General features: G+C 62.9%; 44 protein-coding genes. 24 read left to right on the top strand and 20 right to left on the bottom strand.

What is annotated here, in order from left to right:
* Window positions 1-50: 50 nt before the first annotated feature.
* The 4 genes from flgH to flgF are packed head-to-tail and all read right to left on the bottom strand — an operon-like array spanning window position 51 to window position 3,301.
* Window positions 51-791, bottom strand: coding sequence for a flagellar basal body L-ring protein FlgH (gene flgH / locus AAC023_RS02430; RefSeq protein WP_339737752.1), 741 nt, complete (start codon window positions 789-791; stop codon window positions 51-53).
* A gap of 15 nt (window positions 792-806) precedes the next feature.
* Window positions 807-1,736: a flagellar basal body P-ring formation chaperone FlgA gene (gene flgA / locus AAC023_RS02435; protein ID WP_339737754.1), complete on the bottom strand. Its 930-nt coding sequence runs from the start codon at window positions 1,734-1,736 to the stop codon at window positions 807-809.
* Between the two features lie 12 nt (window positions 1,737-1,748).
* A complete protein-coding gene (gene flgG / locus AAC023_RS02440) occupies window positions 1,749-2,522 on the bottom strand; it encodes a flagellar basal-body rod protein FlgG (RefSeq protein ID WP_339737756.1) in 774 nt (257 codons plus the stop codon).
* A gap of 29 nt (window positions 2,523-2,551) precedes the next feature.
* Window positions 2,552-3,301 carry a flagellar basal-body rod protein FlgF gene (flgF, locus tag AAC023_RS02445; RefSeq protein ID WP_339737758.1) on the bottom strand — a complete coding sequence of 250 codons (750 nt, stop codon included), beginning with the start codon at window positions 3,299-3,301 and terminating at the stop codon, window positions 2,552-2,554.
* 255 nt (window positions 3,302-3,556) lie between these two features.
* Here flgF and AAC023_RS02450 point away from each other — a divergent pair, with 255 nt between their 5' ends.
* From AAC023_RS02450 to AAC023_RS02470, 5 genes are read left to right on the top strand one after another with little or no spacing between them, the layout of a single operon-like run.
* Window positions 3,557-4,165, top strand: coding sequence for a flagellar basal body-associated FliL family protein (locus tag AAC023_RS02450; protein WP_339737760.1), 609 nt, complete (start codon window positions 3,557-3,559; stop codon window positions 4,163-4,165).
* 11 nt (window positions 4,166-4,176) lie between these two features.
* The gene (gene fliM, locus AAC023_RS02455) at window positions 4,177-5,307 is read left to right on the top strand and encodes a flagellar motor switch protein FliM (RefSeq protein WP_339737762.1); all 1,131 of its coding nucleotides are present in this window, start codon (window positions 4,177-4,179) and stop codon (window positions 5,305-5,307) included.
* Complete coding sequence (locus AAC023_RS02460) at window positions 5,304-5,693, top strand: DUF6468 domain-containing protein (RefSeq protein WP_339737764.1); 390 nt, start codon at window positions 5,304-5,306, stop codon at window positions 5,691-5,693. The genes fliM and AAC023_RS02460 overlap by 4 nt, the downstream gene beginning before the upstream one ends.
* Before the next feature lie 6 nt (window positions 5,694-5,699).
* The gene (locus AAC023_RS02465; protein ID WP_339737766.1) at window positions 5,700-6,425 is read left to right on the top strand and encodes a hypothetical protein; all 726 of its coding nucleotides are present in this window, start codon (window positions 5,700-5,702) and stop codon (window positions 6,423-6,425) included.
* Window positions 6,409-9,852, top strand: a complete 3,444-nt coding sequence (locus AAC023_RS02470) for a hypothetical protein (protein ID WP_339737768.1) — start codon at window positions 6,409-6,411, stop codon at window positions 9,850-9,852. Before AAC023_RS02465 ends, AAC023_RS02470 begins: the two co-directional genes overlap by 17 nt.
* A gap of 84 nt (window positions 9,853-9,936) precedes the next feature.
* Here AAC023_RS02470 and fliP read toward each other — a convergent pair whose 3' ends face one another.
* Entirely contained in the window at window positions 9,937-10,686 is a 750-nt protein-coding gene (gene fliP, locus AAC023_RS02475; protein WP_339737770.1) for a flagellar type III secretion system pore protein FliP, read from the bottom strand.
* On the bottom strand, window positions 10,683-11,006 hold the full coding sequence (locus AAC023_RS02480; protein WP_339737772.1) for a flagellar biosynthetic protein FliO: 324 nt from the start codon (window positions 11,004-11,006) through the stop codon (window positions 10,683-10,685). Before AAC023_RS02480 ends, fliP begins: the two co-directional genes overlap by 4 nt.
* A 104-nt stretch (window positions 11,007-11,110) precedes the next feature.
* Between AAC023_RS02480 and flgB the strand changes: the two genes are divergently transcribed.
* The 3 genes from flgB to fliE are packed head-to-tail and all read left to right on the top strand — an operon-like array spanning window position 11,111 to window position 12,312.
* Window positions 11,111-11,524, top strand: a complete 414-nt coding sequence (gene flgB / locus AAC023_RS02485; RefSeq protein WP_339737774.1) for a flagellar basal body rod protein FlgB — start codon at window positions 11,111-11,113, stop codon at window positions 11,522-11,524.
* 15 nt (window positions 11,525-11,539) lie between these two features.
* Window positions 11,540-11,953, top strand: a complete 414-nt coding sequence (gene flgC / locus AAC023_RS02490) for a flagellar basal body rod protein FlgC (protein WP_339737776.1) — start codon at window positions 11,540-11,542, stop codon at window positions 11,951-11,953.
* A gap of 44 nt (window positions 11,954-11,997) precedes the next feature.
* Window positions 11,998-12,312: a flagellar hook-basal body complex protein FliE gene (gene fliE, locus AAC023_RS02495; protein ID WP_339737778.1), complete on the top strand. Its 315-nt coding sequence runs from the start codon at window positions 11,998-12,000 to the stop codon at window positions 12,310-12,312.
* 83 nt (window positions 12,313-12,395) lie between these two features.
* Here fliE and AAC023_RS02500 read toward each other — a convergent pair whose 3' ends face one another.
* The 3 genes from AAC023_RS02500 to AAC023_RS02510 all read right to left on the bottom strand — a co-directional run bounded on the left by AAC023_RS02500 (window position 12,396) and on the right by AAC023_RS02510 (window position 18,223).
* Window positions 12,396-14,276, bottom strand: a complete 1,881-nt coding sequence (locus AAC023_RS02500) for a DUF885 domain-containing protein (protein WP_339737780.1) — start codon at window positions 14,274-14,276, stop codon at window positions 12,396-12,398.
* Window positions 14,277-14,287: 11 nt separating this feature from the next.
* Window positions 14,288-16,165: a DUF885 domain-containing protein gene (locus tag AAC023_RS02505; RefSeq protein WP_339737782.1), complete on the bottom strand. Its 1,878-nt coding sequence runs from the start codon at window positions 16,163-16,165 to the stop codon at window positions 14,288-14,290.
* Between the two features lie 180 nt (window positions 16,166-16,345).
* Window positions 16,346-18,223 (bottom strand): DUF885 domain-containing protein, encoded by a 1,878-nt coding sequence (locus tag AAC023_RS02510; RefSeq protein WP_339737784.1) that lies wholly within the window; start codon window positions 18,221-18,223, stop codon window positions 16,346-16,348.
* Window positions 18,224-18,335: 112 nt separating this feature from the next.
* On the opposite strand from AAC023_RS02510, the gene fliQ reads away from it, so the two are divergent.
* The 4 genes from fliQ to AAC023_RS02530 are packed head-to-tail and all read left to right on the top strand — an operon-like array spanning window position 18,336 to window position 23,036.
* A complete protein-coding gene (gene fliQ / locus AAC023_RS02515; RefSeq protein WP_091771466.1) occupies window positions 18,336-18,599 on the top strand; it encodes a flagellar biosynthesis protein FliQ in 264 nt (87 codons plus the stop codon).
* Window positions 18,596-19,348, top strand: coding sequence for a flagellar biosynthetic protein FliR (gene fliR, locus AAC023_RS02520; RefSeq protein ID WP_339737789.1), 753 nt, complete (start codon window positions 18,596-18,598; stop codon window positions 19,346-19,348). The genes fliQ and fliR overlap by 4 nt, the downstream gene beginning before the upstream one ends.
* Before the next feature lie 10 nt (window positions 19,349-19,358).
* Window positions 19,359-20,447: a flagellar biosynthesis protein FlhB gene (gene flhB, locus AAC023_RS02525; protein ID WP_339737791.1), complete on the top strand. Its 1,089-nt coding sequence runs from the start codon at window positions 19,359-19,361 to the stop codon at window positions 20,445-20,447.
* 39 nt (window positions 20,448-20,486) lie between these two features.
* A complete protein-coding gene (locus AAC023_RS02530) occupies window positions 20,487-23,036 on the top strand; it encodes a response regulator (RefSeq protein WP_339737793.1) in 2,550 nt (849 codons plus the stop codon).
* 686 nt (window positions 23,037-23,722) lie between these two features.
* Here the strand turns inward: AAC023_RS02530 and mltF are convergent.
* Complete coding sequence (mltF, locus tag AAC023_RS02535) at window positions 23,723-25,096, bottom strand: membrane-bound lytic murein transglycosylase MltF (protein WP_339737795.1); 1,374 nt, start codon at window positions 25,094-25,096, stop codon at window positions 23,723-23,725.
* Window positions 25,097-25,285: 189 nt separating this feature from the next.
* On the opposite strand from mltF, the gene recA reads away from it, so the two are divergent.
* From recA to AAC023_RS02555, 4 genes are all read left to right on the top strand, one after another.
* Window positions 25,286-26,323 carry a recombinase RecA gene (gene recA / locus AAC023_RS02540; protein ID WP_339737797.1) on the top strand — a complete coding sequence of 346 codons (1,038 nt, stop codon included), beginning with the start codon at window positions 25,286-25,288 and terminating at the stop codon, window positions 26,321-26,323.
* A gap of 150 nt (window positions 26,324-26,473) precedes the next feature.
* On the top strand, window positions 26,474-26,941 hold the full coding sequence (locus AAC023_RS02545) for a hypothetical protein (protein WP_339737799.1): 468 nt from the start codon (window positions 26,474-26,476) through the stop codon (window positions 26,939-26,941).
* A gap of 140 nt (window positions 26,942-27,081) precedes the next feature.
* On the top strand, window positions 27,082-29,739 hold the full coding sequence (alaS, locus tag AAC023_RS02550; RefSeq protein ID WP_339737801.1) for an alanine--tRNA ligase: 2,658 nt from the start codon (window positions 27,082-27,084) through the stop codon (window positions 29,737-29,739).
* Window positions 29,739-30,188 (top strand): nuclear transport factor 2 family protein, encoded by a 450-nt coding sequence (locus AAC023_RS02555; RefSeq protein WP_339737803.1) that lies wholly within the window; start codon window positions 29,739-29,741, stop codon window positions 30,186-30,188. Before alaS ends, AAC023_RS02555 begins: the two co-directional genes overlap by 1 nt.
* Here the strand turns inward: AAC023_RS02555 and AAC023_RS02560 are convergent.
* The 3 genes from AAC023_RS02560 to AAC023_RS02570 form a co-directional block, all read right to left on the bottom strand.
* Window positions 30,179-30,571, bottom strand: coding sequence for a hypothetical protein (locus AAC023_RS02560; protein WP_339737805.1), 393 nt, complete (start codon window positions 30,569-30,571; stop codon window positions 30,179-30,181). The genes AAC023_RS02555 and AAC023_RS02560 overlap by 10 nt on opposite strands.
* Before the next feature lie 125 nt (window positions 30,572-30,696).
* Window positions 30,697-31,092 carry a hypothetical protein gene (locus AAC023_RS02565; RefSeq protein ID WP_339737807.1) on the bottom strand — a complete coding sequence of 132 codons (396 nt, stop codon included), beginning with the start codon at window positions 31,090-31,092 and terminating at the stop codon, window positions 30,697-30,699.
* A 124-nt stretch (window positions 31,093-31,216) separates the two neighbouring features.
* Window positions 31,217-32,431, bottom strand: a complete 1,215-nt coding sequence (locus AAC023_RS02570) for an NADP-dependent isocitrate dehydrogenase (RefSeq protein ID WP_339737809.1) — start codon at window positions 32,429-32,431, stop codon at window positions 31,217-31,219.
* 109 nt (window positions 32,432-32,540) lie between these two features.
* Here AAC023_RS02570 and AAC023_RS02575 point away from each other — a divergent pair, with 109 nt between their 5' ends.
* On the top strand, window positions 32,541-33,290 hold the full coding sequence (locus tag AAC023_RS02575) for an RNA methyltransferase (RefSeq protein ID WP_339737811.1): 750 nt from the start codon (window positions 32,541-32,543) through the stop codon (window positions 33,288-33,290).
* A gap of 4 nt (window positions 33,291-33,294) precedes the next feature.
* On the opposite strand, the gene AAC023_RS02580 is transcribed toward AAC023_RS02575, so the two are convergent.
* Window positions 33,295-34,533 carry a hypothetical protein gene (locus AAC023_RS02580; protein ID WP_339737813.1) on the bottom strand — a complete coding sequence of 413 codons (1,239 nt, stop codon included), beginning with the start codon at window positions 34,531-34,533 and terminating at the stop codon, window positions 33,295-33,297.
* A gap of 64 nt (window positions 34,534-34,597) precedes the next feature.
* Complete coding sequence (locus tag AAC023_RS02585) at window positions 34,598-36,046, bottom strand: MBOAT family O-acyltransferase (protein ID WP_339737815.1); 1,449 nt, start codon at window positions 36,044-36,046, stop codon at window positions 34,598-34,600.
* A 259-nt stretch (window positions 36,047-36,305) separates the two neighbouring features.
* On the opposite strand from AAC023_RS02585, the gene rpsD reads away from it, so the two are divergent.
* Together rpsD and AAC023_RS02595 are read left to right on the top strand one after the other, a co-directional pair.
* Window positions 36,306-36,923, top strand: a complete 618-nt coding sequence (rpsD, locus tag AAC023_RS02590; RefSeq protein ID WP_339737817.1) for a 30S ribosomal protein S4 — start codon at window positions 36,306-36,308, stop codon at window positions 36,921-36,923.
* Window positions 36,924-37,130: 207 nt separating this feature from the next.
* Complete coding sequence (locus tag AAC023_RS02595) at window positions 37,131-37,652, top strand: hypothetical protein (protein ID WP_339737819.1); 522 nt, start codon at window positions 37,131-37,133, stop codon at window positions 37,650-37,652.
* 83 nt (window positions 37,653-37,735) lie between these two features.
* Here AAC023_RS02595 and AAC023_RS02600 read toward each other — a convergent pair whose 3' ends face one another.
* Genes AAC023_RS02600 through AAC023_RS02615 form a run of 4 tightly spaced genes read right to left on the bottom strand, consistent with a single transcriptional unit; the run spans window position 37,736 to window position 39,622 of the window.
* On the bottom strand, window positions 37,736-38,143 hold the full coding sequence (locus tag AAC023_RS02600; RefSeq protein ID WP_339737821.1) for a DUF427 domain-containing protein: 408 nt from the start codon (window positions 38,141-38,143) through the stop codon (window positions 37,736-37,738).
* A gap of 16 nt (window positions 38,144-38,159) precedes the next feature.
* Window positions 38,160-38,492, bottom strand: coding sequence for a Grx4 family monothiol glutaredoxin (gene grxD / locus AAC023_RS02605; protein ID WP_339737823.1), 333 nt, complete (start codon window positions 38,490-38,492; stop codon window positions 38,160-38,162).
* Window positions 38,492-39,382, bottom strand: coding sequence for an aldo/keto reductase (locus AAC023_RS02610; RefSeq protein ID WP_339737826.1), 891 nt, complete (start codon window positions 39,380-39,382; stop codon window positions 38,492-38,494). Before AAC023_RS02610 ends, grxD begins: the two co-directional genes overlap by 1 nt.
* A 3-nt stretch (window positions 39,383-39,385) precedes the next feature.
* Complete coding sequence (locus AAC023_RS02615; protein ID WP_339737828.1) at window positions 39,386-39,622, bottom strand: BolA/IbaG family iron-sulfur metabolism protein; 237 nt, start codon at window positions 39,620-39,622, stop codon at window positions 39,386-39,388.
* A gap of 152 nt (window positions 39,623-39,774) precedes the next feature.
* On the opposite strand from AAC023_RS02615, the gene AAC023_RS02620 reads away from it, so the two are divergent.
* From AAC023_RS02620 to mddA, 3 genes are all read left to right on the top strand, one after another.
* A complete protein-coding gene (locus tag AAC023_RS02620) occupies window positions 39,775-40,278 on the top strand; it encodes a YHS domain-containing (seleno)protein (protein WP_339737830.1) in 504 nt (167 codons plus the stop codon).
* A gap of 73 nt (window positions 40,279-40,351) precedes the next feature.
* Window positions 40,352-41,353: a M28 family peptidase gene (locus AAC023_RS02625; protein WP_339737832.1), complete on the top strand. Its 1,002-nt coding sequence runs from the start codon at window positions 40,352-40,354 to the stop codon at window positions 41,351-41,353.
* Window positions 41,354-41,567: 214 nt separating this feature from the next.
* Window positions 41,568-42,311: a methanethiol S-methyltransferase gene (gene mddA / locus AAC023_RS02630; RefSeq protein WP_339737834.1), complete on the top strand. Its 744-nt coding sequence runs from the start codon at window positions 41,568-41,570 to the stop codon at window positions 42,309-42,311.
* Window positions 42,312-42,388: 77 nt separating this feature from the next.
* Here mddA and purL read toward each other — a convergent pair whose 3' ends face one another.
* Window positions 42,389-44,614: a phosphoribosylformylglycinamidine synthase subunit PurL gene (gene purL / locus AAC023_RS02635; RefSeq protein ID WP_339737836.1), complete on the bottom strand. Its 2,226-nt coding sequence runs from the start codon at window positions 44,612-44,614 to the stop codon at window positions 42,389-42,391.
* 95 nt (window positions 44,615-44,709) lie between these two features.
* On the opposite strand from purL, the gene AAC023_RS02640 reads away from it, so the two are divergent.
* Together AAC023_RS02640 and AAC023_RS02645 are read left to right on the top strand one after the other, a co-directional pair.
* Window positions 44,710-44,916, top strand: coding sequence for a hypothetical protein (locus AAC023_RS02640; protein ID WP_339737838.1), 207 nt, complete (start codon window positions 44,710-44,712; stop codon window positions 44,914-44,916).
* Window positions 44,917-44,928: 12 nt separating this feature from the next.
* Window positions 44,929-45,387: a type II toxin-antitoxin system HicB family antitoxin gene (locus AAC023_RS02645; protein WP_339737840.1), complete on the top strand. Its 459-nt coding sequence runs from the start codon at window positions 44,929-44,931 to the stop codon at window positions 45,385-45,387.
* The last annotated feature ends 51 nt before the right edge of the window (window positions 45,388-45,438 follow it).

Consider the following 45,438-nt stretch of genomic DNA (forward strand, 5'->3'; position numbering starts at 1 on the left):
CGACATGATTTCGCGCAAGGCCGGCCGGCTGTTCGTGTCGCTGATGCCGCCTAGAAGGGCATCAGGATATTGTAGAGTTCCTGGCCATAGCTGGGGCGCTGGACTTCGGAGATATGCCCGCGTCCACCGTATGAGATTCTGGCTTCGGCAATCTGGGTGTGGCTGATCGTATTGTCGGAGCCGATGTCCTGGGGCCGGGCGATGCCGCTGATCAGGAGTTCGCGCACTTCGTTATTGACCCGCACTTCCTGACGGCCCGCGAGCACCAGATTGCCGTTCGGCAGCACCTGGGTGACGATGGCGGCGACTGTCAGCGAAATCGATTCACCGCGATTGACCGTACCGGTGCCGGAGGTTGACGAGGCCGAGCCGAGGCTGGTCAGGGCGCTTGGGTCGATATTGTCATTGAAGAACTGGGTCAGATCGAGCCCGAAAAATTGCGTCAGGTCGGAATCTTCAGCCGCCGTGCGGGAACGGCTGGTCGTATTATTGATCTGGGCGCTGTCGGAAATATCGATATTGACTGTCAGGATATCGCCGATGCGTGCCGCGCGCGGATCGCCGAAGAAGGTTGGCGAATTGGCGTTCCAGAGTGAATTGGTCTGGGTGGCCGGGAGCCGCCCGGGCATGATGGGCATCGGTATTTGCGAGGGGCCGGTGCCGGCCAGAACGGCCGGGTTCTCGATCGGCCGCATCGGCGGGGTCTGGCCGACTTGCGACAGGCGCGTTGTGGCACCGCAGGCCTGGAGGGCGAGCGCGGCGATGATGATGACGGCTATCTTGCGGATCATGATGTTCTCCAGGGCCTAGAAGCTGGCGGCAGGGCTGGCGAAGACGCGGGCGCGGCCGGGGCCGTCCACCATGGCTTCAACAGTGCGGTTGGATTGCAGGTTGACGAAGCGGATCAGCTCGCCGTCGGCGGCGTTTTCGAGGGCGCGGGCCCTGACGCTGAGCTGGATGCCGCGGGCTTCGAACATCAGGGTGACCAGATCGCCACGATTGACGAGGATGGCCTGTTGCAGGTCATAGCCGCGCAGAGGTTCGCTGGCACGCAGCGCCCGGCGGGCCTGGTGGCCGATGATGGCTACCGGATCGAGCACGGAATCCGGCCGGACGCGATCGCTGCGCAGCGAGACCCAGCGGATATCATCATCGCCGATGATCTCGCCGGCCGCGACAGGATGGGCGAGGACCGGAATGTCGATCGTCTGATAGGCCCGGCCGGTAACCCGCACCGGTGCAGCGCCGTCGAAGGGCGCGACCTCGGCGCTGAGCATGCCGGTGCGTGGGTCATAATTGAGGGCACTGATCTGCGGCCCGCCAATTGTATCGACCGGCGCGTGCAGGGCGAGATTGGTATTGGCGAGCTGGACTTCATGCTGGCCGCCTTCGCGGGCAAATAATTCACCCTCGATCATGCCGGTCAGTTCACGCGCATCGACGACACGGCTGGCGCGGGTGATGGTCAGACGCAGCAGGCCGGACGCATTGGCCCAGTCAAGCTCGTGATCGGCCGCGATCTGGCGCACATAATTGACGTCGAGCGCGGCGCGGGCACCGGGAGCTGGCGCCCGGGCCAGGACGGTGTCGGCTTCTGGCCCACCGAGTTCGAACAGGTCGCCGAGGGTGATTTGCGGCCCCTCGACAACCAGCGTTTCGCGCAGGAAGACGGGCTCTGATGCGAGGGCCGGTGCCGTGATGAGGCAGGCGAGGGCAATGAGGCTTGCGCGGATCATCTATCGGTCCTCCTAGCGAAGGTTCGAGGTGGCGGACATCATTTCGTCGGAGGCGGTAATGACGCGGGCATTCATTTCATAGGCGCGCTGGGCCTGGATCAGTGAGGTGATTTCGGTCACCGCATTGACGTTCGAGGCCTCGACAAAACCCTGCATCACATAGCCATAGCCCGGTGAGCTCGGCGTGCCGGTTGCGGCCGCGCCGGAGGCGGCGGATTCGAGGAAGAGATTATTCCCGATCGCTTCCAGGCCGGCATCATTATTGAAGGTCGACAGTTCGAGCTGGCCGACCGTTTGCGGGTCGGTCTGGCCGTCGAGCAGGGCCTGGACCTGGCCTTGCTCATTGATCGCGACGCTGCGAGCGCCTTCGGGAATGACAATGCCGGGCGCGACAGTATAGCCGTCGGCCGTGACGATTTCGCCTTCCGGGCTGACGGCAAAACTGCCGGCGCGGGTATAGGCATCATTGCCATTGGGCATGGCGATGCGGAAATAGCCATCGCCATTGATCGCCAGGTCGAACGGGTTGCCGGTATTGGCGAGCGAGCCCTGTTCGGTGATGCGGTAAATCGAGGCGGTCTGGACGCCGAGGCCGATCTGGATACCGGTGGGCACGATGGTGCCGGCATCCGAGGAGCTGACGCCCATCTGCTGGACATTCTGGTAAAGCAGATCCTGGAACTCGGCGCGCTGCCGCTTGAACCCGGTTGTGTTCATATTGGCCAGGTTGTTCGAGATGACCTCGACATTGAGCTGTTGGGCTTGCATGCCCGTGGCGGCAGTCATGAGAGAGCGCATATCGGTCCCCTTTTCCTTTAAACCTTGCCGAGGCGCTCAATGGCGCGACGGTTGATGTCTTCGGCTTGTTCGACAAATTTCGACACAGACTGATAGCTGCGCATGATGGTCATCATGTCGGTCATCTCGACCACAGGCTGGACGTTGGACGCCTCGACAAAGCCCTGGCGCATGACCGGTGACAGCATGGCTTGCGGGTCATTGCGGCCGTCGGGATTGTCGGTCTGGACGTAGCGGCCATTGCCCTGCTTGGAGAGCGAAGACAGATTGGGTATCTCGAACACGCCGACTATTCCGGCCGGGACACCGTCCTGGGTAATGGTGCCGTCCTGGGCGATGCTGGTCGATTGCGCCGACGGATTGAGCATGATCGGGCTGCGGGTGGCGGCGTCGAGCACCGGCGCACCGTCATGAGCGGTGAGCTGGCCGGCATTGTCGAGATGGAAGCGGCCATCGCGCGTGAATTGCTCGGCACCGTTGGCGCTGACGGCGAAGAAGCCTTCACCCTCGATCGCCACATCGAGATTGCGGCCGGTCATTTCCAGCGCGCCCTGGCGGAAATCGCGGCCCATGCCCCAGACATCAACGAATTGAAGGTCTGTGGGGCCGTCGGCCTGCGACGCTGTCGAGGTGGCATTGTTTTCGATCAGGAGTGATTCGACTTTGAAGCCCGCCGTATTGGCGTTGGCGATGTTGTTCGCCACCACATCCATCGCCTGGCGCAGGGCCATTTGGCGCGACAGGCCGATCATCAGGGTATTATCCATGGGCATATTCCATTCTGGATGCCGGTGTTCGCCACGGTCTGCGGCGTCACCACAAACCATTGCATCCAGCGTGCCAAGGTTAATATCGCTCAAAATCAATGGGTTGATGCAGGGTCTGGCCTGCGGGGCCGCTGACACAGGGGCAATCCTGTCCGGGCAACTGGGCAGGAATTGCCGGTTCCGTCGCAAAGGCTACGGAGTGTTAACCGCGCTGGCCGTTAATCATGCAAAGCGATTCCCTTGCAGGAGACCGGCATGGCTGACGATCCGGAAGAAAATGAAGAAGAAGACGGCGGCGAGGCCAAGGCCAAGCCGAAAATGGGCATGCTCAAGCTCGGTCTGTTTATCGGCCTGCCGGCGATCATTCTGTTGCTGGCCGGCGTGGCCGGCTTCATGATGTTTGCCGGTGGCGGTGATGAGCCCGTGATGGAAGCCCTGCTCGATGAGCATGGTGCTCCGGTGCTCGATGATCATGGACAGCCGGTGATGGCCGCAGCCGGGGCGCATGCCGAGGCGGAAGAGGCGCATGAGGCGCAAGCCTATTACTTCCCGCTGCGCGACGCGGATGGCGCCGAGGATCCGATCATCACCAATATCCGTTCGGTCGATGGCCGTCCGGTCACCGTGATGCTGAAAATCACGCTGGAATCATCCAATCCGGATTTCGGACAGGTCGTCGATGCGCACATCGATCCGATCATGGACCAGTTTATCATGTTCCTGCGCGAGCTGCGTGAGGATGATCTCTACGGTTCGGCCGGAATGAACCGTGTGCGTCTGGAATTATTGCGGCGGGTGAATCTGGCTATTGAACCGGAATATGCCGACGCCGTGCTGATTCAAGAATTCATGATTGTCGATTAGGACCCAACTGCATGTCTGACGATATGGACCAAGATGCGCTCGCTGCCGAATGGGAAGCGATGGCCGAGGATGGCGATGATCTCGATCTCGCCTCCGAATGGGAGGCCATGGTCGGCGGTGACGATGATTCGTCCGAGATGGCCCAGTCCGGCGGTGCGCAGGAACGTATCCTCAATCAGGACGAGATCGACAGCCTGCTCGGTTTCTCGCTCTCCGACGACGATGCGGCCGACAAGTCGGGCATTCGCGCCATCATCAATTCGGCACTCGTCTCCTATGAGCGTCTGCCGATGCTGGAGATCGTGTTCGACCGGCTCGTCCGGCTGATGACGACGAGCCTGCGCAATTTCACCTCGGACAATGTCGAGGTCAGCCTCGACAATATCTCCTCGATCCGCTTTGGCGATTATCTCAACTCGATCCCGCTGCCGGCCATTCTGGCGGTGTTCCGTGCCAAGCAGCTCGATAATTACGGTCTGCTGACGGTTGATTCCAATCTGATCTACTCGATCGTTGACGTGTTGCTCGGCGGGCGCCGCGGCACCTCGGCCATGCGCATTGAGGGGCGGCCCTATACCACGATCGAGCGCATGCTGGTCCAGCGCATGATCGAGGTCGTACTCGGCGATGCCAAACAGGCCTTCCAGCCGCTGACCGAAGTCGATTTCGATCTCGAGCGCGTCGAGACCAATCCGCGCTTTGCCGCGATCGCCCGGCCGGCCAATGCCGCGATCCTCGTCAAGCTGCGCATCGATATGGAAGACCGCGGCGGGCGCATCGAGCTGCTGCTTCCCTATGCGACGCTCGAGCCGATCCGGAAAATGCTGCTGCAGCAATTCATGGGTGAGAAATTCGGTCGCGATAATATCTGGGAAGGCCATCTGGCCACCGAGCTGTGGTCGACCAAGATGGAAGTCCACGCCGTGCTCGACGAGCAGCGCGTGACGCTGGGCCGGGTGATGGATCTCAAGGTGGGCGACACGCTCTTCCTTGATGCCTCGCCGACCAGCGAAGTCGAATTGCGTTGTGGCAATGTGCCATTGACGCGCGGCCGCATGGGCCGACTCGGACACAGTGTCGCCCTGCGCCTGAGCGGTCCGCTATCGCCGGTCGCCAAGAAAGCAATGATGAGGTTCGCATGACACTCGCAGGATTGATTTTCGAGGCGCTGGTCGCCGGTCTGTTATTGGTGGCTGTGGTGATGTGCTGGCGCGTGGATCGCCGCCTGAACGCGCTCAAGCGCGGCCAGGACGGGGTTCGCGGCGCCGTTATCGCGCTGAATGAAGCGACCGATCGGGCCCGCGCCAGCCTGGCCGCGCTCGAACGCGCCACCACGGAATCCGGTGAGGTGCTTGAAGCCCGGGTCCGCGAAGCGCGTGGTCTGGCCGAGGAGTTGCGCCTGATGACCGGCCATGCCGACCGCACCGCCGACACGATTTCGCGCCGCGCACCCCGCCGCCGTGCTTCGGAGATTTTTCCCGAAGGCGCCGGCTCGTCGGTGATCAACGGCCTCAAGGATGTGAGATAGACCGTGATGCGTGAACCGATGCGCCTGCTCGCCGTCCTCGCGATTCTGATGGGGGGGCTGTTTGCTCTCAAATCAATTTCGGTCGCCAATGGCGCTGCCGATTGGTGGCAGGCCTATGCCGCCACGATCGAGCAGCACGGCTCCAGCGAAGAACCGGCCGCAGACGATCATGACGAAGCGGGCCCGGCCGCCGCCGCGCCGATCAGCCTGTCGAATGACGCGCCGGCCGAACCGGCTTCCTCAACGCCGAGTCCCGAATTTGCCAACCGTATTGCCGGCGGTGATCGCACGGCTGAAGAAATGCGTGTGATCTATCGTCTGCGTGAACGCTCGGTTGAACTGGACCGCCGCGAAAGCGAGCTGGAAACGCGCGAGGCGCTGATGCTGGCGATGGAACATCGCGTCGACACCAAGATTGGCGAACTGACGCAATTGCGGACCGAGATCGAAGGCTTGGCCGGCGAGCTGACCGAGCGCGAATCGGAAGACATGGACGTCATCGTGTCCTGGTATGCCGCGATGGATGCCGGTGATGCGGCCACACGGATTTCCAGTCTCGATCTGAACACGCAGTTGCAAATCGCCTCGCGCATGTCGCAGCGGACCTTTGGCGCCATTCTCGCCGAGATGACGCCATTGGCAGCGGCCGGACTGACCGAGCGCATGGCCGCCCGGAGCAATCTTCCCGAGACTGTGGCCGAGCTGGAGGCGCGTATTGCCCAGGGCGGCTAGTCATATCGGCTTTGTGTCTGGTCTGGCGCTCGCCTGCTGCCTGGGTTCGGCGACGCTGGCGCAAAGCCCGGCCGATGTCCGCGTCGAGCGCAATGGCGCAACTGCGCGCATTATTCTCGATTATGATGACAGCGTCGGCGATGCGCGCCCGACCGCAAGCGCGGCTGTGGAATACTCCGTTCTCCTCGTCGATCTGAGCGAGGCGATGGAGGCGGATATTTCCGGCCTCGCTGAGGAGATCGGCGATCTGGCGGCGCGCGCCCGGCTGGATGCGGACGGCGCGACCTTGCGGATCGCCCTGACCGGGCCGGCCGAGGCACGCATTTCCTCCAGTTATGACCTGGTGGCGATTGATATCGCCCCGCCTGGCACGCCGGCCCTGGCTCCCATGATATCGCCGCGCGAGCAGGCCGAGCAGGCAGCTGCCCTGCGTGCCGCCGAACTGGCGGCCAGCACGCCTGCCGGCCCGCCGCCACTCGACCCGGTTCCGGTCGAATACCGGATCGGCCAGACCACGGAATACACAAGGATTGAATTGATCTGGCCGCATGAAGTCCCATTCACGCTGACCCAGACGGGCGACACCGCCGAGCTCCGCTTCAGCGAGCCGGCCGATATTGCGCTCGGGCGGCTGGCCGGTTCGCCGCCGAATTTTGTGCGCTCCGCGACGCAGGAACGCATCGGCAATGACTGGATCCTGCGGCTGGCGCTCGATCCGGGTGTGCAGGCGCGGGCCTGGGCCGATGGCGCGCGGGTCAATATTGATTTGCCCGATCCGGCCGCAGCCGGTGCCGAGGCCCTGCTGGCGCAGATCGCCCGTCTGCGCACCCCCGCTGCGGCAGCCGGGGCAGAACCCGATCCAGCACCGGCCAGCGAAGACTACCAGGACCCGGCCGACGCGCCGATTGCCGAAGCGGTCAGGGCGGCCACCGCGCCGGACGCCGGTGAAACCGCAGCGCCTCCCGCCGGCCCCGTACAGCTGGCTCCGGCGCCGGCGATGACCGAGCTTGAGCCCGGGCTCAATCCCGTCCCTGCGGACGGAATTGTGCCGGTTTCGCTGGCCGTGGTCGATGGCGACTTGCGGGCCGAATTCGCCTGGGCGGCACCGGTCGGCGCAGCGATCTTCCGGCGCGGCGATGCCATCTGGATCGTTTTCGACGCCGCCGCCGCCTTGCAGATTGGTGAATTTCCCCAGGGGCCCCACCGCCATATTCGTGATTACGAGGTCTTGCAGGGGCCCGACTACACGGCCGTCCGGCTGGTGGCCTCCGGTGTGACGCAGGCAGAGGCCCGGATTGATGATGGCCGCTGGATCATTGTCTTCAGCGACCGTATCGAGGCACCGCCGCGCCCGATCCAGATCCGCCGCGATGCCCGTCTCGGGCGGCCCGGCCGCATCCTGATCGGCCTGGATGGCGCCCATGCCATCCGCTGGGTGCCCGATCCAGTGGTGGGCGACCAGATTGCCGTGGTCACAGCCACCAGCCCGGTCCAGGGGTTGATTACACGCCGCGATTTCGTTGGCGGAGCATTGCTGCCGTCTGCCCATGGCGGTGCCGTTGAGGCCGTGGCCGAGGATCTTGAACTGGCCCTGATCGGTTCCGGCGCGGCAATTGGCCGTCCTGGCGGGCTCGATCTGACCCCGGCCGGCGCCCTGACTGGCGGGGGCAATGCCAACGCGGTGGCGCTGGCGTCGCCGGCAATGATGAATTTTGCCGCCTGGCGCGGCGAGGGGCCTTTCACCCCGGCCTGGCATGCCCGTCTGCGCCAATCAGCGCTTGAGGACAGTTCCGAGAGCCGCATCGGCCTGGCGCGCTTCCTGCTCGCCCGAGAAATGTCGCTTGAAGCGCTGGGCATGCTCGATTTTGCGATTGATCGCGAACCCCAGCTCGCGACCGATTCCCATGTCCGGGCCCTGCAGGCCGTCGCCGCCTATCGCGTGCATCGCTTCAATGATGCCAGCCGCTACCTGGCCGATCCGTCCCTGCTGGTCGACCCAGCCGCTGATCTCTGGCGCGGCATGATTGCGGTCGGGCTGGAACGCTGGCCGGAAGGCCGCCGCCGCCTGCTCGCCGGTCAGGCTGTCGCGGGTTCCTATTCGCCGGAATGGCAGGCGCGCTTTGCGGTCGCTCAGGCGCGCGCGGCGCTTGAGCTCGGCGATCTCGCTGCGGCGCAGGATTTTCTCTATCGCGTCGATGAGGGGGATCCCGATGACCGGACCCGGCTGGACGCTGCCTATATTGCGGCCCGGATCGAGGCGGAATCCGACAATCTTGACGAGGCGCTCCGCCGGTTTGAAAGCCTGGCAGAATCCGGGGTGCCGCCCGTGGAGGCGCACGCCCTGTACGAGCTCTACCGGTTGCAGGTCGCCGAGGGACGCATCACACGGGAAGAGGCGATAGACGGGCTGGAGAACCTGCGCTTCCGCTGGCGCGGCGATACGATTGAACTCGACACCGTACGGCTGCTGGGCGAGCTCTATGTCCAGTCCGGCAGTTTTGCACGCGGTCTCCAGACCATGAGCACGGCACAGTCCCGCTTTCCCGAGACCGAGGCCGGCCGTCGCATGGGCGAAGACATGGGGGCGATCTTCCGCCGGCTCTTCCTCGAGGGAGAGGCCGACCGGATGGATCCTATCGAAGCCGTTGCGATCTTCTATCAATACCAGCATTTGGCCCCGATCGGTTCCGATGGCGATCGGATGATCCGGCGTCTGGCCGACCGCCTGATCGCGTTCGACCTGCTCGGCCCGGCGTCTGAACTGCTGCAGCATCAGGTTGGGTGTCACCGGATCAGCGAAGGGGCTGATTGCACCTATCGCCTGCGCGAACCGACCGCGCGCGCCCGGGTCGCCACGGATCTGGCGGTCGTCTATCTGATGGACCATCGCTATGAAGACGCGCTCAACACGATCCGTGGGTCGCGCGTCGCAGGCTTGCCCGAAAGCCTGGTCGATGAACGCTACCTGCTGGAAGCACGGGCCCTGTCCGAGCTGGGCCGTCACGAGCAGGCGCTGGAGTTGATCCAGGGCGACCAGTCACCAGCCGCCGCTCGCCTGCGCGCTGACGTCACCTGGGCCCAGCGCGACTGGCCCAATACCGGCCGCCGGCTGGAAGCCCTGCTGGGCAATCGTTATCTCGATGCCGCACCATTGACGCCGTCGGAGCAATCCGACCTGGTGCGGGCGGCGATCGCCTATTCCCTGTCAGGTGACCGGACAGCGGCCGGCCGGCTTGGGCGCCGCTATGGCGAGGCGATGGCCATCACCGAGGGGGGAGCCGCGTTCGAGGTTCTTACCGATGACGACACGCCTCAGGGCAATGTCCGTTTCTCGGATCTGGCAGCGCGGATCGCGCGTATCGACACGCTCGACGCCTTCATGGAACCCTTCCGGGCGCGCTTCAGCAATGGCGGTGGTCCGGCCTGATCCTGGCAGGACGCAGCGGCCGCGAGCGCTGGCCGGCTCAGGCATGATCCGGATATCTGGGAATCTGCGTCGACCGGATGCCCGTCAGCCTATCGTGCCGAAACTCTGTACCAGCGCGCCGGTGACCAGGCGCCAGCCATCGACCAGAACGAAGAAGATCAGCTTGAACGGGAGCGAGATCACCACTGGTGGCAGCATCATCATGCCCATCGACATCAGGATGGAGGCGACGACCAGGTCGATCACCAGGAAGGGAATGAAGAGCAGGAAGCCAATCTCGAACGCGCGGCGCAATTCGGAGATCATGAAGGCCGGCGCGACGACGAAGAAGGAGGCATCGGCGGGCGTTTCCGGCACTTCGCCCTGGGACATGCCGATGAAGAGGCCGAGATCATCCTCGCGGGTATGCATCAGCATGAAGGCCTTGAGCGGGTCGGTGCTGAGGTCAAACGCCTCGGTCAGCTCGATCTCATTGTTCAGCAGGGGCTCGATGCCCTCATTATAGGACTGGGTGAAGACCGGGGCCATGATGAAGGCGGTCAGGAACATGGCGAGGCTGACCAGCACCGCATTGGGCGGGCTTTGCTGCAGGCCAAGCCCGGTGCGCAGGAGAGACAGCACGACAGTGATGCGCACGAAACTCGTGGTCATCACGACGATGGACGGCGCCAGCGACAACACCGTCATCAGGGCGATCAGCTGCAGCACGCGTTCGGTCAGACCGCCTTCCGTGCCGGTATCGATCGTGATGGACTGGGCCTGGGCGCCGCCGCCCATCAGCAGGACCGCGCCGAGTGCAAAAAGGCCGAGATAGAGCCAGAACCCCTTTTTCATGTTCCGGTTTCCCTGTTCGCTAACGGGCTTGCGGCCGGCACATCATGGCTGGCCAGAATGGTTTCGCGCTCGGCACCGAGCAGAAGCACATGTTCGCGATTATCGCAGCGCACGATGACGATGCGCCGGCGCGGATCGACGCTCATGGTTTCGCTGATCGACAGGCGGCGCGTCGTTGCGGTGAAAGCCCGCAGACCGGTGACGCCTTGCAGGATCCAGCCGCGCTGCACCGCATAGGCAAAAAAGCCCATCGCGCCGAGCAGGCCGAGCAGGACCATCAGGGCGAGCAGGTAATGGCTCCAATTGACGAGGTCATTCATGGCAGGGCCGCATTTTGCTTCATCTCGCCTTGTGGGCCGATGCGGTTAAGCCAGCGTTAACCGTGCGGGCGCAGCCTGAACCCCAATCAGAAGGCGATTCGCTCATGCGACCCGAAGACGTGCCCGTGCTGGGCCTCTTGACCCAATCGATGAATTTCCACAATCAGCGTCAGCGCGTGATTGCGGAGAATGTCGCCAATGCCAACACGCCCGGCTATGTCGCCCAGGATCTCGATGAGAGTGAATTCCAGCGCAATCTGCGTGACCAGATGCAGGCGCGTTCCGCGGCGCGTTCGACGCGCGGTGGTCCGGCTGTCGCTGCGCTGACATCGCCGATCCAGCAATGGCAGACCAAGGATGCGCCGGACTCCGAGACCACGGTCAACGGCAACACGGTCGTGCTCGAGGAACAGATGATCCGGGCCAATGAAAATCGCATGGAATACGAGAGCGCTTTGAGCCTCTACCAGAAAAGCCTCGGCATGATCCGTACCGCGATCCGCCAGGCTGGCCGCTAGCCGGGAGAATAAGTCATGGGAAATGCTTCAGACGCGATGCAGGTCTCGGCCTCCGGAATGCGGGCCCAGGCGGCCCGGATGCGGATTATCTCCGAGAATATCGCCAATGCCGACTCGACGGCACGCGAAGCCGGCGGCGATCCGTATCAGCGCCAGATCCCGGTCTTCGACACCGAGCTTGACCGGGCGTCCGGCATTAATCGCGTCCGCATGACCGATGTCGCCCAGGACCAGTCCGACTTTACGCTGGAATATGATCCCGGCCATCCGGCAGCCGATGAGAGTGGATATATCCGGACCTCCAACGTCAATATGCTGGTGGAAATGATGGATATGCGCGAAGCCTTGCGCACCTATGAAGCCAATCTCAACATGATTGAAAACAGCCGCCGCATGCAGGAGCGTGCGCTTGATCTCCTGCGCCGCTAACCGGGCGCATTACTGACTCAGAACGAGTTTGAAGGATAATTTCCATGGCAGGTGATCTCACCGGGGTACAGGCCTACCAGGCCGCGATTCGTTCCGCCCAGGCCGCTGCCGGGACCGGTAGCGAGAAGGTCGAGGCCGGCGGCGCCGGTTTCGGCGATCTGCTCGCCGAGGCGATCAGCCAGACCTCCAACTCGCTCGGGCATGCCGAACAGATGACGGCGGCCTCAGCGACCGGCGATGCTGAATTGATCGATGTGGCGACAGCGGTTTCCGCCGCCGAAATCACGCTGGAAACCATGGTCGCGGTTCGCGATGAGGTGGTCCGCGCCTATCAGGAAATCCTGCGCATGCCGATCTAGCGCGTCCGAAACGCACGGATACAAAAGGAAAGGCCGCCCGATCGATCTGATCGGGCGGCCTTTTGCTTGCCTGTGCCGTCTGCCTAGTGCGGCGTGGCGGCAATATAATCCTGGACGCGCTCTTCCAGGATCGCCAGTGGCATGGCGCCCTGGGTCAGGACGACATCGTGGAAGTCACGGATGTCATAGGCTTCGCCCAGTTCGGCCTCGGCGATCCCGCGCAGGCGCAGGATCTCGAGCATGCCGATCTTGTAGGCATTGGCCTGGCCCGGATAGACGACATAACGGTCAATCGCATTCTCGACATCGCCCTGCGGATTGGGCGTGTTGGTGGCGAGATAATCGACCGCATCCTGGCGGCTCCACTGATGGTGATGGATGCCGGTATCGACGACCAGCCGGCAGGCGCGCCACAATTCCATCGCCAGGCGGCCGAAGTCGGAATAGGGGTCGGAATAGAAGCCGAATTCACGCGGCAGCAATTCGCTGTAGAGGCCCCAGCCTTCGGTATAGGCGGTATAGCCGCCAAATCGGCGGAAGGAGGGAACGCCTTCCAGCTCCTGCATGATGGCCAGCTGCATGTGGTGACCAGGAATGCCCTCATGATAGGCGAGTGCTTCCATCTGATAGGTCGGCATATCAGCCATATCGCGCAGATTGGCGTAATAATAGGCCGGCCGTGACCCGTCCGGTGCCGGGCGGTTGTAGAAGGCCTTGCCTGCAGAAGCCTCGCGGAAGGCTTCGACCCGGCGCACTTCCAGCTGCGCGCGCGGGAAAGTGTTGAACATTTGCGGCAGCGCTTCGCGCATGGTGTCGATCAGCGCCGTGGCATCGGCGAGATAGGCCGTGCGGCCGGCCTCGTCATTGGAATACTGGAATTGCGGATCGGTCCGCATGTATTCGAAGAAGTCCTGCAGGGATCCCTCAAACCCGACCTGCTCCATGATGCCACGCATTTCGTCATGGATACGGGCGACTTCCGACAGGCCAAGCTGGTGGATTTCCTCGGCGGAGATATCCATCGTCGTATAGCCATTGAGGAGGTAATTATAATATTCGCCGCCATCGGGATGTTTCCAGATGCCGTCATCGCTGCTGGCGCTCCCGGCCTGTTCCTCGAACAGGGCGATGATCCGGCCATAGGCCGGTGCCACGACGTCGCGCAGGGCCGCTGAGGCATCGGCCAGCAACTGGTCCGCCTCGTCCTGTGGCAGGCCCAGCGCGGCGACCTTGCCGCGGAAGTCGGCCATGATCGGGCTGTCATCGCCATCATCGAACGGGGCGCCGGTGATGATGTTCTGCGCCGTGCGGATCATTGGTGGATAGGTCCAGTCCGGCGTCGAGACACCGAGCTCGAAGGAGCGGCGGGCATTGGCGATATTCTGGTCGAGATAGGGGCCCAGATTGCGCAGGCGGCCGATATAGGCTTCGGCGTCGCTGACATCGTCGATGCGGTGATTATTGATCAGGAAGGTCGGCGAATTCATGTGCGGGCCGGAGCGCGGCGTGAAAGTATAGCCGTGATCGACCCAGCGCCGGCCATCGGCAGCCCGCTGGGCATTATATTCAAACAGGCGCCAGGAAAGCCGCGCGCTTTCGTCGAGGGAGTCGAAGTCGAAATTCGCCAGCATATAGGCGAGGTCGGCCTGGCCGAGCTCAAAGTCCTCGCGGTCATATTCCGGCGAGGCGTCATTCCACTGATCGTAATTGGTCTTCATGCCGAGGAAGGTCTGGGTCATCGGCGAGCGGGCGACATTGCGCTGGAACACCTCTTCAAACCAGGCATTGAGGCGCACAGTCTCTGCGGACAGGACGGGCTGGTCGCTGCCGGTATCGGCCGGCGCGGCCGCCGTATCGGCGGCTGGCGCCGTATTGGCCGCCGGTGGTGTCGCGGCCGGATCCGAGCAGGCGGCGAGCAGGGCTGCGCTCGCGGCGCTGACCAGGAATCGTTTCAAATTCGTCATTTCATTCTCCCTCAAGGCGCCGTTTCAGCGCGCTTGGACTCAACATAATCATTCACAAGCTCGGTCAGGACCGGCAGTGGCAAGGAGCCATTCGTCAGCACCACATCGTGGAATTCGCCGTAGTCGAAGGCATCGCCCAATTGGTCCTGCGCGAAGTCACGCAGGGCCCGAATGCGTATCTGGCCGATCTTATAAGCCGTCGCCTGGCCGGGCCAGACGATGTAGCGCTCGACCTCACGCGTGATCTCCTCCTCGGTGAAGGAGGTATTGGTGCGCAGATAATCGATCGCATCCTGGCGCGTCCAGCGCATGGAATGGATGCCGGTATCGACGACCAGGCGTCCGGCACGCCACAGCTCATAGGCGAGGCGGCCGAAATCCTGATAGGGGTCGGTGAACATTCCCATATCCTTGCCCAGGCTCTCGGCATAGAGCGCCCAGCCCTCGCCGAAGGCCGGCAGGTAGAGCAGACGCTGGAACATCGGGGTGTCGCCGGCTTCCAGCGCCAGGGTGAGCTGGAAGTGATGGCCCGGAATACCCTCATGATAGGCGAGGGTCTCCATCTGATAGATCGGCAGATTCCGCATATTCAGCGTATTGGCGTAGAAGGTGCCGGGACGCGTGCCGTCCATTGTGCCAGTATTGTAGAAGGCGCTCGGTGACCCGGCGGCCCGGTAGGGCTCGACCTCGCGGACCACCATTTCGCCGCGTGGCACCGTGTCGAAATAATCCGGCAGCACACCGCGCACCCGGTCGAAAACCGCATTGACCCGGGTCATGTATTCGGCCCGGCCCTCATCGGTGCTCGGCAGGTAGAATTGCGGGTCGGAGCGCATGAATTCGAAGAATTCGGCCAGCGAGCCCTCAAAGCCCACCTGGTCCATGATCGCGGCCATCTCGCCGTGAATGCGGTCGATCTCGTCGAGCCCGGTCCGGTGAATTTCCTCGGGCGAGAGGTCGTGCATGGTGGTGAAGGTCGCCAGCTGGGCCTGGTAATAAGCCTCGCCGCGCGGCAATTTCCAGGCGCCGTCGCGTTCATCCGTCATCTCGCGGTGACGCTGGAACATGGCGAGCAGACCGGTATAGGCGGGGCCGACCTGACCCAGCAGGGCGGTGGTGGCGCGGGCGATCAGATCAGCCTTGGCATCGTCGTCAATCTCGAGCGCCTCGACCTTGGCGGTGAAATCGGCCAGCAGGGGCGAGGCTGTGCCGCTGTCATCGAAAGGGGCACCGGCGACAAGCTGGGCGGTATTGTCGATCAGATAGGCGAAGGCGAAGCGCGGCGGCAGCACGCCGGCGGCGGCGCGTGTTTCGGCCTGTTCGATCAACTCGCCCAGGATCGGCCCCATGCCCTCGAGACGGCGGATATAGGCGTCCGCCTGTTCGGTATTGGTGATGCGATGCTGGCTGATGAGTGTGGTTGGCAGGCCGGTATGCGGGCCGAACATCTGGGTGAAGATATAGCGCTGGTCGCGGAATTCGTAATTGCGGATTCCGGTTTGCTGCAGATATTCGAACACTCGGTAAGAGACCCGCGCCTTGGCGTCGAGGGCCTCAAAATCGAAATTATTGCGCAAATGGTCGAGACGTTCGATGCGGCGGGCATTGGCCGCCGCAGCATCGGCCTCATCGACCGCATCCCAGCGGCCATAGGCGTCGAGATCATCGACGCGGCCCAGCGCGGTCTGGGTTTCCGGCGAACGCGCCAGATCCTCTTCGAACAGCTCTGCAAACCAGGCATTGAGCCGGGCCGTCTCGGTCTGTTCGGTGGCGACCTCCTGCACGGCGGCGGTGGTCTCGGCAGGGCCTGCCGATGGCTGTTGCGGCGAACAGGCCGCCATCAAGGCCAGCAGGGACACCGCCATGGGTGTCTGGATCATACGACGCATCTTGTTTCCCCGATGTCTGCCGCCGGTTATCCTGCGAGGCTTTCGCCCGCGTCCGGCTCGATCAATATCCGGGCGGCACCGTCAGCGGATATTCCGGCCCGGTCAAGACCTGCATATGGCAGAACTTCCACCTGGCCGGCGAGGCCGGAGGAGGGGAAGACCCTCCTCCGGCAACGGGTATCAATCCGCGCTGCGGGCCGCGAGCGTGTCGGCGATATAGGCGTCGACCAATTCCTCGAGCAGGGTCAGTGGCACCGAACCATGGGTCAGGACCACATCGTGGAACTCGCCCCAGTCGAAATCATCGCCGAGCTGATCCATCGCCCGCTGGCGCAGATCGAGAATGGTGAGCATGCCGATCTTGTAGGACACGGCCTGGCCGGGCCAGACGATATAGCGGCGGATCTCGCTCTGGATATCGGTATCGGCCATCGGCGTATTCTGCGTCATGTAGTCAACGGCCTGCTGCTCGGTCCACTGCAGGTCGTGAATGCCGGTATCGACCACCAGGCGCGCGGCCCGGAAGACTTCATAGGAGAGGCGGCCGAAATCCATATAGGGGTCAGTAAAGAAGCCCATATCCTTGCCGAGATTTTCGGCATAGAGCGCCCAGCCCTCGCCATAGGCGGAATACCAGGTCAGGCGCTGGAACATTGGCGCGCTCTCGAGTTCCTGGGCCAGCGAGCTCTGGAAATGGTGCCCAGGCGCGCCCTCATGATAGGCGAGCGTCTCCATCTGGTAGGTCGGGCTTTCGGCCATGTTCGCCAGATTGATGTAATAGGCACCGGGACGGCTGCCATCGAGCGAGCCGGGTTCGTAGAAGGCACCGGTCGCAGTGGTGATGCGGTAGTCCTCGACGGCGCGCACTTCCAGATTGGCGGCCGGCAATTGTCCGAAATAATCCGGAGCCGCGTCCATGACGCGACCAATAATGGCGGTGGCATCGGCGAGATAGGCGGCGCGGCCCTCCTCGGTATCGGCATAGTAGAATTGCGGATCGGTGCGCAGGAAGGCGAAGAATTCCTGCAGCGTGCCGTCAAAGCCGACCTGTTCCATGATGGCGCGCATTTCGCCATGGATGCGGGCAACCTCGTCCAGGCCGGTCTGATGGATATCGGCCGCTGTGAGGTCGGTGCGGGTGGTGTAATTGGTCAGCTGGCTGCGATAATATTCTCCGCCATCGGGCAGGGCCCAGGCGCCGTCATTGCGGCCGTCGGCCATTTCGGCATGACGCTCCATCACTTCGATCAGGTGCTGATAGGCCGGCGCGACACCATCCGTCAGGGCCATGATGGCGCGGTCAATCAAGGCTGTCTTCTCGGCATCATCGATCCCGAGCGCTTCAACCTTGGTGCGGAAATCGGCCAGAATGGGCGAATCCTCGCCGCTGTCGTCAAAGGGGGCCCCGGTGATGAAACGCTGTGCCGCCCCGATCACGATCGGATAGGCAAAGGCTGGCGCGACAATCCCGGCCTGAGCCTGCTCGTCGGCCTGCGTGGTGTGGATCTCGAGCGTGTCGCCAAGGCTGGACAACCGGCTGAGATAGGCCTCGGCCTGATCGAGGTTTTCCACCTTGTGATAGCCGATCAGCAGGGTCGGCATGCCGGTGTGCGGGCCGAAGAACTGGGTGAAAGTGTAGTTGTGGTCGCGGAACTCGCCCTGCTGGGCGTCGTTGGCGGCGATGAATTCGGCAAAGCGCCAGCTGACCTGAGCCTCCGGGGTCAGGGCGTCATAGTCGAAGTTCTCCTGCATGTAGCGCAGGCGGTCAGCGGCACGCTGGAGCCCCGCCCGGAAGGCGGCTTCGGAGGGATCATCCCACTGGCCATAGGCTTCCAGATCATCGAGCATGCCCAGATAGGTCTTGCCCTCCGGCGAGAAGGCGAGCTCGGCGGCGAACTGCTCGTCGAACCAGGCATTGAGCCGCTCGGTCTCGGTCTGGACGGCTGCCGTCTCGACGGCTTCAGCGGGCGGCGGGGCGGTGGTTTCGGCGGTCTGCGGCGAGCAGGCAGCGAGCAGAACAAGCGCACTTGTACCCGTTAAGAATGATCGAAATGACATGGCGGACAATCCCCGAAATGGTTAAGAATTGACTCTTTCTTAACGTGCCCGGGCGAAGCGTAAAGATAATTAACCGTAACCGCGATTCTCTTGACCGGCTGAGGCCTGACACGTGACCGGACCTGAAGTCCTCGACTTTGCACGCGATGCTATCTGGCTGACTCTCGCCATGGCAGGACCGATCATGTTGACCGGCCTGACCGTCGGTATTGTCATCGCCCTGTTCCAGGCCCTGACCCAGATTCAGGAGATGACGCTCGTCTTCGTGCCCAAGATCATCGCCATTTTCGTCTCCATGCTGATCTTCATGCCCCTGATGGGGGCGCTCTTGTCCGCCTTTATGGCCGGGGTGATCGAGCGGATCGTCAATCCATGATTCCCGATCTGCCAGCGATGGTCTTCGCCGCCGGGCTGGTGTTTGCGCGGGTCGGGTCGATTCTGATGCTGATGCCCGGTTTTGCCGAACCGAGCATACCGATGCGGATCCGCCTCTCCTTCGCCTTGCTGGTGGCGCTGATCCTCGGTCCGATCATCTCGCCAGCCCTGCCGCCCATGCCGGCTGAGCCGCTCCCGATGGCAGGCCTGGTGATCGGCGAAATGCTGATTGGTCTGATGATCGGCGGAATTGCGCGAATGCTGATGGCGATGGCGGCAATCGCCGGCCAGGTGATCGGCATGCAGAGCGGGCTCGCCTTTGCCCAGACCTTCGATCCGTCCCAGGGCCAGCAGGGGGCAATCTTCGCGACCCTGCTTAATCTGACCTTCCTGATCCTGATGTTCTCGACCAATCTGCACCATCTCCTGCTGCTGACGACGACGAACTCCTATCTCCTTTTCCCGCCAGGCGAATTGCCGCCGATGGCCGATGCTGCGGCCTGGGCGCTGCAGGCCTTTACCGATGCCTTCCGGCTCGGCATCCAGATCGCGGCCCCGATGATCGTGTTCGGACTGGTCTTCTATCTGGCGCTCGGCGTGCTCTCGCGCCTGATGCCGCAGGCGCAGATCTTCTTCATCGCCATGCCGTCAAACATCATGGTCGGCCTGTTCATCCTGACGATATCGCTTGGCGCGATGAGCGCGGTTTTCCTCGACCGCATGCGCCAATTCGCGACTGAACTGAACTGAGGGGCAGACGATGGCCGAAGGCGAAGACGAAAGCCAGAAAACCGAGGAGCCGACCCAGAAACGGCTCGATGATGCGCGCGAAAAGGGCGATGTCGCCAAATCGCAGGAAATCCCCGGCTGGTTCATCCTGGCGGCTGGCCTGGCCCTGCTCAGCTTCATGTTTCCGGCGATGGCGCGGAATCTGGCGGGGTCGCTGGTGGTATATTTCGAACAGGCCGATGCCTTTGCCGTCGAGCCCCATGCCGTGCTGGGCATGATGCGGCAGACCGCCTGGCATGTCGCCGTGATCGTCGGTGTTCCGATCCTGGTGCTCGCCGGCGCCGGTTTCGCCGGGCATTACCTGCAACAGGGCATGATCTTCACCACCGACAAGATGCAGCCCAAACTGTCCAAGATTAATCCCGTCGAGGGCTTCAAGCGCGTGTTCGGACCGCAAGGCGTCGCCAACTTCCTCAAGGGGATTGGCAAGATGGCGCTGGTGGGGTTGGCGGTGTTTGTGGTGCTCTACCCGAAACGCGATTTGCTGGCCGGCATGCCCGCACTCGACGTCTCGGACATACTCGTCCTGGTGCGTCAGATCTCGATCGAATTGATGCTCGCCTGCCTGGTGGTCTACGCCATGATCGCGGCGGCCGATTTCGCCTTCCAGAAGCAGAGCTTCATGAAGCGCAATCGCATGTCGAAGCAGGAGATCAAGGACGAGCACAAGAATTCCGAGGGGGACCCGCACGTCAAGGCCAAGCTGCGTCAGCTGCGCCATGAGCGCTCGCAGCGCCGCATGATGGCGCGGGTGCCCGAGGCGACCGTGATCATCACCAATCCGACCCATTATGCTGTCGCCCTGCTGTATGAGCAGGGCAAGACCGCGGCGCCGATCTGCCTCGCCCTTGGCATTGACGAGGTGGCCCTGCGGATCCGCGACATGGCGAAGGAGCATGATATTCCGATCGTCGAGGATCCGCCCCTGGCCCGGGCCCTGTTCGCCACAGCCGAGCTGGACCAGGAAATCCCGGTCGATCACTTCCAGGCCGTGGCCAAGATTATCGGTTATGTGCTGTCGCTTTCACGCGGTCGCGCACAATACGCTTCGAGCGAGTAGTCTATACCCCGAGCTTTCTGATTCGTGCTGGAGCCTCCCATGGCTGAACTGCCCGCCCATGATACCGCCGCCCAGCAAGCCGCTGAGCGTAAATCCTTCTGGTCGAAGCCTTTTGGCCGCGTCGCTTTCTGGGTCTGCGTCTTCATCGTCGTGCTGGCTGCGCTGGCGGCCCTGTTCGCCGCTGGCCATGACGGCTGGCAGGGCTTTGTCTTGCTTTCGGGCCTGGCGGCGATCGGCTTTCTGGTGCTCTACGCCATTGCCGCCGGCGAAACGGCCGGGCGCAGCATGCGCAAGCGGATCAATCAGAACCAGGCGCCCAGCCCTGCCATGCTGGCCGGCCAGGCGATGGAGGCCTTTCCCGATCCGGTCCTGATGACCGATCAGCGCGGCGCGGCACGCTGGGCCAACACGGCCTATCGTGACCTGGCCCGGGCAACGGCGGGCTTCGGGCAGAGCTTCGGTATTCCCGGCATTGACCGGATCTGGGCCGGCGCCGGTGGCGGCGATGGCGCGGTCTATCGCCTGGCCCGGGCCGCAGCTCGCGGCGAGGGCGCTTGCGAATTGCTTCCGCCGCTCGAGCTGGCCGATGGTGCAATTGGCCAATACCACCTCGAAGCCCTGCCGCAGGCCGGCCAGATGATCCTGTGGCGGCTGACGCCGGTCGGTGATCGCTCGATGGGCCAGGCCTCGTCCATGGCGGACTGGTCGCAGCACGCGCCGGTCGGGCTGTTCTCCTTGCGCACGAATGGCGAGATCGCGATGGGCAATGCGACCCTGCGCGGCTGGCTCGGCCTGATTGACGGACAGGGCTTCCCGGCACTCGGCGATGTTCTCACCGGTGATGGGGCGAAACTGGTTCTGCAGACGCGCGGCGGCGAAGGCGTGACACGGATCGATTGCCGCCTGCGGGCCCGCGACGGTATTGAAAGCCCGGTTGTGGTGGCAATTGAATGGGCACCCGGAGAGCCTTCGATCGGACGCGGTGTGCTCTATGGCCTGTCGTCGACCGGTTCGCCTCCGGGTGTTGCCCAGTCGATGGGCGAGGCACGTCCGGCCGGGCGCACGCTCGACGACATGTTCGCCAATGCCCCCTTTGGTGTTGTGCGCCTCGATGGCGCCGATCCGGAAACCGCGATGATCGAGGACGTCAATCCGGCGCTGGTGCAGCTGTCGGGCGGCAAGGCGATCCCCGGGGTCAAATTCCGCGAGATCTTCAACTGGGAAGATGGCCGTTCAGCCACCGATGCCTTTGCTGCGGCCATGGCCGGCGGCAAGGAGCCGGCCGAGGCGCGGCTGGCAAGCGAGGCGGCGACCTATGTCCACCTTGCCTTCGCCCCGGCCCGCGGCGGCAAGCGCGTCGCCTACATCATTGATGTCACCGCGTGGAAAGAGCTCGAGCGGCAATTCTCCCAGGCCAACAAGATGCAGGCGGTCGGTCAGCTGGCCGGCGGCGTGGCACATGATTTCAACAATCTGCTCACCGCCGTGCGGCTCAATTGCGATGAATTGCTCAATCGCCATCCGGTCGGCGATCCCGATTATGGCGAGCTGCAATCGATCAACCAGACCGTGGTGCGTGCCGCAGGCCTGGTGCGCAAACTGCTCGCCTTCTCGCGCAAGCAGACCTTCCGCATGGAAGCGATGGATATCGGTGATCTCCTGTCCGACGTCTCGGTGCTGCTGCGCCAGATCGTCGAGGAGACGGTGCGGCTCGACATCATCCATGGCCGCGATGTGCCGTTGATCAAGGTCGACAAGGGCCAGCTGGAAACTGCCATCATCAATCTGGCCGCCAATGCCCGTGACGCGATGCGTGACCAGGGCGGCGGTTCGCTGGTGATCCGTACCTCGGTGCTCTCCGACGAGGAAGTCCGCAAGGCCGGCGGCCCCAATCCGCGGCCCGGCCCCTGGGTGGCGATCGCCGTCAGCGATGAAGGCCATGGCATGGATGCCGAGACGCTGGAGAAGATTTTCGAACCCTTCTTCACCACCAAGGAAGCCGGCAAGGGCACCGGCTTGGGCCTGGCGACCGTCTACGGCATCGTCAAGCAATCGGGCGGTTTCCTGTTTGCCAATTCGGAAGTCGGAAAGGGTACGACTTTCACCATTTATCTGCCCGGCCACGTGCCGAGCGAGGCGGAGACCGCCGAATTCAAACAGGCCGAGGAAGCGCGCACCGTCGAACCGGCCCCGTCAGACCTCTCCGGCCATGGCCGTATCCTGCTGGTCGAGGACGAGGATGCGGTGCGCAATATCGCCGCCAAGACACTGGTCAAGCGCGGCTATGATGTGGTCGAGGCCTGCGATGGCGAAGAAGCCTATGAGATCCTCGAGGATGATACCGAAGGCTTTGACCTTCTCCTCTCCGATGTTGTGATGCCGGGGCTCGACGGTCCCGGTCTGCTGCAAAAGGCGCGGCATATGCTCACCGATACCCGTGTCGTCTTTATCTCCGGCTATGCCGCCGAGGAATTCTCCAAGACGCTGTCGGAAGAACATGAAGTCTCCTTCCTGCCCAAGCCGTTTACGCTGACCCAGCTGGCCGAGAAGGTGAAGCAGGAGATGGTGAAACGGGCCGAAAAGAGCTGATCGCACGCCAAAAACTCCACGCGGCTTGCCGCTGGAGGTTTGAGTGGTCCCCCCGTATTGGGAGGTGTGCGGGACGCCGGCGAATGCCGGTTTGCGCAGTTAAGTAGTTGAGACATCCGTGACGTCCCGCACGTGGAGATTTGCTCGGACGCCTTGCGGCCCCCGTCTCGAAACCGGAGTGGAGTAAACGGTCGAGCTTTGTGCCGCCTTCCTCTCCGGTGGCCACGCCGGGGCTCGGGATGTCACCCCTCTGCCCGGACGAGCTCCACGCTCCCGATCGCCGCAAGTGACTGAGCTCACGCCTCCCGTGCAACCGGAACGAGGCGATTATGCGCCAGGCGCGAGGGGGTGGGGATAACATCACCAAAAATTCGTCATCCCGACGCAAGTCGGGACCTCGAACGACCGGGTTCCGCGCCTGTCACGTCGAGGTCCCGGCCTTCGCCGGGATGACGTGGGGTAATTGTTGGGGGTGGGGGATAAGCGGGCAAATCGGGCACCGCTGTGCCCGCCATCCTCATCAGCTCCGACCGCTTCGCGGCCACCTCTTCCATCAAGGAAGAGGAGGGTGATTATCCCTGTCGCATCGCCTGTCTCCTCCTCGTCCTTGATAGAAGAGGTGCGCCGGACTTCAGTCCGGGGCGGAGCTGGTGACGGCCTCGCGAGGCGGGCAGCCAGGCTCGCTTTCAAATCCCCTGCGCATTGAGCAGGGCGCGGTATTCGCGAACTTTCTGGACATAACGCACCGGTTCCTGGCCGCGGGCATAGCCATAGCGCAGATCACGATAATGGGCCGGGTCGGACAGGAGGGGCAGCACTCTGGCGAGATCGTCCCAGCTATCCTTGTCCAGCCCCTGGCGTTCGGCCAGGGCGCGGGCGTCATACATGTGGCCCATGCCGATATTATAGGCAGCGAGGGCAAACCAGATGCGGTCCTCGCCGGTCACGCCGCTGGGGACGCGTTGATACAGGTCTTCCAGATAGGCCGCGCCGCCGGCAATGCTCTGGCGCGGATCGGTGCGGTCCTCGACGCCGACGCGTTCGGCGGTCGACAGCGTCAGCATCATCAGGCCGCGCACGCCGGTATCGCTCACCGCGTCCGGGTCCCAGTGCGATTCCTGATAGGCCTGGGCGGCGAGCAGGTCCCAGTCGAATGTGGTCCGTTCTGCCGCCAGTTCGAACCAGTGCTCATAATGCGGCAGACGGGTCTCCACCCGGTCGACGAAGCTGGAGACGTCGACATAGTTGAAATCGCCAAACTGGCCGAACCAGATCTCGTCCAGCCGTTCGAGCAGATCGCCTTCATGGATCTGGCTGAACCAGCCGGTCAGAACATCGCCCAACCCCTCGACTTGCCCGGAATAGGCCCAGGCCAGGGATTCCTCGCCGCCCATATCCATCGCCACGACCAGGTCGGGATGGCGGCGCCGGGCGAAATCGGCCAGGTGCGAATCGGCGATGGTGCAATCGAATTCACCGGAATCGACGGCTTCGAGCAAAGGCATGGCCGAGCCGCCGGCGCGCTCGGTCCAGCGCAGCGCCTCACGGCGAGCGGGCAGGGCCTGCAGGCTTTCCAGATAACTCGACCCCGCCAGCACCACGATGCGGGCCCGGCCGAGATCCTCGATCGAGGTCGGCGCCGGGCCACCATTATGGCAGACCAGTTGCTCGGTCACCGTCTTGTAGGAGGGGCCGAACAAGATGCGCGCCTGGCGCGCCGGCGTGACCGTCAACCCGGCCGCAGCAATATCGCCCTCGCCATTGGCGAGCGCCGCTGTCATCGCGGCGATTGACGGGCGCGTCTCGAATTGCGCCTCGACACCGAGATGGGCCGCGAAGGCCCGCACGAGATCGACCTCATAGCCGCTGGGGCCGTCTTCGCCGGCCAGATAGCTGGTAGGCCCTTCCAGGGTCAAAACCACGAGGCTGCCACGGGCCCGCAATGCGTCGACCGAATCGATTCCGACGGGCCGGGCCGCCTGGCCACAGCCAGCCAGGACGGACGCAATCGCGATGAGGCGAAAAATATGGCGCAGGGTCATCCCTGCGAAGATAGGCATTCGCCGCCGGTCCGCCAAGTCAAAGCCGAAGCGATGGCTTTTCGTTCCGTTTTGTTAACCATAAATGTTCCGCTTGTGTTCCGGAACAAAACTGGTACGTTGTGTCTCGGTTGCCCGTGACCGAGGGGCGTGAAATAAGGGAATATCGATATGAGCAAGGGCGCGATTCGACTCGTGAACGATTCAGGTATGGACAAGAAAAAAGCGATCGAGGCCGCTCTGGGCCAGATCGACAAGGCCTTCGGCAAGGGCTCGGTCATGAAGCTCGGCGCCAAGCCGGCGATGGAGATCGAGGCGATTTCTTCCGGCTCGCTCGGGCTGGATATCGCGCTCGGCATTGGCGGCCTGCCCAAGGGCCGGATCATCGAGATCTACGGCCCGGAAAGCTCGGGCAAGACGACATTGGCGCTGCACACGATCGCCGAGGGGCAAAAGCTCGGCGGCGTCTGCGCCTTCATCGATGCCGAACACGCGCTCGATCCGGTCTATGCCGGCAAGCTCGGCGTTGATGTCGCCGAACTCCTGGTCTCGCAGCCTGATACCGGTGAGCAGGCGCTCGAAATTGCCGATACACTGGTGCGTTCCGGTGCGATTGATGTGCTGGTCATCGATTCGGTCGCCGCCCTGACACCGCGCGCCGAGCTCGAAGGCGAGATGGGCGACAGCCTGCCCGGTCTCCAGGCCCGTCTGATGAGCCAGGCCCTGCGCAAGCTGACCGGCTCGATCTCGAAGTCGAAATGCATGGTCATTTTCATCAACCAGATCCGGATGAAGATCGGTGTCATGTTTGGCAGCCCCGAGACCACGACCGGCGGCAATGCGCTGAAATTCTACTCCTCGGTCCGGCTCGATATCCGCCGCATTGGCGCGATCAAGGATCGTGATGAAGTGATCGGCAACCAGACCCGGGTCAAAGTCGTCAAGAACAAGGTCGCACCGCCCTTCCGCGAGGTTGAATTCGACATTCTCTATGGCGAAGGCATTTCGAAAATGGGCGAGCTGATCGATCTTGGCGTCAAGGGTGACATCATTGAAAAATCCGGTTCCTGGTATTCCTATAATTCGGAACGCATCGGCCAGGGCCGTGAAAATGCCCGAAAATTCATGATCGCCAATCAGGCCATGGCCAAGGAAATCGAAGCGAAAGTCCGCGCCAATGCCGGCCTCATCGCCGACGTGCTGCTGGTCGGCAAGGATCTGGAAGAAGACGAGGCGGTCGCCGGCTGACCGGATCTGCCCGGGCTGGACACAGCCGGCCCGGTCACCCTTGGTTAACCGTGGTATGTGACAAAACGACGCTGGACATTGTCCGGCCGAGACCGGGCTCCCCTTTCGGGCGCTCGGTCTTTCGTATTCCTGAAGGGAGGAATGCCGCGGATGCCTATCCAAATACTGCAGGATCAGCAGCGCGAGATCCGGCTCATAGAATTCAGCGGCACAGTCCGGCGCGAAGAGCTCGGGGCGCTATCCCGCCTCTACATTGATCGTGACTTCTATCGCTTTGGCGACCGGGAAGTGGTGTTTTTCAAGCCAGATGCCTCGCTGGCAGCGATCGATGTCGAGGATATCAGCCATCTTGCTGACAGCTATATCGAGGCGATCCGGATGCGCGACGATCAAACGGCCGTCCTGTCCGCCTGGGTCATGGGCGATCATGTCCGCGCAGATATCCGTCTCTGGTGGGAGTTTACCCGCGGGCATGTCCAGATGCGCGAACCGCGCACCGTGGTCGACAACATCGAAGCCGCCTTGATCGCCCTGGGCTTGTCGCCGGACTGGGCCGAGGACCTGCAGGCACATCGCGGCTTCCGCCGGTTTGATAGCGCCGGGCCCGCCCAGACCTGAGACTCGGCTGTGCGCCCCGGCGGTTTCGGCCTCGCTCCAGCTCTCGCCTTGCGCAGGCGGCCGCGTTTCCATATCTCCTGAAAACTGCTAACGCAGCGGCTTCGGCCGGGCGCCGCAAAGACGATGCGATACAGGATGATATGATGGCCAGCTTGCGCGATATCCGGGCAACATTCCTCGACTACTTTGGCCGCAATGGCCATGAGATCGTCCCTTCCAGCCCGCTGGTGCCGCAGGATGATCCGACCTTGCTCTTCGTCAATGCCGGCATGGTCCCGTTCAAGAATGTCTTCACCGGCAAGGAAAAGCGTCCCTACACCCGCGCCACTTCGTCCCAGAAATGCGTCCGCGCCGGCGGCAAGCATAATGATCTCGACAATGTCGGCTATACCGCGCGCCACCATACCTTCTTCGAAATGCTGGGGAATTTCTCCTTCGGCGATTATTTCAAGGAAAAGGCGATCCATCATGCCTGGGAGCTGGTGACGAAGGAATATGGTCTGCCGGCCGACCGTCTGCTGGTCACGGTCTATTCCGAAGACGAGGAAGCGCGCATCCTCTGGCGCAAGATTGCCGGCCTCACCGATGATCGCATTATCTCGATTTCCACTTCGGATAATTTCTGGTCGATGGGTGATACCGGCCCGTGTGGTCCGTGTTCCGAGATCTTCTTCGATCATGGTGCCGACATCCCTGGCGGGCCTCCCGGCTCGCCCGATGAGGATGGCGACCGTTTCATCGAGATCTGGAATCTGGTTTTCATGCAGTATGAGCAGATTTCCGCGGATGAGCGGGTCAATCTGCCCAAACCCTCGATCGACACCGGCATGGGGCTGGAACGCATCGCCGCCATCCTGCAGGGCAAGCATAATAATTACGAGATCGACCTGTTCGCCAATCTGATCCGCGCCGGCGAAAGCGTGCTTGGCATCAAGGCGGAAGGCACGGCCCTGGCCAGCCACCGGGTGATCGCCGATCATTTGCGTTCGACCTGTTTTCTGATGGCCGATGGTGTCAGCCCGTCCAATGAGGGCCGCGGCTATGTGTTGCGCCGCATCATGCGCCGCGCCATGCGCCATGCGCACCTGCTCGGCGCGACCGAGCCGGTGATGTGGAAACTGGTCGAGGCGCTGAAACTCGAGATGGGCGAGGCCTATCCTGAACTCGTCCAGGCCCAGCCCATGCTCGAGGACACGCTGCGCATGGAGGAAGAGCGCTTCCAGACAACGCTGGGCCGCGGGCTCGGCCTGCTTGAAGAGGCCACCGCCGGCCTGTCCAACGGTGCTGTCCTGCCCGGTGATACCGCCTTCAAGCTCTACGACACTTATGGCTTCCCGCTCGACCTGACCCAGGACGCCCTGCGCGCCAAGGGCATGACGGTGGACGAGGCCGGTTTCGAGACCGCGATGGACAAGCAGCGCAGCGATGCACGCGCCAGTAAATTCTCTTCCGGCCAGGCCGCGCCGGCCGAGGTGTGGTTCGCCGTCCGGGACAAGGCCGGTGCCTCGAAATTCCTTGGCTATGATGGCGAGGAAGGCCGCGGCAAGCTGGCCGCGATCGTCGCCGATGCGAAACAGGCCAAGGCGCTCGGCCATGGCCAGAGCGGCGAGCTGGTGTTCGACGCGACGCCTTTCTATGGCGAATCCGGCGGCCAGGCAGGCGATAGCGGTCTGATCGAGTTCGAGAATGGCGCGGTCTTCCGCGTCACCGATACGCAAAAGCGCGGCGGCGACATGCATGCCCATATCGGTGTGCTCGAACGCGGCGAGATCACGCTCGGCGACAGCGCCGTGCTCAAGGTCGATACGGCGCGCCGCACCACCACACGCGCCAATCACTCCGCGACCCACCTTTTGCATGCGGCCCTGCGCGATGTGCTCGGGCCGCAAGTGGCGCAGAAGGGCTCCTATGTCGGGCCGGACCGGCTGCGTTTCGATTTCAGTCAGAACAAGCCGATCAGTCCGGCCGAGCTGGCCGCCGTCGAGGCCCAGGTCAATGCGGTCATCCGCCAGAATCTCGCTGTCTCGACGCGGGAAATGACCCCCGACGCGGCCATCGAGGCCGGGGCGCTGGCCCTGTTCGGCGAAAAATATGGCGAGACGGTCCGCGTGCTGGCGATGGGCCAGGCGCTGGATGGCGGCGACAAGGCCTATTCGGTCGAGCTGTGCGGCGGCACGCATGTTGCCCGCACCGGCGATATCGCCCTGTTCAAGATCGTCGCCGACAGCTCGGTCGCGTCCGGCGTGCGCCGGATTGAAGGCCTGACCGGCGAGGCCGCCCGGCTCTATATGGAAGAACAGATCGGCTTTGGCCGTGCTGCTGCCGATGCGCTCAAGACGCCACCGGCGGACTTGCCGGCGCGGGTCGCCAGCCTGATCGATGAGCGCAAGAAGCTCGAGCGCCAGCTCGCCGAGGCGAAGAAGCAATTGGCGATGGGCGGCGGTGCTGCCGGTGCTCCGGCGGGACCGGAAGAGATCGCCGGCATCAAATTTATCGGCCGCGTGGTCGAGGGCGTCGGCGGCAAGGATTTGCGCGGCCTGATCGATGAGGCCAAGGCGCAAATGGGTTCGGGCATCGCCGCCTTCATCTCCAATAATGAGGGCAAGGCGGCGCTGGCGGTCGGTGTCACCGGCGATCTGGTCGAGCGCTTCTCGGCGGTGGAGCTGGTGCGTGCCGGTGCTGCGCCCGTCGGCGGCAAGGGCGGCGGCGGCCGCGCGGATTTCGCCCAGGCCGGCGGTCCCGATGGTGACAAGGCCCAGGCGGGACTGGACGCGATCCGCGCCGCACTCGCTTCGTGATGGCCAGGCCTTCGCGAACAGCCCCTGGCGGCGATGTGCAATTGCTCGGCGACAAGCTTGCTGCGCGCGCTGTCGCCGCGGCCCGCAGTGATTTCAACGCGGCACTGGCCGAGCGCGATCTGGATGCGATCGCTGCGGTCCTGGCCGAGGCGGCCACGCTGGTGCCCGGTGATGATGCGGTTCTGATCGAGGGCCGCGAAGCGCAGCTTCAGGCCTGGCAGTCCATTTTTACCAATATGCCGGATGTCACCTATGTGCGCTCACCGGCCCGCATCGAGATCGGTGAGGATGGCGAGCTGGCCGCGGAGACCGGGCGCTGGCGCGGAGCCTGGTCAAGCGAAGGGTTTTCGATCCGCTATACCGGCCGCTATTTCGCCAAATGGCGTTTCGACGGTGTGCGCTGGGTGATCGAGGCGGAAGTCTTCGTGACGCTCAAGCGTCAGACCTGACCGGCGAGCCAGGCGCGGGCCGTCTTCTCGTCGGCAAAGGTCCGGTTTTCCCCTGACATTCCCGCCGGTGCGCGGCGATCCCAATAGCTCAACAAGGTCCGGCTATCAGGATCCGCGCAGGCGATGGCCGCGAAAAAACCGTCACCAACGCCATGCTTGGCGGCGGCGATGGCCATGAAACGCATCAATTTTTCCGCTTCACCAGGATTGAACAAGTCCAGCCGGGTGTCGGTGAGTATGCTGAGATTGAGAATGCCCGGCCACCAGCCCGGCAGGTCGAAGCGTTCCAGATAGGCGGCCTGCAGCGGTTCGAGTTCGGCGCGGCCATTGACGCGCCAGACACACAGATTGCTCTCGTGTTCGATCTCTGTGGTTGTGTGCATGCCGCCCCCAAGCGAACCCGGTTCAATCTGCATCTATGAGCGAGTCCGGGGACGGCGCAAGCCTGCTGCCTGTGTGCGGTGATAGCGCGGTGCTGGTCGTTCGCCCTGTTCGAAGGCGGTTGGCTTTACGCTTCGCGCTGGGCCAACCAGGCGCGGGCGGCGGCTTCGGAGCGGAAATAACGCTCATCAGTCATGCGTTCGGTCCGGGAGTGAAGCTCGTAATAGGTCAGCAGGCCGGCCGCGACCTCATCGCTGCACACGACCGCAGCGCGCTTGCCCTTGCCATCTGTGCGGGGCGTGTCGAGGGCGGCGAGGTGATGGACAAGCTCGGCTGTATCCTGGGCTGAAACATCGCCCAGACTGGCATCGGTCATCACGGTCAGAAAATCATAATCATTTGACCAGCGTGGATCGGCGCGCGCGGCCCGGACGCCGGCAACCATCGTGTCAATGGTCAGCCGCCCGCTCATGCTCCAGACGCAGATCTGATCCTCGGGGAAAAACTCGTATGTGACGGTCAAACCTGGCACCTGCCTGCTGATAACGCGTCGATTCTTGCCCGATGCCACAGGTTTTGACAATACAAAACGGGCGCCGTCACCAAGGTGTCGACGCCCGTCCGGCAATTGGATTTTGCGAGGTGAATCAGGCCATCGCCACCTGGAAGCGCTCATCGATCTTGTCGAGGAAGCCCTGGGTCGACAGCCAGCCCTGATGGTCGCCGACCAGCAAGGCGAGATCCTTCGTCATGAAACCGGCTTCCACCGTCTTGATGATGGTGTCTTCCAGCTTGGCGGCGAAGGCCATCAGCGCTTCATTGCCGTCCATCCGGCCGCGATGCGACAGGCCCTGGGTCCAGGCAAAGATCGAGGCGATCGGATTGGTCGAGGTCTGCTCGCCGCGCTGATGCTGGCGATAGTGACGCGTGACGGTGCCGTGAGCGGCCTCGGCCTCGACGACGGAGCCATCGGGCGACATCAGCACGGACGTCATCAGGCCGAGCGAGCCAAAGCCCTGGGCGACGGTGTCGGACTGGACATCACCATCATAATTCTTGCACGCCCAGACGAAACCGCCGGACCATTTCATCGCCGCGGCGACCATGTCGTCGATCAGGCGGTGTTCGTAGGAAATGCCCTTGGCGGCAAAGGCGTCCTTGAACTCGGCGTCGAAGATTTCCTGGAACAGGTCCTTGAAGCGGCCATCATAGGCTTTCAGGATCGTGTTCTTGGTCGACAGATAGACCGGCCAGCCGCGCTGCAGGCCGTAATTCAGGCTGGCACGGGCAAAATCGCGGATGGAATCATCCAGATTATACATGCCCATGGCGACACCGGCGCTCGGGAAATCGAACACTTCGCGCTGGATCGGCTCGGAACCATCCGATGGCTGGAAGGTCATCGTCAGCTTGCCGGCGGACGGGACGAGGAAATCGGTCGCCTTGTACTGGTCGCCAAAGGCGTGACGGCCGATCACGATCGGGCGCTGCCAGCCGGGCACCAGGCGCGGTACGTTGGAGATGACGATCGGCTCGCGAAAGACAACGCCGCCAAGGATGTTGCGGATCGTGCCATTGGGCGAGCGCCACATTTTCTTGAGGCTGAATTCCTCGACGCGTGCTTCATCCGGCGTGATCGTGGCGCATTTGATGCCGACGCCGTATTTCTTGATGGCTTCCGCCGAATCAACCGTGATCTGGTCGTCGGTCTCGTCGCGCTTCTGGATCGAGAGATCGTAATATTTCAGATCAATGTCGAGATAGGGCAGGATCAGCTTGTCCTTGATCAGCTGCCAGATGATGCGGGTCATCTCATCGCCATCGAGCTCGACGACAGGGGTATCGACTTTGATCTTCGCCATGGTGTGGTGCTTTCTTTTCGGACGGGTGTGTAAGGCGCTAGGTATGGCCCTGTATTCTGATTTGCGCGCTCTCTAGCATTGGCGCGCCCCAAGGTGAAGGCCCTGCTCCATGACCCAAGCGACCGCTGCGCCCTCCTTCATCCTCGTTCACCCGCAATTGGGCGAGAATATCGGTGCGGCGGCGCGGGTGATGGGCAATTTCGGCCTGTCCGATCTGGTGCTGGTCGCGCCGCGCGATGAATGGCCCAATCCCAAGGCGGTCTCGATGGCGGTCGGATCGCCTGTGCTCGGCAATGCCCGGCTGGTCGATGATCTGACGGCGGGGGTTGGGGGTTTCACAAGGCTTTATGCGACGACCGCGCGGCCGCGCGGCATGGAGAAGCCGGTGATGACGGCGCGCGAGGGCATGGCCGATGCCCGCGCCGCGATCGCGGCGGGCGAGACGGTCGGCATTCTGTTCGGCGGTGAAAAGGGCGGTCTGCTCAATGATGCGGTCGCCCTGGCTGATGTCATCATCACCCTGCCGGTAGACCGCAGTTTCTCATCGCTTAATCTGGGTCAGGCCGTCGGTATCCTGGCTTATGAGTGGATGGCCGAGGAGGGCGCTCCGGCCGTGTTCGACCCGGTCTCCGATGTCGCCTCGCGTTTCGATCTCGAGGGCATGTTCGAGCATTTTGAAGCCGAGCTGGAACGTTCCGGCTTTTTCTACCCGCCCGACAAGACACCGCTCATGGTGCAAAACCTGCGCGCCGCCTTCGTGCGCGGCCGCTGGACCACCCAGGAAGTGCGCACCTTCCGTGGCTGTGTGAAGGCGCTGGCGATGGGGCGCGGCAAGGCGCGCACGGTGCAGGAAAAGTGATCCGCTAGCGTGCGGCGCTATGTTCATCCTCAATGCGCCGCACATCGCGTTCCAGATCGACATGATCAGTGCGGGTCAGGAAGGCCCGCGGTCCCGCTTCGGGCTCTGGCGGATTGGCATCAAAACCGTCAAAGGCCTGCGCCGCGTGCACTTCCCATGGCGTCTGCGATTGCAGCCAGGCCTCCCGGCCGGCCTGGAAGGCGTCGAGGGCGGCCTCCAGCGTGTCCGGCGTCAGGCGGCGTCCGAAATCCTCGCCGACCTGTCCCACATCGCTGTGTCCGGCAAGCCGGTCCAGGATTGCCTGGCCCAGCGCCGGACGGTAGTGCGAGGGCACGTAATACCAGGGGCTTGGCGCCGAACCATCAGCGGCGGGCGGCGCGGTTCGAGCCGGCGCAGAAAAGCCACCGAAATCCCAGGCTTGCAGGGCCGGACCATCGAAACAGGCCTGGTTGGCCTCTGGCGTGACGCCGCGCGCCGCAATCTGGGCCGCGATGTCGCGGCGCAGGGCGATCTCGGCGGGGCCGGCTCCGGCACGCTGGCGCGCTTCCTCATACCAGGCATGGACCGGGTGGATGAAAACCACGATCTGCTTGCCCGAGGCGAGCAGGGCATCAATGCCGCGGAACAGGAAGGCGACGCGCTCGGGGTCGTATTCGAACGAGGCGTAATAGCGATAGCGCTTGGCCAGCTCTTCCTCGAACCGTGCCGGCAGACCGGCCTCGGCATAGGCCTGTTCCCAGCGCTCATCCGAGCCGCCGGTGCGATTATCGTCGACAGTCTGCAGGGCCCGGGCAAAAGCGCTTGGCGACAGGGCCATCTTCGCCAGGGCTGCGATCTGCGAACCGCCGGCCATCGGCGTGATCCAGTAGGTCGCCTGGGTATTGGTGTCGGTGGAGAATTCGCGCAGATCGACACCGATCACGACGCAATTGATCGCGTCATTGCGCGCGGCGAGGGCGCTGGCGCGGGCCAGTTCGAAGGCCGAGGTGCCGGCCATGGCCAGGTTTTCATAGCCGCCGGGCCAGTCGGGCAGATCGCGCGGAAAACCGTCCATAACCCGCGAACTGCCCAGGGTGATCGTGCCGGCCTCGCCGGTCAGCAGGCGGTGGCCGACATGGACGCGGTAGCCGTCCTCATGCGCGCGGGTGCGGCGGGCGTTGACGCCCGCAATCGAGATCCAGGGCGCGATCTCATAGGGATCCACCACCAGGGTGAAACCGCCAAAGCCGACAAGCCAGACCATCAGCGTGGCCGCAAACAGCCGCGCATAGTGGGCCAGGCGCCTGGCAGCGCCGGGTTTGGGGGTGTCAGAAGCGGTAATAGATGAACTCCGCGACGGTCCAGGAATTGATGATGGCGATGAAGAAGAGGCTGGCGATCAGGATCGCGCTGGTGGTGCTGGCCGACCAGCGCCAGCCCTTTTGCAGCCGGTCTTCCTGTCCCGCCAGGGTGCGCGGGTCGAGATGGCGCGACACCGCCGAAATCGTGTCGGGCAGCGCCCAGATGATGGCCAGGCTGACGATGATCGCGATGAAAGGTTCGTCGCCGACATTCTCGCCCAGCCCGTTGAGCCCGGCCATGCCGGCCAACATCTCGCTGGCGGCAGCAAAACTGTCGGCCCGGAAGAAGATCCAGGCGAAGCTGACAAAGGCGAAGGTGAGCAGGGGGGCGAGGAATTTCATCGGCTTCGGGAAGAGCCCGTTCGGGAATTTGCTGTCGATCCAGTGACACCAGGCCAGGCCCAGCCCGTGCAACCCGCCCCAGACAACAAAAGTCCAGGCCGCCCCGTGCCAGAGCCCGCCAAGCAGCATGACGATAAACAGATTGACCCAGCGCCGGGTCTCGCCCTTCCGGTTGCCGCCGAGCGGGATGTAGAGATAGTCGCGCAGGAAACGTGACAGGGTGATGTGCCAGCGACGCCAGAAATCGACGATGGAGGTGGCGCGATAGGGCGCGTTGAAATTGGCCGGGATGTGAAAGCCGAACATCCGCGCCAGGCCGAGCGCCATGTCGGAATAGCCGGAGAAATCGAAGAAGATCTGGAAGGCGTAGCACAGGGTCGAGGTCCAGGCTGCCAGTGCCCCGACTTCACCGCCATGGGCGGCAATGTCGAACCCGCTCGAGGCAAAGGGCTCGAGATTGTCGGCGAGCAGGACTTTCTTGGCCAGACCGAGGGCGAAAATGGTGAAGCCGACGCCGAGATTGTCGGACAGCTTGTCCTTGCGCGAGGCATCGTCGAACTGGTCGGCAATCTCCTTGTGGCGAATGATCGGGCCGGCAATCAATTGCGGGAAGAAGGAGACGAAGAGCGCGTGTTTCACCAGGCTGCCCGGGCTGGCATGATTGCGCGCGACATCGACCAGATAGCTGATCTGCTGGAAGGTGAAGAAGGAAATCGCCAGCGGCAGTGCCAGATGCGCCAGCGGCAGATCGAGCCCGGTCACCGCATTGGTGTTGGCGACGAAGAAGTCGGCGTATTTATAGACGCCGATCAGGGCCAGGTTGAAGACAATGCCGATCGCCAGCCAGGGCTGGGACCCGCGATTGCGGATCACGATGCCGAAGCCGTGATTGACAATGATCGAGCCGAGCAGAAGCGCCAGATAGTTCGCGTTCCACCAGCCATAGAAGACCAGCGAGGCCAGCGTCAGCAGCGCCAGCGCCGCCTGGTGTCCGGCAAAGCGCCGCGCGATATAATAGATCGCCAGCGTCGCAGGCAGGAAGAGAAACAAAAACTCGATCGAATTGAATAGCAAAGGCCGGCTCCCCAGGGGCTGGAGACGGTGTGCCGCATTTGCGGCGTTGGGGAAAGTGGCTTTGTCGCCCGCGGGCTTGCCGACGCCTCACACCCCCGCCGCCCACAGCCATTGACATTCGCCCCCACACGGCTAGAACCCCTTTTCCCTCGCCGGAGCCTTGCTCTGTGTGGATCAACCCCAACGGGACGATGCGTGAACCGCCGTTTTAATCGTGGACCTTGAGGGAGGTACACCGGGCCGCATCGATAGAGAGAACATGTCAAAACGTCATAATCAGAAGTATAAAATTGACCGCCGCATGGGTGAAAACCTTTGGGGCCGTCCTAAATCTCCTGTCAATTCACGTTCTTACGGTCCTGGCCAGCATGGTCAGCGTCGCAAGAGCAAGGTCTCCGAATTCGGCCTTCAGCTGCGCGCCAAGCAGAAGCTGAAAGGCTATTACGGCAATATCACCGAAAAGCAGTTCCGCCGCACCTTTGACGAAGCTTCGCGTCGCAAGGGCAATGCTGCCGAGAACCTGATCGGTCTGCTGGAATCGCGCCTCGATGCGCTGGTCTATCGCGCCAAATTCGTCCCGACCGTTTTCGCGGCCCGTCAATTCGTCAATCACGGCCATGTCATGGTCAATGGCAAGCGCGTCAATATCGCGTCCTACCGTTGCAAGACCGGCGATGTGGTTGAAGTGCGTGAACGTTCGCGTTCGATGGCCCTGGTGCTCGAAGCGCTGGAAAGCCCGGAACGCGACATTCCTGATTATCTCGATCTCGACACCAAAGGCATGAAGGTCACCTTCGTGCGGGTTCCCGAGTTCGCTGAAGTGCCTTACCCGGTTCAGATGGAACCAAATCTCGTGATCGAGTTCTACTCCTCGTAAGCGATACCCGTATCCAGTTATCGATCAGGCCGTCCGGTTATGCCGGGCGGCCTTTTTGCTGGGCGATCAGAATTGGCGGCGCAGTGCGGAGCATCGGCGATGCTCCTGTCGCAGGGAACTGGCCCCGATATTGCGTTTGATTAACAAAGTGTTTCAGTTCGGGCTTGGCGGACTGGAAGGCCTGGCAGCTTCCTTGGGGGATACTTCATGCGCAAATTCGTTCTGGCCGCACTCGGCGCCGCGCTTGGCTGCGCCGCCTGTTCTACAACAGCCGATCCCGAACCGGTGGCGCGAGCCGGTCTGATGGCGTCACTGCCGGCCATGCCGTCCCTGCCGGTCATCCACATGCCGCAGGTCAATCTGGCCGATGTCTCCCTGCCGGGGACGCGCCGGCAAGCGCCGCAGGTCGATCCCGATCTCGAGCCGGTGGTCTATTGGCGGGTGATTGATGACGACATTCTGGTCGTCCATGCCGACACGCAGGGCTGTACCTCGCGCGCCGACTTCACCATTGATGTCGAGCAATATGATCGCGACATCTATACCGTGAGCCTGACGCGGCATCAGCCTGATCGCTGTGTGCGGGAACTGCCCTGGGGGGTTCAGCTGGGTTTCGGTTTTGAAGAACTCGGCGTGCCCGCGGGCGGGCGTGTCATCGTGCTCAACCCGCTCGATCAGCGTGCCTGGGACTGGAATGAACCCGCCCGTCAGGACCTGGCGCAGCGCTAGACTGCGGAACAGCGCGCGCGGGACCTCGTGTTTTGAAGCTTCTGCGGCGCGCAAGGCCGGGCCCGCCCGGGCCGCCAGATCACCTAGGCCGGAGCGGCCGGGGAAGCTTGCAGCAATTCAACGCTCACCTTGTCGGGATAGAAGGCGAGCCGGTCCTTGATCGCGGCAATATGGGCGAAGGGGCTTTCATAGCTCCAGGCCGCATTCTCCAGCAGGCCGCCGTCCTGGAGCCGGATATGGAAATAGCTGGCCTTGCCCTTATAGGGGCACCAGCTGGTGTGCATTGAGCGTTGCAGGAAGCGCGGCGCGATATCGCTGCGGCGAACATAGAGCACGGGCGGATAAACATGCTCGCGCAATTCCAGCGCGTCGGCCCGGGCGGCGAGCCGCTCGTCGCCGACGCGAATGTGTACGGGCTGGTCGATCTGCCGCAATTCCAGCGGATGATCGATTCCGGGCTGCAGGATGGGACGGTCTGGACGATCTGTCATGGCGGCCCTTTTGTGATCAGGCGCTTTCAAGCACGCCTTTGTCCTTGAGATAGGTCTGCAATTCGCCGCTCTCGAACATTTCCTTGATGATGTCGCAACCACCAACGAACTCACCCTTGACGTAAAGCTGGGGGATGGTCGGCCAGTTGGAGAAGTCTTTGATACCCTGACGGATATCGGCATCCTCAAGCACGTTGACGCTTTCGAACTCGACCTGGAGATGGTCGAGAACGCGCGCGACCACAGAGGAAAAACCGCATTGCGGGAAGACCGGTGTGCCCTTCATGAACAGCACGATGTCGTTATTTTCGACAGCGGCCTTGATGGCGTCGTGGGCGGGGGTGGTCATTATTGAGCTCCTGGTAAATCCCTGCCGGAGAGCTGGGGGCTCCCGGATCGTGCTTCAAGTCCTGCCAGCCGCGCATTGGCAGCGAGATTGGCGGAACGTGTTGTCAGGCATACTACTGCATCGACACCGGTCTGATCGAGTGCCCATTTCAGCGCACCCTCGGGCGGCACGCGATTGCGTTCCGACGTCGTGCCGTCGAGGGCCTGTTTGGCAGCACGGGCCAGATACCACAGATCGGCGCGCGAGGTGGGTGGGCGCAGGCCGGAGCGGGCCGAACTGCTGATCGCCTCGATTCCGATCACCCGGTGACCCGCTTCGTGGGCCCGCGCCAGGCGATCGAGCGCGGCAGTGTCGAGACCGGAATTGACCGGGGCCATCAGGACGTCGAACACGCCCAGATCAAGGGCGACATCAAGTTCCGGGCCGCGGCCGCAAACGCCGATCTGGCGGATCATGCCGCGCTCGCGCAGGGCTTCGAGCCGCTGGATCAACCGGTCTGACATGTCTGGCGCTGAAGGCCCGTGCAGCAACAGAAGGTCGACATAGGGTGTTTGCAGGCGTTCGAGCGAACCGCGCAGCGACATTTCCACCGCGCCGGCGGAAAAGTCGCGCTGGCGGTCGATATCGATGCCGGCCTTGGTGACGAGGCAGAGCTCATCGCGCCGGCGGCCGCGCAGGGCTGTGCCGAGCCGGCGCTCACCTTCGCCGCGGCCATAGCTCGGCGCGGTGTCGAACAGGGTGATGCCGAGATCGATCGCCCTGGAAATCAGGCGCCCGGTCGCGCCCCGCGAGACGGCGGGGGAGGCATGCGGGCCGGTAACGCCGAAGCCGAGCCGCGAGAGCGGACCGGGCGCCGTCGGGCCGGGTGGAGTGGGGATGGCGTCGCTCATGCTTCAGGCGTCGGGCGTGCGGGTTTCCAGCGCCAGGGCATGCAGCTCATTACCCATTTTCGAGCCGAGCGTCGCATAGACCATCTGGTGCTGGGCGACGCGCAGCTTGCCGCGGAAGGCCTCGCTGGTCACAATGGCCTTCCAGTGATCATTATCGCCGGCCAGATCCTCCAGCACGATTTCGGCGTCCGGCAGGCCGGCCTTGATATGGGCGATGATCTCTTCGGCGGGCATGGGCATGGTGGAGCATCCTGGTCGGGCAGTGATCACGAAATCTTGCATCCGGCGGGTCAAAGCGTGACCTTTCGGGCGGGCGGCGACGGTTTTCAAGCGTCTGTGTCCGGCTCATACAGGAGGCGACGCTATCCGTCACCTTGGCCGAGGGGAAGCCCATGATCCGATTGCCTGCAGCAAGCTGGCCCGCGCGCGCCGTTTTCGCCCTCTTCGGGCTCATCGCCCTGCTGGTCCTGCCGGCGGGCTATGCCCACGCCGGCGAGCCGTACACGGATCACGAGGGGCGGGCCCTGAGCGGATATGACGCGGTGAGCTATTTCACCGGCGCCGGGCCTTTGATGGGGCTGGAGACGATAACAGCCGAGCATGATGGCGCCACATGGTGGTTTGCCAGCGAGGCCGACCGTACGCTCTTTCTGGCTGACCCGGCGCTCTATGCCCCGGCCTATGACGGCCATTGCGCGTTCGCCCTGGCCGATGGCCGCAAGGTGCGCAGCGATCCGCTCGCCTGGGAGATAGTCGATGGCCGTCTCTATCTCAATTTCTCACCGGCCATCCATCGCCGCTGGCAGCAGGATATTCCCGGCTATCTGGCGCAATCGGAGGCCCATTGGCCGGCACTGGAAAGCGAGCCCGCGGCGCGTCGGGGCCGCTGGTTCTGAGATTGCGGATATTTCAGTGGGGTTGTAGCCGGGCGCGTGGCAAGTTGGACCCGAGATTATTCGGGGGAGTTTCATGCGCTATCAATCCTTGCTGGCAACAGCCCTTCTTGCAGCGTTTGCCGTTGCCTGCCAGTCGCCCTTCGGCACCGCCGCGAACGAGTCGGCCGGCGTCGAATCGCTGCAGCGCTCCGGCGGCAACGCGCCAGCGATGGACCGGGCGCAATTGCTCGAGGATCTGCGCATTCTCGCAGCCGACGACATGGAAGGCCGTCTGGTGGCCACGGCGGGCAGCGAGCGGGCCCGCGCCTATATCATCTCCCGCTTCGAGCAGATCGGGCTCGAGCCGATCGGCGAAAGCTTTGAATCGACCTTCGAATTCGCCCGGCCAAATGGCTGGTCACCGTCCACGACCGGCACCAATATCATCGCGCGGCTGCGCGGCACCGGCGAGTCTGGCCGGGTGATGGTGATCAGCGCACATTACGATCATATGGGCATGCGTGGCGGCGAGATCTGGAATGGCGCTGACGATAATGCGTCCGGTGTTGCCGGTCTGCTGGCCACGGCGGCGAGTTTTGCCACCACACCGCCGCAGCATGATATCATCTTCGTGGCCTTTGACGCCGAGGAGCATGGCCTGCAGGGGGCTGAAGCCTTTGTCGCCAATCCGCCCGTGCCGCTCGAGACGATCACCTTCAACCTCAATCTCGACATGCTCGCAATGTCGCAGGAGCGGATCCTCTGGGCGGTCGGGACCTATCACTATCCCGCCCTGATCCCGGTCGTGGATGCGGTCGCGGCGCGCTCGAATGTCAATCTGCCGATGGGATTTGATGAGCCGACCGAGGAGCGTGGGGCCGACTGGACGCATGCGACCGACAGCGGTGAATTCCACGCGGCCGGCATCCCCTTCATCTATCTGGGCGTCGATTATCACCCGCATTATCATGAGCCGACCGACACGTATGAGAACATGACCCTGGACTTCTTCCAGGACGCCTCGGAGACGGTCATTGATTTCGCGCGTGAAGCGGACCGGCAGTTGGACATGATCGGCGACGCGTCAGGCCGGTAGCTGCTCGCCACTCTCTGACCATTCCGCGAAGCCAGGCCAGGCGATCATTGTGGCCGGACAGGGAGCCTTGTCCGGCCAATTTTGTCTTTCGGCCAGCCCTTGCCTCAGCGCAGCGCCCGTGACAGGGTCCTGCCTTCACGTAAAGGTAAAGCACTTCACCAATTATCTCGTCGGGTAAAATAAAATCCCTGGCAAAGCGAAAGAGAGCTCCGGAATGTTGAAGGCATCATACTTTCTGTTTAGCGTTCTGAGTTACCTGTTTTTCTTCATTGTATTTCTGTACTCCATCGGTTTCGTCGGTAATATCTACGTGCCAAAGGGTATTGATGATGGCGCGACCTCGCCTCTGCTGGTTGCGGCCGCCATCAATATCGTCTTGCTGGGTATCTTCGCAGTTCAACACACGGTTATGGCGCGAAAGCCCTTCAAGGCCTGGTGGACGAAGATCATCCCGCACCAGATTGAGCGCGCCCTCTATGTTCTGTTGTCCAGCGCGGCCCTGGCCCTGATCTACTGGCAGTGGCGGCCGATGACCGGCACGGTCTGGTCGGTCGATATCCCGATTGTCGCGACCGCGCTCACCGGCCTGTTTTTCATGGGTTGGGCAATCGTGCTGATCTCGACCTTCCTGATCAGCCATCTTCATCTGTTCGGACTCAAGCAGAGCCTGGCGGATGCGCCGGAAACCGCCGACGAATCGCCGGTTCTGGCCCAGACGCTGTTTTACAAACTGGTCCGCCACCCGCTCATGACCGGCTTCATCATTGCCTTCTGGGCGACGCCGCAGATGACGGTCGGGCATTTGTTGTTTGCGATCGTGACCACCGCCTACATCCTGGTCGCCCTGCAATTCGAGGAGCGCGACCTGATCGCCGAATTCGGCGATCAGTACCACGCGTACAAGCAACGCGTCGGCATGGTGCTTCCCATGCTTGGCCGGTCACCGAAGCCGAAATAGGCCCGGCCAGCCGCGAACAGAAAACGCCCGGTCATCGACCGGGCGTTTTCATATTGGTCTTGCGCGGGGCGGGCGGCCTATTCCGCCGCGATCACGGCCTTGCTCATCAGACCCGGCAGCCAGCCTTCCCAGGCGCTGCGCAGGCGCGAAAGCTCGAGATTATGGGCACCATTGACGGTGATCGCCGTGCCGCCGCCCAGACCGACGACCTGGATCGGGATGTCGTCGGCTTTCGCGTCCTGCAGGATGGCGATGGCGTCTTCCTTCTTCGCGGCGATGAGATAGCGCGCCTGGTCTTCGCCGAACAGGAAGCCATGCATCGGCACATCACCCTCATGGGCCAGCTTGATGCCGATCTTCGAGGCCAGCGCCATATCGGCCGCAGCGCAGGCAAGGCCGCCATCGGAGAGGTCGTGACAGGCGGTCAGGCGGCCGGAGCGAATCTGGCCGCGGACGAAATCGCCATTGGCCTTTTCAGCCGCCAGATCGACATGGGGTGAGCCACCATCTTCGCGGCCTTCCACTTCCTTGAGATAGATCGAGGCACCCATCGCGCCGATGGTCTCGCCGACCAGCAGCAGGATATCGCCTTCTTTCAGGCCACCAAACTGGCCGCGCTTGTCGATATCGGGAATCAGGCCGACGCCGCCAATGGCCGGCGTTGGCGGAATGGCCGCACCATTGGTCTCGTTATAAAGGCTGACATTGCCGGACACGACCGGGAAGTCGAGCTTGGCGCAGGCTTCCGCCATGCCGTCGATACAGCCGACGAACTGGCCCATGATCTCGCGCCGTTCCGGATTGCCGAAATTGAGGCAGTCGGTGATGGCGATCGGATCGGCACCGGCGGCGGTGAGATTGCGCCAGGCTTCGGCGACGGCCTGTTTGCCGCCCTCAAAGGGATCAGCCTGGCAATAGCGCGGCGTACAGTCGGTGGTGATCGCCAGCGCCTTGTTGGTGCCATGGATGCGCACAATCGCGGCGTCCGACGCGTCCTGTGAACTGGCGACGGTGTCGGCCATCACGTGGCGGTCATATTGCGACCAGATCCAGGCTTTCGAGGCCATATCCGGCGAGCCCATCAGCAAGAGCAGGACTTCGCCCATATGTCCCGGCTTGGCGACATCGCTGGCGGTGATCTGGGCGCGCACTTCAGGCGCGTGCCAGGGGCGGTCATATTTCGGCGCATCATCAGCCAGTGGCGCAATCGGAATATCGCAGACAGTCTCGCCCTTGTGGGTGAGGACCATGCGCTTGGTATCCGTGGTCTGTCCGATCACGGCGACATCGAGTTCCCATTTCTCGAAAATCCGCATCGCGACATCTTCGCGGCCCGGTTTCATGATCACCAGCATGCGCTCCTGGCTCTCCGAGAGCATCATTTCATAGGTCGACATATTGGTTTCGCGTTGCGGCACCTTGTCCATGTCGAGCTCGATACCGATGCCGCCCTTGTCCGCCATTTCGACCGAGGAGGAGGTGAGGCCGGCGGCGCCCATATCCTGGATCGCGGCGATGGCATCGGTCGCCATCAGTTCGAGACAGGCCTCGATCAGCTTCTTCTCGGTGAAGGGATCGCCGACCTGGACGGTGGGGCGTTTTTCGGCGCTGTCATCGTCGAATTCGGCCGAGGCCATGGTGGCGCCGTGAATACCGTCGCGGCCGGTCTTGGAGCCGACATAGACGATCGGCTGGCCCGGCTCGGCACCGCGGGCATAGAAAATCTTGTCGGCATCGGCCAGGCCCACGGCCATGGCGTTGACGAGGATATTGCCATTATAGCCGGCGTGGAAATTGGTCTCGCCGCCGACCGTCGGCACGCCGACGCAATTGCCATAACCGCCGATACCGGCAACGACGCCGTCAACCAGCTGGCGCGTCCTGGCATGGTCCGGCGCGCCAAAGCGCAGCGCATTCATCAGCGCAATCGGCCGCGCGCCCATGGTGAAGACATCGCGCAGAATGCCGCCAACACCGGTCGCCGCGCCCTGATAGGGCTCGATATAGGAGGGGTGATTATGGCTCTCCATCTTGAAGATGGCCGCCTGGCCGTCGCCGATATCGATCACACCGGCATTCTCGCCCGGCCCCTGGATCACCTTCTCGCCCTTGGTCGGCAATTTGCCCAGATGCAGGCGCGAGGACTTGTAGGAGCAATGCTCCGACCACATCACCGAGAAAATCCCCAGCTCAACGAGATTCGGCGCCCGGCCCATCCGGTCGAGGATGACCTGGTACTCATCGGTCGAGAGCCCGTGTTCCTTGACGATTTCGGCGGTGATATTTTCGGCGTATTGAGTCATAATGCAACCTCTGGGACGCGTTAGGCGAGGCGCACATTTTTGTGCGCACAGTATTGTGTCTTATCTGTCCTGGCCCTATATCGGAGGAAGGTCCGATGAACGGCAAGGAGTTTTTACGCCGACTCCGCATCTACGCGAAAGCCCACAGGCTGGATGTCGAACTTTCACCCGAAAGGGGCAAGGGCGGGCATCAGCTGGTACGGCTTGCCGGGCGACCGACCACAGTCAAGTCCGGCGAGATCGGCAAGGGGCTTTTGGCCAAGATGCTCAAGGACTTGAACGTGCCGAAGGACAAGTTTTGACGGAGCAGGGCCATGCAGGAAGCCAATTCTATCGTATTTGCATATCCGATTTCCCTCGTACCGGATGAGGACGGACGCCTGCTCGCGACCAGTGTCGATTTTCCCGAACTGGCGACCGATGGTGCCGATGTCGGCGAGGCGCTGGCCAATGCCAGCGACGCACTCGATCTGGTGATTCGCGAGCGCTTGCGGCGCGGGGAGGCCGTTCCCGATCCGTCGCCGCGCCAGGGCGCTGACTTTTCTGCCTGCCCGGAACATGTGACGGCCTACCGCGTCGCCCTGTCGCGCTGGGCGGCAAGCCGCGGACGCGGTGCACAAAGGGAATTGGCGCAATTGCTCAGCAAGGGAGAGACGCATGTGCGTCGCCTGTTGTCGCCTGAAGGTGGGGCCAGCATGAAAAGCCTGGTCCAGGCGCTTGCAGTGATCGGTTTGCGTGCAGAGCCGACGATAGCTGTGCTGCGTCGGCGCTAAGCGCTCCCCAGCAAGCTCTCAAACAAGGCCAGCCCGTCCGTGCCGCCATGC

The organism is uncultured Maricaulis sp., from assembly GCF_963976135.1.
Lineage (GTDB): Bacteria > Pseudomonadota > Alphaproteobacteria > Caulobacterales > Maricaulaceae > Maricaulis.

What these genes read in the sequence shown, in the direction of transcription:
- flgH (WP_339737752.1), bottom strand. Translation starts at nt 791, where the DNA reads ATGATCCGCAAGATAGCCGTCATCATCATCGCCGCGCTCGCCCTCCAG.
- flgA (WP_339737754.1), bottom strand. Translation starts at nt 1,736, where the DNA reads ATGATCCGCGCAAGCCTCATTGCCCTCGCCTGCCTCATCACGGCACCG.
- flgG (WP_339737756.1), bottom strand. Translation starts at nt 2,522, where the DNA reads ATGACTGCCGCCACGGGCATGCAAGCCCAACAGCTCAATGTCGAGGTC.
- flgF (WP_339737758.1), bottom strand. Translation starts at nt 3,301, where the DNA reads ATGGATAATACCCTGATGATCGGCCTGTCGCGCCAAATGGCCCTGCGC.
- AAC023_RS02450 (WP_339737760.1), top strand. Translation starts at nt 3,557, where the DNA reads ATGGCTGACGATCCGGAAGAAAATGAAGAAGAAGACGGCGGCGAGGCC.
- fliM (WP_339737762.1), top strand. Translation starts at nt 4,177, where the DNA reads ATGTCTGACGATATGGACCAAGATGCGCTCGCTGCCGAATGGGAAGCG.
- AAC023_RS02460 (WP_339737764.1), top strand. Translation starts at nt 5,304, where the DNA reads ATGACACTCGCAGGATTGATTTTCGAGGCGCTGGTCGCCGGTCTGTTA.
- AAC023_RS02465 (WP_339737766.1), top strand. Translation starts at nt 5,700, where the DNA reads ATGCGTGAACCGATGCGCCTGCTCGCCGTCCTCGCGATTCTGATGGGG.
- fliP (WP_339737770.1), bottom strand. Translation starts at nt 10,686, where the DNA reads ATGAAAAAGGGGTTCTGGCTCTATCTCGGCCTTTTTGCACTCGGCGCG.
- AAC023_RS02480 (WP_339737772.1), bottom strand. Translation starts at nt 11,006, where the DNA reads ATGAATGACCTCGTCAATTGGAGCCATTACCTGCTCGCCCTGATGGTC.
- flgB (WP_339737774.1), top strand. Translation starts at nt 11,111, where the DNA reads ATGCGACCCGAAGACGTGCCCGTGCTGGGCCTCTTGACCCAATCGATG.
- flgC (WP_339737776.1), top strand. Translation starts at nt 11,540, where the DNA reads ATGGGAAATGCTTCAGACGCGATGCAGGTCTCGGCCTCCGGAATGCGG.
- fliE (WP_339737778.1), top strand. Translation starts at nt 11,998, where the DNA reads ATGGCAGGTGATCTCACCGGGGTACAGGCCTACCAGGCCGCGATTCGT.
- AAC023_RS02500 (WP_339737780.1), bottom strand. Translation starts at nt 14,276, where the DNA reads ATGACGAATTTGAAACGATTCCTGGTCAGCGCCGCGAGCGCAGCCCTG.
- AAC023_RS02505 (WP_339737782.1), bottom strand. Translation starts at nt 16,165, where the DNA reads ATGCGTCGTATGATCCAGACACCCATGGCGGTGTCCCTGCTGGCCTTG.
- AAC023_RS02510 (WP_339737784.1), bottom strand. Translation starts at nt 18,223, where the DNA reads ATGTCATTTCGATCATTCTTAACGGGTACAAGTGCGCTTGTTCTGCTC.
- fliR (WP_339737789.1), top strand. Translation starts at nt 18,596, where the DNA reads ATGATTCCCGATCTGCCAGCGATGGTCTTCGCCGCCGGGCTGGTGTTT.
- flhB (WP_339737791.1), top strand. Translation starts at nt 19,359, where the DNA reads ATGGCCGAAGGCGAAGACGAAAGCCAGAAAACCGAGGAGCCGACCCAG.
- AAC023_RS02530 (WP_339737793.1), top strand. Translation starts at nt 20,487, where the DNA reads ATGGCTGAACTGCCCGCCCATGATACCGCCGCCCAGCAAGCCGCTGAG.
- mltF (WP_339737795.1), bottom strand. Translation starts at nt 25,096, where the DNA reads ATGCCTATCTTCGCAGGGATGACCCTGCGCCATATTTTTCGCCTCATC.
- recA (WP_339737797.1), top strand. Translation starts at nt 25,286, where the DNA reads ATGGACAAGAAAAAAGCGATCGAGGCCGCTCTGGGCCAGATCGACAAG.
- AAC023_RS02545 (WP_339737799.1), top strand. Translation starts at nt 26,474, where the DNA reads ATGCCTATCCAAATACTGCAGGATCAGCAGCGCGAGATCCGGCTCATA.
- alaS (WP_339737801.1), top strand. Translation starts at nt 27,082, where the DNA reads ATGATGGCCAGCTTGCGCGATATCCGGGCAACATTCCTCGACTACTTT.
- AAC023_RS02555 (WP_339737803.1), top strand. Translation starts at nt 29,739, where the DNA reads ATGGCCAGGCCTTCGCGAACAGCCCCTGGCGGCGATGTGCAATTGCTC.
- AAC023_RS02560 (WP_339737805.1), bottom strand. Translation starts at nt 30,571, where the DNA reads ATGCACACAACCACAGAGATCGAACACGAGAGCAATCTGTGTGTCTGG.
- AAC023_RS02570 (WP_339737809.1), bottom strand. Translation starts at nt 32,431, where the DNA reads ATGGCGAAGATCAAAGTCGATACCCCTGTCGTCGAGCTCGATGGCGAT.
- AAC023_RS02575 (WP_339737811.1), top strand. Translation starts at nt 32,541, where the DNA reads ATGACCCAAGCGACCGCTGCGCCCTCCTTCATCCTCGTTCACCCGCAA.
- AAC023_RS02580 (WP_339737813.1), bottom strand. Translation starts at nt 34,533, where the DNA reads ATGGTCTGGCTTGTCGGCTTTGGCGGTTTCACCCTGGTGGTGGATCCC.
- rpsD (WP_339737817.1), top strand. Translation starts at nt 36,306, where the DNA reads ATGTCAAAACGTCATAATCAGAAGTATAAAATTGACCGCCGCATGGGT.
- AAC023_RS02595 (WP_339737819.1), top strand. Translation starts at nt 37,131, where the DNA reads ATGCGCAAATTCGTTCTGGCCGCACTCGGCGCCGCGCTTGGCTGCGCC.
- AAC023_RS02600 (WP_339737821.1), bottom strand. Translation starts at nt 38,143, where the DNA reads ATGACAGATCGTCCAGACCGTCCCATCCTGCAGCCCGGAATCGATCAT.
- grxD (WP_339737823.1), bottom strand. Translation starts at nt 38,492, where the DNA reads ATGACCACCCCCGCCCACGACGCCATCAAGGCCGCTGTCGAAAATAAC.
- AAC023_RS02610 (WP_339737826.1), bottom strand. Translation starts at nt 39,382, where the DNA reads ATGAGCGACGCCATCCCCACTCCACCCGGCCCGACGGCGCCCGGTCCG.
- AAC023_RS02615 (WP_339737828.1), bottom strand. Translation starts at nt 39,622, where the DNA reads ATGCCCATGCCCGCCGAAGAGATCATCGCCCATATCAAGGCCGGCCTG.
- AAC023_RS02620 (WP_339737830.1), top strand. Translation starts at nt 39,775, where the DNA reads ATGATCCGATTGCCTGCAGCAAGCTGGCCCGCGCGCGCCGTTTTCGCC.
- AAC023_RS02625 (WP_339737832.1), top strand. Translation starts at nt 40,352, where the DNA reads ATGCGCTATCAATCCTTGCTGGCAACAGCCCTTCTTGCAGCGTTTGCC.
- mddA (WP_339737834.1), top strand. Translation starts at nt 41,568, where the DNA reads ATGTTGAAGGCATCATACTTTCTGTTTAGCGTTCTGAGTTACCTGTTT.
- purL (WP_339737836.1), bottom strand. Translation starts at nt 44,614, where the DNA reads ATGACTCAATACGCCGAAAATATCACCGCCGAAATCGTCAAGGAACAC.
- AAC023_RS02640 (WP_339737838.1), top strand. Translation starts at nt 44,710, where the DNA reads ATGAACGGCAAGGAGTTTTTACGCCGACTCCGCATCTACGCGAAAGCC.
- AAC023_RS02645 (WP_339737840.1), top strand. Translation starts at nt 44,929, where the DNA reads ATGCAGGAAGCCAATTCTATCGTATTTGCATATCCGATTTCCCTCGTA.